Genomic DNA, 41,795 nt, shown 5'->3' with positions numbered 1-41,795 from the left:
CGAGGAAGTTCCTATCCGCGTCGCTCAGAACGACGACATCCGCTTGCCTGCCGACCATCAATCAAACTCCTGCTCCTTAGGACAGAAGCCCAACAAAATGATGCCTACTTTCGTTCCATGTGACTAGCTTGAAGCAGTTCCCCCTGGCCGTCATTCTCGGGCTTGTCCCGAGAATCTGCTGCGCTATCAGAACGGCAATTGCTTTTCTTTTTTTGTCGGCAGATTCTCGGGACAAGCCCGAGAATGACGGCGGGGGCGGCGTCCTGCCAATGCTTTCCCTGTGGAATATCCAAATGAGCGTCTCGCCTTGATTGCGCCCATGAGCCATCCGACTATGCTCGCCGTCCCTTCACCAGCACGAGACCGACATGCTCGACGACATCAAGCGCCTCGCCCCGATCATTGCAGCCGAAATCAATGCGCGTCCCGATCAGGCCGCTGCCGCGATCACACTGCTTGACGAGGGATCGACCGTCCCCTTCGTCGCGCGCTACCGCAAGGAGGCGACCGGCGGGCTTGACGACACGCAATTGCGCCTGCTCGCCGAGCGCCTCTCCTATCTGCGCGAGCTCGAGGCGCGGCGCACAACAATCGTCGAATCCATCCGCTCGCAGGGCAAGCTGACGCCGGAACTGCTGGCAAAGCTTGGCGCTGTCGGCACCAAGGCGGAGCTTGAGGATATCTACCTGCCCTACAAGCCGAAGCGCCGCACCCGCGCCGAGATCGCGCGTGAACGCGGGCTTGGACCGCTGGCCGAGACGATCCTCGCCGACCGCCGCATCGTTCCCACTGAGCTGGCCGCATCCTACATCACCGATGACGTGCCTGATGTAAAAACGGCGCTCGAAGGCGCGCGCGACATCATCGCCGAAGGCTTCGCCGAAAACGCCGATCTCATCGGACGGCTGCGCAATCATCTCAAGGATCGCGCCTTCCTGCGTTCGCGCGTCGTGGACGGAAAGCAGGAGGCGGGCGCGAAATTCTCCGATTATTTCGACCATGCCGAGCGCTGGGCCACGGTGGCGGGCCACCGCGCACTCGCCATGCTGCGTGGCCGCAACGAGGATTTCCTGTCGCTGGAAATCGAAGTCGATGCGGACGATACCTCCCCGGTCAAACCGGTGCATCGGATGATCGCCGCCGCCTATTCCATCGGCGCAACCCTGCCTGGCGACCGCTGGCTAATGGAAGTCGCCGGCTGGACATGGCGGGTGAAACTGTCGCTCCACCTCTCGCTCGACCTGATGCGCGAATTGCGCGAGCGCGCCGAGGAAGAGGCGATCCACGTCTTCGCCCGCAATCTGAAGGATTTGCTCCTTGCAGCCCCCGCCGGATCGCGCGCCACCATGGGCCTCGACCCCGGCATCCGCACCGGCGTCAAGGTGGCGATAGTTGATGGCACCGGCAAGCTACTCGACACCGCCACCGTCTATCCCTTCCAGCCGAGGAACGATGTGCGCGGCGCGCAAGCCGAAATCGCCAGCCTCATAGCCAAGCACAAGATCGAGCTCATCGCCATCGGCAACGGCACGGGCAGCCGCGAAACGGAACGCCTCGTCGCCGACATGCTGGCCGACATGCCCGCGCCCAAGCCGCTCAAGGTCATCGTCTCGGAAGCCGGCGCTTCGGTCTATTCCGCATCGGAAGCCGCAGCCATGGAATTCCCCGGCCTCGATGTTTCATTGCGCGGCGCGGTCTCGATCGCCCGCCGCCTGCAGGACCCGCTGGCGGAACTGGTCAAGATCGACCCCAAATCGATCGGCGTCGGGCAGTACCAGCACGATGTCGACCAGTCCCGACTCGCCCGCTCGCTGGATGCGGTGGTCGAGGATGCGGTGAATGCCGTCGGCGTCGATCTGAACACGGCTTCCGCATCGCTGCTCGCCCGCGTCTCCGGGCTGGGCCAGTCGCTGGCAGACGCGATCATCGCCCACCGCGACCAGACCGGCCCATTCAAGAGCCGCAAGGAACTGTTGAAAGTGGCGCGCCTCGGCAACCGTACGTTTGAGCAATGCGCCGGCTTCCTGCGCATTCCGGACGGCGCGGAACCGCTCGACTCGTCTGCCGTCCACCCGGAAGCCTATGGCGTCGCCAAGAAAATCGTCGCCGCCTGCGGGCGCGATGTGCGCGCGCTGATGGCCGACGGCGCGGCCCTGAAGGCACTCGACCCGCGCGTCTTCGTCGATGAGCGCTTCGGCCTGCCGACCGTCCGCGACATCATCGCCGAGCTGGAAAAGCCCGGACGCGACCCGCGACCCGGCTTCAAGACCGCGACTTTTGCCGATGGCGTTGACGACATCAAGGATTTGAAACCCGGCATGATGCTCGAAGGCACGGTGACCAACGTCGCCGCCTTCGGCGCCTTCGTCGATATCGGCGTGCATCAGGACGGCCTCGTCCACGTCTCGCAACTCGCCGACAAATTCGTGAAGGACCCGCACGAAGTGGTGAAGGCGGGCGATGTGGTCAAAGTCCGGGTCGTGGAGGTCGATATCCCCCGCAAGCGCATCGCCTTGACCATGCGCAAGGACGGCGAAGCGCCAATGCCACGCGGCAACAATCAAGCCGAGCGCCAGCCGAAAAACGCACCCCGCTCCTTCAGCCAGAAGCCTCAGGAAAAGCCGGCGCAACAAGGCGCCTTCGGCGCAGCCCTCGCCGATGCAATGCGGCGGAAATGAACGGGAAAAGGGGAACGCTGGGGGTTGTGTCACCGTCGAGGAATGGATCCCAGTGACAAGCACTGGGATGACGAAAATGGAGATGTTTCCGCCATCTTGAGAGCCGGTCTGCAGACGGAAAAGCTGATAATTCGATCTCCGGCAGCTAAACTACCGTCATCCCAGTGCTTGTCACTGGGATCCATTCCTCAACCTCTCCGCTACTCAACGGCGGGCCGACGCGTAACCCGACACTCTCATCAAAATAGAACCGCTACAACAACTCCAACAATTTCTGCTTCAGCGGCGTTTCGCCAAACCAGTTCAACCGGTTGATGCAGATATTGCCCTGGTCGATGAGATCGTTCTCGTCGCCTGATGTGCTGGCATGCGCCCGTCCGCGCGGCACGATCAGCACCGTCTTGTCCGCCTCCTCGGAGAGGACCTGAGCCACGGTGCCGATCTTATCACGGCCGATCCGGGGCTGGCGCACCGGCGCCGGCAGCGAGACGGGAAGGTTGACGCTCAGCCAATGGCCGTCGCGTAGCCATGTCTCCCGTGTTTTCCATAGATCGCGAACAAAACGCGCCAGAAAATCCGCATCGTTCGGAGACAAATCAGGATTCTTGACCCGTGAAAAGCCAATGGCGGGGATACCCCAGAACGTCGCTTCGCGGGCAATACCGAGCGTGCCGGAATAGGCGAGATCCTCCGCCGTGTTTCGCCCGTCATTGATGCCGGAGAGGACCAGATCGGGCTTCGTCCCGTCCTTGAAGAGCCATGTCATTGATGTGACCACGCAATCGGCCGGCGTGCCGGAACAGGAATAGCGGTTGTCGCCCAGATGCTGTATGGTGAGTGGCCTGCCGATGGTGATCGAAGCGCTTGCCGCCGTACGCTTGCCATCCGGCGCGACCACCCGGACATCATCCGAAAGCCGTCGGGCAACCTCTTCGAGGAGTTTTAATCCCGGCGCATCGATGCCGTCGTCGTTGCAGACAAGAATTCGCATATTAATCGTCTTTCAAATCAATGAAATCGCCGGTTATAAGGTCGGTCCGCAGCCGGGGCAGATACGGGCGCAACTCGTCAAGTGCATCGAGCGCACAGGAATGGCCAAGCACCGGCGGTTTTCCAGCATCACTCCAGATATCGACGAGACCTGATAATGTCGGGTGCGTCGGCAGCCTGATCCAGTCCGCGCGGCCCTGGCTGTAGAGCGCATGACCGGGCGTTCCCTCCGGAAGATGCCCGGTCAGCAGGATCGGATAATTTTGAGCATAGGCTAGCGGAATAACCGTAGCCGACGGACCGGCCCGCCCCATGCCGTCATCGGTGAGAAGCGGACAAGAAGGAAGCGGCTCGCCCTCGCGCCAGTCCTCCGCTTGCTGGAGGCGCTGGCGAAGCAGACTGACAGCACCGAGAAGCAGCATATCCGGCGCAAGCTGCGCTTCAAGCGCCGCGCGCATTCCGGCATGGATGGCGAAGCACCCCGGCATGATCGCCATCAATTCCAGCGAGCGCCCGGACAAAGGCGTCGGCAGAAGGCAGCCATCGGGATGCATCTCAATCCATTCTTGGATTGCAGCAGCGCGCTCCTTGCCCGATACGGGATCGGCACCATAAGAGGCATCGAGGACGAGCAGATCGCATCGCGGCAGCGGGTCCATGACGAAGACATTGCTATCCGGCACTACATCCGCCGAATAGACGACGCGCCGGCCCTCCGCCTCGGCTGCAAACCAGACGCCGCCTGCGACATGGCCGGAGCGGCCCGTCGCGATCTTCAATCCGCCGAGATCGATAACATCTCCCGGCGCGAATATCTCCACCGCGCTGGCCGCGAGCGGAAACGCGTCGAGATGTTCCCTCTCGCCATAATGAGCAAGCGTCTCAGGGCTTTCAGCAAACGTTTCCGCCGTCATGAAGATACGCCCCCGGAAGCCGCGTGACAGAAGCCAGCTTAAGCCCCCGACATGATCCTCATGTGCGTGCGAGACGAACAGCGCATCCAGCGCCCGAATGGCCGCATCATCGATGAGGGGATAATAATCCCGGCCAGTCGCGCCAACCTTGATCCCCGCATCGAGCAGGATATGTCGCTCGCCGGCTTCAATGCCGATGCTGGTACGGCCCTTCTCGCCGAAGCCGCCATGCAGCCCGATGCGGATCAATGCCCGGCTCCTTCAGCCTGAGGAATAACCCAGCCGGTCCTGATGGCAAGCCGCGTTTCCGCCCCCTCCTCAAGCCTCGCCGGATCGGGCAGGTCGAAATGCAGATCGATATCCGGTCGTTCCACCGGGAAAGCCTCGATGCGCGAGCCGCCGCCGCGATAGATGGAACGCTTGACGCGTATGGCGATGCCGCCGGTCTCCACCACATCGAGATCATCGGCCCGAACGCAGACCTTTGCATCATTGCGGGCGATTTCATCAGGACGGCAGCGCAACACCGCTTCCTGCCCCAATATCCGCACCTGGCAAAAGCCTTCCCGCGCGCCCGACAGGATCTCGGCGGGCAGCACCATGCCCTGCGCGATGAAGGAGGCGACCATCTCGTTCGCCGGCTCTTCATAGAGCGTGCGCGGCGTGGCGAATTGCGCCAGCCTGCCATGGTCGAGCACGGCGATCCGGTCGGCCAGCGCCATCGCCTCGGCCTGATCATGGGTGATGTAGATGATGGTGGTTCCCGTACGCTTGTGGAATGCGGCGAACTCATCCTCCATCGAGGCGCGCAAGTGCACGTCGAGATTGGCGAGCGGTTCATCGAAAAGCACCAGCGACGGCGCGGCGACGAGGCACCGCGCCAGCGCCACGCGCTGCCGCTGCCCGCCCGAAAGATTGGCCGGACGCCGCTCGCCAAAGCCCTGCAAGTTCACGAGCGCCAGCGCCTCCTCGATCCGCTTCTCGCGTGTTGCCCTGTCGACCTTCGCCACCTTGAGGCTGTAGCCGACATTTTCCGCCACATTCATATGCGGCCATAGCGCATAGTTCTGGAAGACGATCCCGACCTTGCGGTTTTCGGGCGGCACGTTTGCGCGCCCCCCGGACATCATTTTGCCGCCGATGACGATCTCGCCCTTGTCGAGTTGCTCGAAGCCGGCAACCAGCCGCAGAAGCGTGGTCTTGCCGCAGCCCGAGGGGCCGAGCACGGCGACGAATTCGCCGTCCGCTATATCGAGCGTCACATCCGACAGTGCCGCGAAGTCCGAGAAGTGCTTGGTGACGTTGTTGATTTTCAATCCCGCCATGGGAGAACTCCGCTGGGAAGATGCCGCGAGAACATATTGGTGGTGAGCATCAAAATGAAGGTGATGGCGACGACCAGCACCGAGATGGCCGCCGCATAGGAGGAATCCCCGCCCTGCTCGAAGGAGAAGATCACCACGCCGATGGTCTCCGATCCCGACGCCCAGAGCAATGCCGATACGGTCAGCTCGGAAAACGCCGTCATGAAGATCAGCACGCCGCCGGCAAGTGTCGCAGGCGCAACCAGCGGGAAGATGATGGTGCGCATCCGCCGCATCAGGCCTGCGCCCGCCACCTGCGCCGCCTCCTCCAGCGCCCGGTCGATCTGGTGCAGTCCGGTGATGGTGGGCCTGAGCGCCAGCACCAGGAAGCGGGCGAGATAGGCATAGAGAATGATCCAGATCGTATTGTAGATCTGCAGGCCGACCACCGGCATAGGCTTCAAAAACAGAAGCAGCGAGGCGATGGCGAGCACCACGCCGGGCAGCGCATAGGGAAGTTCCGCCGAAAGATTGAGAAACTTCGTCCACCAGCGTTTCCGCCATGTGATGAGATAACCGAGCGGCACGGCCAGCAGCACGGCAAAGGCTGCGGCGGCGAGCGCAAGGCCGATGCTGTTGGCGAAGGCGCGGCTGGCCGAGCCATGCTCGAACAGGATGAACTTGAAATTAGCGAGCGTCGCTGTCTGGACGTTGAGCGGCACGCCATAGGCCGGCACCAGCGCCGTCAGCAGAAGGCCGAGCAGCGGCAGCACCAGCATCAGCAGGATCAAAAGCCAGATGAGCACCTCGACCATGATCCGCGCGCGCCCGAGCGCGAAGGGAGCCGCCGGTAGCGAGGTGGAAACGATGCGGTAGTCACGGCGGCGCGCGGCATAATCCTGCGCGAATATCCCCGCCATGGCGATGATACCGATCAGCATGGAAAGCACCGCGACTTCCGATAGGGCCGACGGCCCGGCTCCGGCAAGCCGCTGATAGATCAGGGTTGGCAGGACGAGATAGTTCGCCGGAATGCCGAGAAAGGCGGGGATGCCGAAATTACCGACGCAGGAGACGAAGGCCAGCGCCGTCGCCCCGATGATAGACGGCGTCATCAGCGGCAGGATGATGGTGCGCAACACCATCCATTTGCCGGCGCCGCTGCTCAAACCCGCCTCGACCAGCTCACGCGGCAGCTTGCGCAGGCCGGCGCGGACGATGAGGAAAACCAGCGGCGCATATTGCACGCCGAGCAGCAGGATGATGCCCTCGGTCGAATAGAGCGGATTGGGGCTGCCCAGCGGGGGCGCAAGGCCTATCAGCTTGAGAAACGGGCTCGCCGGCCCGAACAGTTGCAGCCACGCCAGCGCCGTCACCTGCGGCGCGATAAGCAATGGCGCGACGAAGAGCAGGACGAAGGCGCTGCGCAGCCGGATATCGGTAAGGCTGACCAGAAGCGCCACGGACGTTCCGAGAATGACGGCGAGCAGCGTGCCGCCGATGCCGACCTGGAGCGAGTGCCATGTCGCGATCCATGTGGCGGAACTGGAAAGTGCGGATTGCAGCGCAATGGTCGAAAACCTGCCCTGCGGGGCGATGATCTCGAGACTCAAGCGAAACATCGGCAGGATGGAGAGTGCGGCGACCACGACCGCCACCGTCGCGATCAGGGCCGCATCATGGCCCTGATGCCTTTTGGAATTGGGCATTCTGTTGATCCTACCCGCCGAACAGTTCCGAGAAACGCTTCTTGTCGGCATCGGTCTGCTGCAGAACCTTCTGCGTGTCGATCGACATGATCTTCACTTGTGTCCCTTCAGGCAGCCAGGCAGGACGCCCGACGGACGCCTTGGCCGGAAGATAGCCCTGTTCGAGCGCCAGCTTCTGGCCGTCGTCCGATAGAATGAAGTCGACGAACTTTTCAGCCCCGGCGGCATTCTTGGCCGTCGCCATGATGGCGACCGGTTCGGTCACGGCAGGAACGCCCTCTGGCGGGAACACGAACTCGACTGGCGAGCCCTTGGCCTTGGCGTTGAGCGCCATGAAATCGACGAGGATGCCATAAGGCTTCTCACCGCTGGCAACCGATTTCAGCACCGCGCCATTGCCGCGCACGCTGACCAGTTCATTCTCCTTCAGTTTATCGAAATAGTTCCAGCCAAGCTCTGGATTGAGCGCGAAGCCCGAGAGAAGATAGGCCGCCGCGCCTGAATAAAGCGGGCTCGGCATGACGATCTGGCCCTTGTAAGCCGGCTTGGCGAGATCGGCCCAATGCTTGGGCTTTTCGGCAGCGGCGGAGTTATAGGCGATGCCGGTCGTGATCAGCTTGCTGCCGAAATAGGTCTTTTCGGAATCGTAGGAATCGGCTGGAAAACCATCGACATTGGCTTTCTCGTAAGCGCGCAGGCGCTTGTCCTTCTTCAAGCCCTCCATCGACACCGCATCGGCGATGAGGAGAACATCCGGCTGCGGTGCGCCGGCGGCGAATTCCGCCGCAAGCTTGCTCAGAATATCGCTGGTGCCGGAGCGATAGACCTGCACGTCGATATCAGGGTTGACCTTGCGGAAGGCCTCGACGGTCTTCGCCGCATCGGCTTCCGGCTGCGATGTATAGAGCGTCAACGTTTCGGCATGGGCAACGCCGATAGTGAGCGATGCGGCAAGCGCCACGGGGATGGCGAACATCCCTTTGAGAATGTTTTTCATGCTGTTTCCTCCCAAGCGGCTTTTTGGCTTTTCCTGTCTTTTATATCGAGGCGAAACCCGATCCTCCATCGGCCTCGCCAAGACATGGGCGCTTTTTTCTGCTACGGATTTATCATTCATGTTCATTTGTCACCTGTCAAACACATTTGAACAAAATTCTTGCGGACGTGCCAATACCCGCTTGCCATTCCCATAGGCACGGAAAGCGAGTGGACATAGATCAATTATGAGAAATGCGATTCAGTTATATGACAGTCGCAAACTTATTTTAGTTAGTGATATGTGGGAGAAAAAAGGAGCAGGCATGGAGAGGAAAAATCAACGGGCCGAAGGGGCGCCCCTGCCCATGGTCTCCTCCAATCTCAAGATCAAGACGGCCTGGCTCTATTATGTCGAGGGGATGACGCAGGAGCAGATCGCCGAGATGCTTGGGGTCAGCCGGGTAAAGGTGATGCGCACGCTCGCCGCCTGCACCGAGGAAGGCATCGTCGTCACCACCATCAACCGGCAAACGGCGGCCCAGATCGCGCTCGAACGGGCGCTTGAAAGCCGCTGGGGCCTCTCCGCCGCAGTCGTCGTCCCGACACCTTCAAGCGAGGAACATCTGGAAACTGCGATCGGCCATGCGGTCGCCAAATATCTGGGCGAGCAGATGGCCAACGGCCTGACGCTCGCCATCGGCGGCGGAGCGACACTTTATGCCAGCCTGAAATTCATCGAGCGCCGCACGCTCGAAAACGCGTCCGTCGTCGCCCTGGTCGGCAGCCTGCCGCACACGCGCTGGATCAATCCGTCCATCGTCGCGGCAAAAGTTGCGGAGATATTCGGCATAGACAGCTATCAGATAACAGCGCCGGTCATTGTCGATGATCCCAAATTGCGCGAAGCACTTTGGGCGCAGCCGACACTCAAGGAAATCAGGGACAAAGCCGCCAGGGCCGATATCGCACTTCTGACTGTCGGCGGCCTGTCGCCGAAAGCCACGGTCTTCCGCCATGGCATCGTCTCATCCGACCTGATCAAACCGCTGAAGGCGAAAGGCGCGGTCGCCAACATCCTCTGCCACTTCGTCGATGCCGAAGGCAGGCTGGTGGATCACCCCGTCAACAGACAGGTAATGGCGATTGATCTGGATATCGTCGCACGCATTCCCAACGTCGTCATCGCGGCCGGAGGAACGGATAAGGTCGAGGCCATCCGTGCAGCGCTCAAGGTGGTCTCCGCAAGCGTCCTCATCACCGACAGCGAAACGGCGAAGGCCCTGACGGTAGAAACCGATTAACGTCGAAAGCGGTTCTCATTTTAGAGCGGTTCCTGTTTTGATGGAATCGTCTAGCCTTACACCATTCTGCACCGCCGGAACTGTGGAGATGGCGAGACATGGATTCCTGTGACGAGCACAGGCCCGGGCACAGGAATGACGGCAGTTTAGTTATTGGCGGTCAATTGCAGGCGTTTCCGCCCGCAGAACGGTTGCTTATAGGGGCGAAAACGTCTCATTTCCGTCATTCCTGTGCCCGGGCCTGTGCTTGTCACAGGAATCCTGTGCCTCGCCGATGCCGCTGTTGCTACGGTTGGAATAGGGTGTTCGCCACCGTCAAGTTTGAGGAACGCCTGAACGCATCGCTTCCGTCTGAAAAGTGAAGGCTCTTAAAGAACGCCGCGGCTGCGCAGGAAATCGAGAAGCCCGATATGCGTATGCTTCTCGAATTCAGCCGCTGCTTCGGCAAACCGCTTACGCTGGTTGATGAGCATCCGGAAGACCTGCTTCATCTCGGATGAAACACCGAAGCGTTCCCAGCGTTCCGCGACATGTGCCGGGAGCTCGAGATCACTGCAGAACTCGGCGATGTCGCGATAGCCCAGTTCAGTCAGACTCTGCCTGACCTCCGCAGCCGACATCCGTTCCTCGACGGCATGATCATGCAGGCGCTGTGCTACGAGGCGCAGATCGGACGGCGCGGAATCCATGACACGGTTGAGGATCGAGCGGACGTCGGAAGGAAAATCGGGCATGGCGCGCTCCTGAAGGGACTGACCTGAACTTGTGCGAGTATACCGTCAGCGCATGACGCAGACAATCAAATGATCGTGCCAGCCAGATGCGCAAGCTGGGAACCCGCCTCGTAACAGGCTTCGCGCAACGTGCGAAACGTCTGTTCCTGCGGATCGGTGATAGGAAGCGGCAGATCGGCCTCACTGAGCTCCCCACTGATATGGCGCGCCAGCACCTGGCCGAACACCGTGCCCGGCGCGATGCCGCGCCCATTATAGCCGCTGAAGCCGATGACATTCGGCGCGAGGCGATGGAATTTTGGCAGGCTGTCGCTGGTCATGCCGATCTTGCCGTACCATCCCGCCTCGAACTCCACATCGCCGATATCGGGAAAGATGCGGGCAAGCGCCCGCTTTGCCCAGATGCGGTGCACCGCCGTCCCGGTGCCACGCAGTGCGCCGACGCTTCCGAAAACGAGCCTGCCTTGGCTGTCGAAACGGAAGGAGGAAAGAATCTCCTTCGTATCCCATGCACCCTGACGCTCCGGCAGGATGAACGCACGCAGATTTTCCGAAAGCGGCGCGGTGGCAAAGTTGAAATAGGGAAGATGCAGCAGTTCGGCGCGCACCTGCGGCCAAGGCGCCTTGGTATAGGCATTGGTGGCGACGACGATCCAGTCCGCCGAAACCGAGCCCCTTGATGTCTGCACCGACCAGCGCTGTCCGCTGCGCTCAGCCGACACGACGGGACTGCCGGTGAAAATATCCGCACCCGCTTCGATCGCCGCACGGGCGAGCCCCCTGACATAGGCGAGCGGCTGGATGGTTCCGGCGCGAAGATCGAGAAGCGACGCGGCATAAACCGTCGAGCCGACCTTTTTGGCCGTCTCATCCGCGTCTAGCAGGTGCACCGGCGCGCCGCGCTTCGCCCATTGTCCGGCACGCTGTTCGAGTTCTCTCACACCTGCCGCGCCGACGCCGCAATGCAACGTGCCGGAGCGCACCGCCTCGCATTCGATCTTATGTTTCCCGATCAGATCGAAGACGAGATCGGGCGCGTTGCCCAGGAGCTTGAGCAGCCGGTCGCCATAATCCTCGCCCAGCACGCCGGGCAGATCGTCCGGCATCACCCACATGCCGGCATTGACCAGGCCGACATTGCGCCCCGAGCCGCCGAAGCCGATTTCGACCGCTTCGAGCACCACCACCTTCGCGCCCTTTTGGGCCAGATGCAGCGCGCTCGATAAGCCCGTGAATCCACCGCCCACGATAACGACATCGGCATTGAGATCACCCGGCAACGATGCCGTTTGCGGCGCGGCGGGCGCCATATTTTCCCAAAGACCGTGAGAACGGGGATCGTCGAGCATCGGGATCGCTTTTCGCAACGGATTGCTCCACCGGCCGGGACGGCAGCGGGGAGAGGCAATTTCTATCCATAAACCACTTCCGAAGAAGCGCTATTTGCTCAACAGATCATTCCCCGCCGGAATGAACCAACAGCTGATAGTCGCTCTTGCCTACCTGACCAGCAATCCAGCTGCAGAAGGTCTGCGTCAGCGGATTTTCGTGCTTCCCCTCAGGCACCACCAGATAATAGTCGTTCTCTGTCTTGAGCGGCTGATCGAAAATGATCACCAGGCGCTTTTCCCGCAGTTCCTGCTCGATGAGATAGAGTGGCAGAAGGGCAAAGCCCAGCCCGGCGATGGCCGCCTCGATCACCATCGAGAACTGGTCGAAGCGGTGGCCGCGATAGGCCGATCGCGCTTCGATGCCGCATCCCTCGAACCACTGCGCCCAGATCTTCGGCCGCGTCGCCAGATGTAAAAGCGGCTCGTCCTCGAGCGCAGCGGGCCCGTCGATCGGGTGGTCACCCAGGAATGATGGGCTCGCCACCGGAACGATCATCTCGCTGCAGAGATAGTTGCAGGTGGCATGCGCCCACACCGGCTGGCCGTAATGGATGGCGAGATCAAAGGGTTGCTCGTTGAAATCGAACACAGCCGAACGCGAGGCGATGTTAAGCGCCACACCCGGATGGAGATTCAGAAAATCCGGCAGGCGCGGCATCAGCCAGCGACTGCCGAAGGTCGGCAGCGTGGCGATCGAGAGCGAGGACGCCGATTGCGCCGCGGCCATGGCGCGCAGCATCGTATCCTCGGTCTGATTGAGCAGGCGGCGCACCTCGGGCAGAAATTTGCGTCCGGCATCGGAGAGCAATATGCGTTGGCGGATGCGCTCGAAGAGCAGCACGCCGAGTTGACCCTCCAGATCCTTGATCTGTCGGCTGACAGCGCTCTGCGTCAGGTTCAATTCATGCGCGGCCTGGGTGAAGCTGCTGTGCCGCGCCGCGCATTCGAAGGCCTGCAGCGTGGCGATATCCGGGATGAGCCTGCGGCTAAGTTTCATTCCTGCCTCGCATCAACATAGTTGCAACAATCGCAATCGCACCACAAGACATACGGATATGATCCGCTTTCTGCATGATATAGAGCATGCCCCCGAAAAGTTGCAGACTTTTCGGAGCAGGGCATGCGGCTAAACAAACAGCACGCTCTCAGAGCCTGCTTCATCCATAATGCGAGGCGTTCGACGATGAAAGAAGAGAGTTTCGTTTCTGCCGACGACATCAGATCGGCATTCTCTGCGGCCATGTCCGCCATGTACCGCAAGGAAGTGCCAGCCTACGGCACGCTGCTTGAACTGGTGGCCGACATCAACAAGGCGACGCTCGACGCCGCGCCGCAATTGCGCGAACGGCTGGAGCAGACGGATTCGCTCGACCGCATTTCCGAGGAGCGCCATGGCGCCATCCGCCTCGGCACGGCGGAGGAACTTAGCTTGATGCGCCGCGTCTTCGCGGTGATGGGCATGTTCCCGGTCGGCTATTACGATCTGAGCTCCGCCGGCGTTCCGGTCCATTCCACCGCCTTCCGCCCGGTTGGCGATGCGGCGCTGAAGCGCAATCCGTTCCGCGTTTTCACCTCGCTCCTGCGGCTCGATCTCATCGCCGACGAAAGCCTCCGCGAGGAGGCGCTACGCACGCTTGCCGCCCGCCGGATTTTCACATCAGGCGCCATCGCCCTCGTCGAGAAGGCGGAGGCAGAGGGCGGGCTTGGTACGCAGGATGCTACCCAATTCGTTGCCGAAGTGCTGGAAACCTTCCGCTGGCATGATCATGCCAATGTCAACGCCGAACTCTACCACCGCCTGCACGACGCCCATCGTCTCATCGCCGATGTCGTATCGTTCAAGGGCCCGCATATCAACCATCTGACGCCGCGCACGCTCGATATCGACGCCGTGCAACGGCAAATGCCGGAGCGCGGCATTGCGCCGAAAGCCGTGGTCGAAGGCCCACCAACGCGCGAATGTCCGATCCTCCTGCGTCAGACCTCGTTCAAGGCCCTGGAGGAGCAGGTCTCCTTCATCGACGTGGATGGTACGTGGAAGCCGGGCTCGCACACGGCCCGCTTCGGCGAGATCGAACAGCGCGGCATTGCGCTCACGCCGAAGGGCCGCGCGCTTTACGACAGCCTGCTCGATGAGACCCGTAAAGCTGTCCGCCCGGCAGCCGACGGTTCGAATGCTTCCCGATATGAAAAGGCGCTTCAAGATGTCTTCCGCGCCTTCCCCGACGACTGGGCTGATATCCGCGCGCAAGGCCTTGGCTATTTCGCCTATTCGGTAGACGCAAAGGCGAAAAGCGTGCCCGAGACGGACGATCTGGAAACACTCATCGCAGCCGGCGCAATCCGCTTCGATCCGATCACCTACGAGGACTTCCTGCCGGTGAGCGCCGCCGGTATATTCCAGTCCAATCTGGGGGACGATCAGGCACAGGGATTTGTCGAAAGCCCGAACCAGAAGCGCTTCGAAAGCGACCTGGGCGCGAGCGTGCTGGATGAATTCGCGCACTATGCACGGATCGAGCGGGAATCGGCAGAAGCGGCGCTGCGGGCCGTGAAGGCGAGCGAACCGGCGGAATAAGCGGCGAATGGACGCGCCAAGTTACCCCCCTCTGCCTTGCCAGGCATCTCCCCCACAAGGGGGGAGATTAGGCCTTCATGAACGTTCGGCACCAATCGCAGGCGTTGCAGAATAGGCGTTAGGCGTTGTGTCAACCAATCTCCCCCCTTGTGGGGGAGATGCCTGGCAAGGCAGAGGGGGGTGAGATGAAGCGCGTTCCCCTCCAACCAGATAGAAAACCCAACCAACAAGAGACAAACCAATGAACGCCCCCACCCCCAAAACCGACGTAAAACACGAAACAGCCGCCCTTCTCGAAAAACTCGGCGTCGAGGCGTCAACCTACACCGCCGGAGACCTCGCCTCATTCACGCCGGTCACCGGCGAACAAATCGCCAGCCTCAAGACGCATTCCACGGCGGAAGCGGAACAGATCATCGCCAAGGCCGACGAGGCCTTCCGTCAATGGCGGCTGGTGCCCGCGCCCAAGCGCGGCGAGTTGGTGCGCCTGCTCGGCGAGGAATTGCGCCAATTCAAGAGCGAACTGGGCCGGCTCGTTTCCATCGAGGCGGGCAAGATCCCGTCCGAAGGACTGGGCGAAGTGCAGGAGATGATCGACATCTGTGATTTCGCCGTTGGCCTCTCGCGTCAGCTCTACGGTCTCACCATCGCCACGGAGCGGCCCGGCCACCGCATGATGGAAACCTGGCACCCGCTCGGCGTCGTCGGTGTCATCTCCGCCTTCAATTTCCCCGTCGCCGTCTGGTCGTGGAACGCAGCCCTCGCGTTGGTCTGCGGCAATGCCGTGGTGTGGAAGCCATCGGAAAAGTCACCGCTGACGGCACTTGCCTGCAACGCGATCTTCGCGCGTGCCGCGAAGCGTTTCGGCGACGCGCCGGAAGGCCTGTCACAGGTGCTGATCGGCGACCGCGCCATTGGCGAGGTGCTTGTCGATAGCCCGAAGGTGCCGCTCGTCTCGGCCACCGGATCGACCCGCATGGGCCGTGAAGTCGGCCCTCGCCTCGCCAGGCGCTTCGCCCGCTCGATCCTCGAACTCGGCGGCAACAATGCCGGTATCGTCTGCGCTAGCGCCGATCTCGACATGGCGCTACGCGCCATCGCCTTCGGCGCCATGGGCACGGCAGGGCAGCGCTGCACGACGCTGCGCCGCCTCTTCGTGCATGAAAGCGTCTATGACGCCTTGGTGCCCCGCCTGAAGAAGGCCTACACCAGCGTTTCCGTCGGCAGCCCGCTGGAGACATCTGCGCTGGTCGGCCCGCTGATCGACAAACCCGCTTTCGACAACATGCAAAAGGCGCTGAAGCAGGCAGCAGCCAATGGCGGCGACATCACCGGCGGCGAGCGCGTCGATACCGGCCACGCCGATGCCTATTACGTCAAGCCGGCTCTGGTCGAGATGCCGAAGCAGGTCGCGCCGGTGACGGAAGAGACGTTCGCGCCCATCCTCTATGTGATGAAGTACAGCGATTTCGATGAAGCGCTGCGTGATCACAACGCGGTCGGCGCCGGCCTTTCCTCTTCCATCTTCACGCTGGACCTGCAGGAAGCCGAGCGTTTTCTTGCAGCCGACGGGTCGGATTGCGGCATCGCCAATGTCAATATCGGCACGTCGGGCGCGGAAATCGGCGGCGCGTTCGGCGGCGAAAAGGAAACCGGCGGCGGACGCGAATCCGGCTCCGACGCCTGGAAAGCCTATATGCGCCGCGCCACCAACACCATCAACTATTCGAAGGCCCTGCCGCTGGCACAAGGCGTGTCGTTCGACATCGAATAAGATCAAAGAACCGGGAAAGCGTCATCACGCTTTCCCGGTTTTACCTTGTTCAGGACCGTGTTTACGCAGCGCCGAGATGACCTCTCCCAGCACGGCGACGGCGATTTCCGCCGGGCTGGCGGCGCCGATATCAAGACCGATCGGCGCGTGAATGCGGCCGATCTGCGCATCCGACAATCCCGTCGCTTTCAGCCTGCTAACGCGCGCCGCATGAGTCTTGCGGCTCCCGAGCGCACCCACATAGAAGCAATCGGCGAGGATTGCCTCCCGCAACGGATAATCGTCGATCTTCGGATCATGGGTGAGTGCGGCGACCGCAGTGAACGCATCGAGCGGACGCGCTTTCAAAACGTCTTCCGGCCATTCCGCATGAAACCGCACGTCGGGGAAACGCTCCTGCGTCGCAAAAGCCGTGCGCGGATCGATGATCTCCATGTCATATCCGGCAATCTCAGCCATCGGCGCCAGCGCCTGGCTGACATGCACCGCTCCGATCACCACCAGGCGCGGCGGCGGCAGATGGACATTGAGGAAGAACTTGCGCCCGCCCGTCTCCACTACGCGCGATTTCCCCGAACGGAATGCATCGCCTACGGCGGAGTCTAGCCCGCCCTCCACCGCATCACCGGGAGCGATCACGCGCTCTCGCCCCTCGCCCAAATCGGTGAGCAGCATCACCGCGCGGCGCGCATGGCGGGCGGCGTTAAGCGCTTTGAGACTGCCGAGATCCATCAGCCGACCCGTTCCACATAGACGCTGATCCGACCACCGCAGGAAAGCCCCACCCGCCATGCGGTCTCGTCGGCAACGCCGAATTCGAGAAGACGCGGCTTGCCATCGGCAATCACCTCCGTCGCTTCGGCAATGACCGAGCCCTCGACGCACCCGCCCGATACCGAGCCGTGGAAATTCCCCTCGCCGTCGATGACCAGATGACTGCCGACCGGGCGCGGTGCAGACCCCCAGGTTTCGATCACTGTGGCGATGGCGACCGTCCGTCCCGCCTCGGTCCATCGCTGCGCGACATCCACCGGCGCGGAAATATCATCGGGTGAAAAAGTGTCCTGCATGGTCGTTCTTCCGTAGAGCATCTGGTCCATTCCAGATGATCTAACGACATGAAATCCGCAACCGCAACCGAACTTCGCGTTACCTCATATTGAGAATGAACCGCAACCCGCCCTTCCGGCCAGATCTGTACGCCGGCCCCATACCGTGCTGCCGGTGGCGAAAAACCTGGCAATGGCCTAAGATGAGCCATGGATCTGGTGAGGAAGATTATCGGAAATTGGTCGGGATGCCGGCGTATCGGCCTTTCCCGTGCCGTTCTTTCCATTGCCGTGACATTGCTCGGCCTGCTCTTCTCGACATTGCCGAACGATGCGCAGGATCAGCCTATGGCAGGCCGTACCGCATTGGTCTTCCATCTTAGGGGGATCATTGGCCCTGCCGCATCCGACTACGTCACGCGCGGCCTGAAGATGGCGGCTGAGCGCAATGCGCCGCTCATCATCATTGAGATGGACACGCCCGGCGGCCTCGATACATCGATGCGCGACATCATCCGCGATATTCTCGCCTCGCCGGTGCCGGTCGCAACCTATGTCGCACCAAGCGGCGCGCGCGCGGCGAGCGCCGGCACCTATATCCTCTATGCCAGCCATATAGCGGCGATGGCGCCGGGCACCAATCTCGGCGCGGCGACGCCTGTCCAGATCGGCGGTGGCGGCATGCCGTTTCCAGGCGGCGACGAACAGCAGAAGGATCAGAACGCCGAAAAGAAGGGGGATGGCGAGGACACGGCCCAGCCGCGAAAGCCAGACAGTGCAATGGAAACCAAGGCGATCAACGATGCCGTCGCCTATATCCGCTCGCTCGCAGAATTGCGCGGGCGCAATATCGAATGGGCCGAAAAGGCGGTGCGCGAGGCGGCCAGCCTCTCCGCCAGTGCCGCACTGAAGGAACAGGTCATCGATATCGTCACACCAAGCCTGGATAACCTTCTCGTGCAGGCCAATGGCCGCACCGTGAACGCCGGAGGAAACCAGGTCACGCTCGATACCACGGGCATTGCGCTGGAGCATGTCGAACCGGACTGGCGCACGAGGCTCCTGACCGTCATCACCAATCCCAACGTCGCCTTGATCCTGATGATGATCGGGATATACGGGTTCATTTTCGAGTTCATGAATCCGGGCGCCCTTTTCCCCGGCACCATCGGCGCGATATGCCTTCTGGTCGGCCTTTACGCCCTCGCCGTTCTTCCCGTGAACCTTGCCGGCCTTGCCCTCATTCTTCTCGGTCTTGCGCTGATGGGCGCCGAAGCCTTCACGCCGTCCTTCGGCATCCTTGGTGTCGGCGGCGCCATCGCCTTCATATTCGGCGCCACAGTGTTGATCGACACGGACGTTCCGGGCTTCCGTCTTTCATGGCCCGTGATCGGCGGTGTCACCCTGACCAGCCTGGCCATTTCCATGCTGATCGTGCGCATGGCCATTTCCTCGCACAAACGTCCGGTGGTCACCGGCAGCGAGGAGATGATCGGTGCTCCCGGCGAGGTCTTGGACTGGCGCGGACAGTCCGGCCATGTCCTCACCCATGGCGAGCGCTGGAGTGCCGTCTCCGGCACCCCGTTGAGAAAGGGACAAAAGGTTCATGTGGCCGGCATTAAGGGTCTTGTCCTCAAGGTTGAACCTTACACGCCGGAAAACAGTTAGGCTCTCACCGGCAACCTGCTTATCCTAAATGCGTTTTGACCGATGGAGGGTCTTTCAAATGCTTAACAATATTACCTTTCTTGTTCCCATCATCATTATCCTGCTGGTCTTTCTGGCCGCGGCCATCAAGATCCTGCGGGAATATGACCGAGGCGTGGTATTTACGCTTGGCCGCTTTACCGGGGTAAAAGGCCCCGGCCTAATCATCCTGATCCCCTTCATCCAGCAGATGCTGCGCGTCGATCTCAGGACACTGGTGCTCGACGTGCCGAGCCAGGACGTGATCTCGAAGGACAATGTCTCCGTGCGCGTCAATGCGGTGCTCTATTTCCGCGTCATCGACCCTGAACGCGCGACGATCCAGGTCGAGGATTTCATGATGGCGACGAGCCAGCTCGCTCAGACGACATTGCGCTCGGTGCTCGGCAAGCACGATCTCGACGAGATGCTGGCCGAACGCGACAAGCTGAACAATGATATTCAGGAAATCCTCGATGCCCAGACGGATGCATGGGGCATCAAGGTCGCCAATGTCGAGATCAAGCATGTCGATATCAACGAATCTATGGTCCGCGCCATCGCCCGCCAGGCCGAGGCGGAACGCGAACGCCGCGCCAAGGTCATCAATGCCGAGGGCGAGGAGCAGGCGGCGCAGAAACTGCTGGAAGCCGCCAATATCCTGAGCCAGCGGCCGGAAGCGATGCAGCTGCGCTATCTCAGCACGCTGAACATCATCGCCGGAGAGAAAAATTCGACCATCGTCTTCCCCTTCCCGATGGAGCTTAGCGACTTTTTCAAGTCAGCCGCGGCAGCCACGTCCCCAACCAGACCTTCAGCCAGGTCCGCAGCCAAACCCAGTAAATAGATTTTCACGACCATGGGCTCCACAGTCAGGTGCAACCCTGGTGCAAGAGTGAGCGCAATTCAGGAAGGGCGGAAATGACCGAAACGTTCGTAATCGCACAGGGCGGCGGCCCGACCGCCGTCATAAACCAGACTTTGGTGGGTAGCGTCCTCGAGGCGCGGCAGCGCTATCCCGGCGCACGCGTGCTTGGCGCACGCCATGGCGTGCGCGGCGTCCGCGACGGCGATTTCGTTGATCTTTCGGCCCTGACGGATGAAGAACTGAAACGGGTGGCGGCAACGCCCAGCGCAGCGCTGGGAAGTACCCGCGACAAGCCGGATGCCGCCTATTGCGAGACGATCCTGAAGGGCCTGCGCCAGGCGGGCGCAACCGCCTTCATCTATATCGGCGGAAACGATACGGCCGGGACCCAGCAGATTCTTGCTGAAGCCGCGGGCGGCGATATCGCCTTCGTTCATGCACCGAAGACGATAGACAACGATCTCGTTGAAAACGACCACACGCCGGGCTTCATATCCGCCGCCGAGTTTGTGGCAGGCGCCTTTCTGAGCGTGGATCTCGATTTTCGTGCCCTTCCCGGCATCTATGTCGGCATCGTCATGGGCCGGCATGCCGGCTTTCTGACCGCTGCAGCCGCCGCTTGGCGGCAGGATGAGGAAAGCGCTCCGCATCTCGTCTATGTGCCGGAGCGGGCGTTCTCGGCAGCCCGGTTCACCGAGGATGTGCGCGCCATCGTCAGCCGCCATGGCCGCTGCATCGTGGCGATGTCGGAGGGCGTTGCAACCGAAGACGGCCGCGCGCTCGTGGAAACGCTCGTTCCTCCGGATAGGCTCGAGCGCGACGCGCATGGCAATATCAGGCTTTCCGGCGGTGATTTGGGAATGGCGGTCGAGCGGCTGTTGAAAGATGACCTTCCCGGCACACGCGCCCGCGTCGACACGTTCGGCTACCTGCCGCGCGGCAATATCGGCACGATCAACCCGACCGATGCGCGCGAAGCCTTCGAGGCCGGTACCTTTGCGGTCGAAGCGGCGGCGCATGGCGGCGGCTCGGTCGCACTGCGATATGAAAATGGCGCAACGGTTCCGCGGCTCGTGCCCCTTGCAGACGTGGCCGGCAAGACCCGCCATATGCCCGACGATTTTCTTCTGCCGGATGCCAACCAGGTCTCGGCGCAATGCATGGCCTATATGGAAAGATTACTGCCCAGGCGCTTCGATCCGGCAAAGCCATTTGTGTAAACCGGCGTCGCCTGCTGTACGCCGGCAATCCCTTCACCAAACGTTTAGGTTTTCATCAGGCCCGAGATAGCCTATTCTCCCTCCCAATAAGGCGAAAAGCTAAATAAAACGGGAGGAACTCATGACGGATCAAGATATTTCACGGCGCAAGTTCTTGCGCAATTCTACGGTTGCAGCTTCCACTGCCGCCGGGACTTTGGCTGCACCCGCTGTGTTGGCACAGTCACCGATCACCATCAAGATGCAGACTTCATGGCCGGCATCGGACATTTGGATGGACTTTGCCCGCCAATATGTCGAGCGGGTCCAACGCATGTCGGGAAACCGCATCAAGATCGATCTTTTGCCCGCAGGCGCGGTGATCGGTGCCTTTCAGGTGCTCGACGGCGTCAATGACGGTATACTCGATGCCGCTCATACAGTGCCGGTCTACTGGTACGGCAAGCACAAGGCCGCCTCGCTTTTCGGCACAGGCCCCGTCTTCGGCGGCAGCGCGACGACCATGCTCGGCTGGTTCTATGCCGGCGGCGGCAAGGAGTTCTATCGCGAACTGACGCAGGACATTCTCGGCCTCAATGTCTACGGCTTCTATGGCTTTCCCATGCCGGCTCAGCCTTTCGGCTGGTTCAAGAAGCCGGTTTCGACTGTCGAGGACATACAGGGCTTCAAGTACCGTACCGTCGGGCTTGCCGCCGATCTCATGCAGAAAATGGGCATGAGCGTCGCCCAGCTTCCGGGTGGCGAGATCGTGCCGGCCATGGAGCGCGGCGTCATAGACGCCTTCGAATTCAACAATCCATCGTCGGACCTGCGCTTCGGTTCGGCCGATGTCGCCAAGAATTACATGTTGTCGTCCTACCATCAGGCGAGCGAATCCTTTGAATTCCTGTTCAACAAGGATTTCTTCGATGGGCTGGACGACGATCTGCAGGCCATCCTCGAATATGGCGTGGAAGCGGCGAGCACCGCCAATACCGCCGCAGCACTGGATAATTATTCCAAAGATCTCCAGACACTGCAGACCGAAAACGGCGTCGAAGTGCAGAGAACCTCGAAGGAGATCCTCGATGCCCAGCTCAAGGCATGGGACGAGCTCATTCCCGTGCTGGAAGAGGACGAATACATGAAGCGCGTCCTGGACAGCCAGCGCGCCTGGGTCGACCGTGTCGTCTTCTACGAACTGATGAATTCGCCGGATCTCGCTCTGGCCTATGAGCATTATTTCCCCGGAAAGCTGAAGCTTTAAGCTCCGGGAGCCAGCGCAAATCGCAATCCGGCGGCCTTCACGCCGCCGGATGGTTCTTCCCAGCGGTTAGGATTTCGCATGCTTGGCTATATCAGGTTTGCCGATCGTCTTTCGGCCTGGTTCGGGAAAGCCTTCGCCTGGTGCGTGATGATCATGACGATGGCAGTCGGCTACGAAGTCTTTGTTCGTTATGTCATGAACCGCCCCACCGCCTGGGCATTCGATCTCACTTACATCATGTATGGAACCATGTTCATGATGGCCGGGGCCTATACGCTCTCGCGTGAGGGGCATGTCCGCGGCGATTTCGTCTATCGGTTGTGGAAGCCGGCTACCCAGGCAAAAGTGGAGCTCGTACTCTACTTCCTTTTCTTTTTCCCAGGTATCCTGGCGCTGATCTTTGCCGGCTGGCGATATGCGAGCAGGTCCTGGCGCTATCTCGAATCAAGTTCGATGAGCCCGGCGAACATTCCGATATTCCAGTTCAAATCCATCATTGTCGCCGCTGGAATTCTTCTTCTCATCCAGGGCATCGCGCAGGTGTTCCGTTGCATCCTGACCATCAGGACCGGTGAGTGGCCAAAGCACGAAGAAGATGTCGAAGAGCTTGAGAAAATCCTTATGAAAGAAGGCGCTGCGGCGCTGCAGCGTGGCGGCGAACCGGCCGACATCGTCATACCCGAGGAGAAAAGGCCGTGACCGATCCACAAGTCGCGGTGGCGATGCTTGGCATCTTCATCTTCATCATCATGCTTGGCTTCCCCATTGCTTTCACCTTGATGGCGATGGGGATCGGCTTCGGCTATTACGCCTATTTCGACGCAAGCCGCATGTGGGTGCCGTACAGACGCGCTTTGGAACAGGACACCGATACGCTGACGCTGGTCCAGCACTGGATCGGCGGTTTTTTCAACAACCGAATATTCGACCTGTTCGTCAACCAGACCTATTCGGTCATGGCAAACGACGTGTTGACGGCTGTCCCGCTGTTTCTCTTCATGGGCTATATCGTCGAGCGGGCAAACATCGTCGACAAACTCTTTCACACGCTCAGCGTCGCCACCCGCCGCCTTCCGGGCTCGATGGCCGTTGCCGCGCTCATCACCTGCGCGCTGTTCGCGACGGCCACAGGCATCGTCGGCGCGGTGGTGACGCTGATGGGCCTTCTGGCGTTTCCGGCCATGCTGAAGGCGCGTTATGATACGCGTTTTGCCTCAGGCGTGATCTGTGCCGGCGGCACGCTGGGTATCCTCATACCGCCGTCGATCATGCTGATCGTCTATGCCGCGACATCAGGCGTTTCCATCGTGCGGCTCTATGCCGGCGCTCTGCTTCCGGGCCTGCTGCTGGCCGGGCTCTATCTCGTCTATATCGTCGGGCGCGCCATGCTCCAGCCATCGATTGCCCCAAAGCCCGAGGAGCCTGAAGAGAAAATCCCGGCAACAAAGCTGTTCTGGATGCTTGCGACATCCTTTCTGCCGCTCGCCGCACTCATTCTGGCGGTGCTGGGGGCAATCCTGTTCGGCCTGGCCACACCGTCCGAAGCCGCCGCCATCGGCGCGATCGGCGGTTTGCTGCTGGCATTGGCCTATCGTGCGCTGACCTGGCAGCGGCTGCAGGAATCCGTCTATCTGACTGTGCGCACGACAGCCATGGTCTGTTGGCTTTTCGTCGGCTCCTGGACGTTTTCGTCCGTCTTTTCCTATCTCGGCGGCGAGCAGGTCATCAGCGAATTCGTCCGTGGACTGGATCTGACGCCGCTGCAGTTCCTGCTGCTGGCGCAGTTGATCATCTTCCTTCTCGGCTGGCCGCTGGAATGGTCGGAGATCATCATCATCTTCGTGCCGATCTTCCTGCCGCTCCTGCCGCATTTCGGTATCGACCCGCTGTTTTTCGGCATCCTGATCGCACTCAACCTGCAGACCTCGTTCCTCACGCCGCCCATGGCCATGTCGGCCTATTATCTCAAGGGTATCGCACCGCCACACGTGCAACTCATCGACATATTCCGCGGCTCCATGCCTTATCTGGCCATGGTCGTCCTTTGCATGATCATCCTCTACAGATATCCCGATATCGCTTATTGGCTGCCGCGGGTGATTTATGGCCGGTGAGAAAACACCAAAGCTGCATGGAAGGGATCGGACATGACAATGAATAGAATCATTGCCCTGATGGCGCTTTTGACCTTCGCAGCCTTCATCGGCATCATCGCCTTCCGCGTCCGGGCGCTCGATCTCACGATCATCTCGATCATCGGCGTCGGCCTGGCGAGTTGGGATTTCTGGAGACAGCTCTTCTCCAGGAAATCATAGGACCTTTACGGTTCTTCTATCCCGCCGTCGACCAGATGGATGCGGCGGTCCATGCGTGCGGCCATTTCGACATCATGGGTGACGGCGATGACGGTCTTGTTGCGTTCGCGCACCAGCGTTTCGAGGATGTGGAAGACCTGTTCCGAGCTTTTGGTGTCGAGACTGCCCGTCGGTTCGTCCGCCAGGACGATCGGCGGATCGTTGGCAAGCGAGCGGGCGACGGCGACACGCTGGCGCTGACCGCCGGAAAGCTGATCCGGCCGCTTGTCGAGATGACCGGCTAGCCCGAGCGATTCCAGCAACTCCGTCGCCCTTTCCCGCATTTGCGGCCGTGACAGCTGGCCCAGCTTGCGCATCGGGATCTCGACATTCTCGCGCACCGTGAACTCCGGTAGCAGAAAATGGAACTGAAAGACGAAGCCCATCATGGCAAGGCGCGTCCTTGCCCGCTCCTGCTCGTCCATCGGCCCGCTGTCGCGTCCACCTATTTTCAACGTGCCGCTCGTCGGTCGATCGAGAAGGCCGAGCAGATAGAGAAGCGACGATTTCCCCGAGCCGGAGGGGCCGGTGACAGCGACGAATTCCTTCTCGCCGACCGACAGCGAAACATCCTTGATCAGCGTGACCGGGACGATCGCCGGCAGGACCCGCGTGAGATTAACAGCTTCGATCAGCGTGCTCATGTCGCGCCCCGGATGATATCGACGGGATTGAGCTTCGCCGCCCGGCGGGCTGGAAGATAGCCGGCAACGGCAGCCGATGCGAGCGCGAAGCCCGCTGCCAGGAGATAATGCAGAAAGCTCCAGGCGATCGGCAGCCGCGTCATTTCCTGTCCGGTGGTGGCGAGTTCAAAACGCACCTGCGCCAGCGCATAGACGAGCGAGAAGCCGAGCAACCAACCGAACAGCGATCCCGCCGCGCCGATGGCAACGCCCTCGATCAGGAACAGCCGCCGCATGTCCGCTTCCGCAAAGCCGAGCGATTTCATGATGGCGATGTCGCGGGCCTTTTCATGGGTGATGGTGGAGATGATGTTGAAAATGCCGAAACCGGCGACGAGCATGATCGCGGCGACCACCGTATACATGATGACATTGCGCACCACGAGCGCTTCCAGGATGGATTCGTTCGCCTCCTGCCATGCCATGGCCTTGTAGCCGAGTTCGGCCTCGGTCCGTTTCGCCACCGCAGGCGCCGCATTGGGATCGGCAAGCTTGATCCTGATCTCGTTGATCGCATTCGCCCTCTCGCTCAGGATCTGTGCATTCTTCAAAAGCACATAAGCCTCGCCCTCGTCGCGCGCCGTGGTGCCGGTATGGAAAAGGCCGGCGATCTTGAAATTGCGCGACAGGCCGGTGGAGGACACCGCCGTGATCGTATCGCCAAGCCCGGCGCCGAGACGCGAGGCCATGGTGTCGCCGATCAATATGTTGTTGCCACCAGCTCTCAGCCTGTCGAAGCTGCCCTGGACGAAATCTTCGACGATCGGCGACACGCCCCTTTCGGCATCCGGATCGACGCCGATGATCGAGGCGCCGACGTCACGCCCGGCATAGCGGATGACGCCCTGAGCCTTCAGATTTTCTGCCACCTGGCCCGGCACCCAGCCCCTGAGCCAGGTAAGCGCCGCCGTCGGATTGATGATCCCGCGCCGGTCTTCCCGCGGCCGGAGACCGGAAATGGCAGCGGCCCCGAAGACCTCTTCCGCCGGCTGGCGCGGCGGCGTGCGCCGCTCGTCGGTGATCTGCACATGCGGCATGGTATTGATCAGCTGCTCGACAAAATCATCCTGTCCGCCCTGCATCAGCGCTGCCATGGCGACCGAGAAGCCAACGCCAACCGCAACACCCACGATCGCCACCAGGGTCTGGCGCCCACGTCCGGCAATGTGGGTGAAGGCGATCTCGAGGATGAGGCGCATCTCTTCTCACTCCTCCGCCAGCGTGGCGTTGACCCCAGAATTGGCCCCAGTGTCGCCCAATGTCACGCGTGCACCATCGCTCAGATCCTCCGGGAATGGAGAAATGATGCGGGTATCCGCGGTCACGCCCGACAGCACTTCGACCTCCTGCAGGCCGCGAATGCCGATATCGAGATTCCGTCGCACAGCCTTGCCGTTTTCAACGATATAGACCTCGTCGCCGCGTAGCGCGAGCGATGGCACGAGCAAGGCGTTTTCGGAGACGCGGATGACGATATTGACGTCGGTCGACATGCCGATCATCAGCGGCGTGTCATTCGGCAGCCTGAAGCGGACCCTGTAGGTCTTGGTGACAGGATCGCCCTTCGGCGTGATGCTGTCGACGACAGCTTCCAGATTACGCTTCGGAAATGCGTCGGAACGCAGCAACGCCCGTTGGCCGACCGCCACATGCGGAATATCCTCCTCATTGACATCCGCGATGACGAGAAGCGGTTTCGGCTGCCCGACCCAGAACAGCACGGTGCCCGGTTCCGCGATCTCGCCGACCTCCGCATCCCGGCGCAGCACGACGCCTCTAACCGGCGCGCGCAGGACATAGCTTTCCAGTCTTGCCTTCTGCCCGGCCACCAGCGCCTCGAGCTGGGCGACTTCGCTGATTGCCCGGTCAAGCGATTGCTGGCTGGCAGCATTGCGTCTGGCAAGCACGGAAAGACGCCGATGCTCCTCCCGCGACAGGCGCAGGCGCGCTTCAAGTTCGCTCAGCGCCGCTTCCGCCTCGCTGGCATCGAGCCGGGCGAGCACGGCGCCCTTTTCGACCTCCTCGCCCTCGCAATCGCATTGTCCGATGATGCGCTCGCGGACGAGCGCCGTCACTTTTGCCCAAATGCGCGGCTCGACCACGCCGCTCGCATAGACGATCTCGGCTGCATCTCCCCGCTTCGGCGTGACCGTCGTGACAGGTATCGGGCGCTGCATATACCAGAAGCCGAAGGCGGCGGGCGCCAGAACAATGGCAATGGCAGTCAATATCCGGAACATCGGCATTCAAATCTCTCCGGCAATCAAAAGCAGGACCGCGAGTGCCGGACTATAGCAATAGACCGACGGTCGGTCTATAATGGAAAATCCGAATATCGTGGTGCGGCAAATATGCGCTTCCGCCTGATGTCCGGACTGATAAAGATGCAGAGACGACCTTTTGAGGAACCTGCCCCGTGATTCGTGTCATCAAGACGCCGGAGGTGCGACTGACCGAGCTTCTGGACTGCGCCCAGCGGCTGTTCTTCAGCCGTGGCTATGACAACACGACCATCAACGACATCATCGGTGAGGCGGGGATATCGAAGGGCGCATTCTATCATTATTTCGCTTCCAAAGAGGCGCTTCTGGAAGCGCTCGCCGCCCGCATGGCGCGCGACAGCGTGAGGGAGCTCCAACCCCTCCTGGACAATCCCGAGCTCGACGCCATCGGCCGCCTCAACGCGCTCTTTGGCGGGGCACGCCGCATGAAGGTCGAGATGGCACCGCATATCCGCAACACGTTCGATGTGGTTTTCCGCCCCGAGAACGTCGTTCTCTTCCACCGGATCGACCGGGCCGTGTCGGCTGTCGTCACGCCCATTCTGAGCGGAATCTTGGCTGAGGGTGCCGAGGAAGGCATTCTCGATGCACCCGATCCGCTGGCCTTTGCCGAAATGCTGCTGCAGTTCCGCCTGAGCCTCGGCCCGGTGATGCACAAGGCAATGCAACAGGCCAAGGACGGCAATGTAGACGAGGCGGCGCAGATGCTGGACGAGCGGTTGCGGCTCTACGGCCTTGCCATCGACCGCGTGCTCAAACTGCCCGACGGGACGATCGAAATGGCCGAAAAAGGCTTCGCGCGCGCCCTCCTCGACGCGAATCAGAGCTAATCTCGGAATATCGGAGCAAAGGGCGAGTTCTAAAATAGCGTATATGGCGATCGGCTATTTGCCGTCTCAGGCTCTCGTAAATTGCGGCTTGACCTTCCCATCGGTGGAAGCAGTACGATCAACTCTATAGCGGTTCATTTCTAAGTGGAAACGATGCGTTCAGCCCTTTCAAGCGCAACAAATCTTAATGCGATACAACACTGCGATCTTCCCTGATCGTTAGGGTGCGGCCGAACTTGCCGAGGGCTCGTCATGCCTCGAGGCAGCAGAAGAGAGGTCGTTTCATGAGCATAAATGCGTGGCTCAAACCGTTCTGCCCGCCGCAGCCGTCTATCCGATGCGGGATCATCGCCTCGCTTGCTCTCGCTGCTTTTGTGCCGATTGCGCAGGCCCAGCAGCAAATGCCCGTCACAGTTATTGTTGCGAAGCAGAGCGACATCACGCAGCGCATATCGGTTGTGGGAACGCTTGCCGCGCGCGAGGAGGTCCAGGTCCATCCCTCGGTCACAGACCGGGAAATACAGAGCATCCTGGTAGAAGCCGGTCAAAGCGTCGAACAAGGTCAGCCCCTGGCTTCATTTGACAAGTCCGATGCACTTCTCGCCCTTGACAAAAATGCAGTGAGTGCTCTTCGCGCCAAGGCGGCTGCGGCCGTCGAGAACAGCAGGGTCGACATTGCGCTTATCACCGAGCGCGAAGCCCGGAAGAAGCTGGAACGTAGCAGGGCGCTCCAGCCCAAAGGGGTCGTTTCTGTTCAGCTTTTGGATGAACACCAAAACGCATATGACCGTGCCGTCGCGGAAACGGCACTTGCGCGCCAGTCATTGGCATTGGCGCAAGCCGAAGAACAGTTGATTGCGCAGGAAAGAAAAGAGATCGAGTTGACGGTCGAGAGGAGCACGTTGCGCGCCCCTGCGTCTGGTTTCATTCTGGAGCGAAGCGCCCGCATCGGTGTCATGACGTCGGGTTCGAGCGATCCTCTTTTTCGCATCGCGAAGGACGGTGAGATTGAGTTCGTTGCGGAAGTAACGGAAACGCACTTCGTGCAACTGCGTGAAGGCATGCGTGCGGAGGTGACCGTTCCTGGCCGTGACCAACCAGTCACCGGTACGCTGCGGCTCAATGCGGCCCAACTGGACCCAAAAACGCGGAGCGGAACGGTTCGCTTCAGACTCGATGAGAGTGACGCCCTCGTTCCCGGTGTATTTGCACGCGGCGTCATTGATACATCGACGCGGACGAATGTTCTCCTGCCGGGAACGGCTGTCAAAAGCACGCGCGGTTCTCATAGCGTCTATGTCGTCAAAAACGAAATTGTGGAATTTCGAAACGTCAGGATCGGCGCGCGTCAGGATGGTCTCGTTGAGATCGTCGAGGGTGTCGAGGACGGCGAAATGGTGGTCCTGAAGGCGGGAGCCTTCCTGAAGGATCAGGACCGCGTTGAGCCTGTCATCGTATCGGCGGAAGGTGCCCCGCGACGAGAGGGGCCTCGAGCCGTCTCACTCAACCACGCAGAAGGGACGGTTCGTCGATGAACGCGAACATTTCGGCGTGGGCAATCCGCAATCCTCTGCCGTCGGTCCTGCTCTTTGTGATTCTGACAGTGGCGGGTCTCTACAGCTTCTCTCGGTTGCCCATCACCTACTTCCCGACAATCGTCACCCCGCTCGTCAATGTCACGATCGAACAACCCGGAGCGACGCCGACCGAGCTTGAGACCGAGGTGACGCGGCGGGTGGAGGATGCCGTCGCGCCGCTGACCGGCATAGAAAAAATCACGTCGACCATCGGTCAGGGCCGATCCGTCACCAGTGTCGAGTTCGAATTGGGCGTGGTATCGCCGGATCGGGCGATGGTCGACGTGCGTGATGCCGTCACGAAAATCCGTTCCGACCTGCCCGCCACGATCGACGAGCCGATCGTTGAACGGATCGAACAGGAAGCCCAGTCTGTCGTAACCTACGCCGTCGGCAGTACGAACATGACGGTTTCCGAACTCTCCTGGTACGTGGAGGACGAGGTTATCCGCAATCTGCAGGGTTTGCCGGGAGTGGGACGGATCGAACGCGTCGGCGGAGCGGATCGGGAGATTCATGTCGAGCTCGATCCCGACCGGTTGCAGGCGCTTTCGCTGTCCGCGAATGCCGTCAACGAAAGCCTCTTGCGAACCCAGATTGAGAATTCCGGCGGGAGGAGCGACCTCAGCGGTCGTGAGCAAGCCCTCACCACCGTGGCGGCGGCAAAGACCGTGTCGGACCTTGCCGATCAGAGCATTGCGCTTTCTCCCCATGCGGCCGTCCGGCTGGGGGATTTGGGCAGCGTTCAAGATACTGTGGCGGAAGCGCGTTCCTTCGCGACGCTCGGCGGCGCGGACGTCGTGGGGTTTGCGGTCTATCCCTCTCAGGGCGCGAGCGAAATTTCCGTTGCGAATGCGGTTTCCGAGGCACTGACGCAGATGGGCGCGCGCAATACGGATGTGCGGTTCAGCCTCGTGGATGACAATTTCACCTACACGGCCGGCAATTACAGTTCGGCCATGAGCACGTTGCTCGAGGGAGCCGCGCTTTCCGTCATCATCGTTTTCCTGTTCCTGCGGGACTGGCGGGCGACGATCGTCGCCGCGGTCGCGCTTCCACTGTCGATAATCCCGACCTTTTTCGCCATCGATCTCATGGGGTTTTCTCTCAACATCCTGAGCTTGCTGGCCATCACGCTGGTCACCGGAATACTCATCGACGATGCGATCGTCGAAATCGAAAATGTCGTTCGCCACCGTGACATGGGCAAGAATGCCTATCGGGCGGCGCTCGACGCCTCCGACGAAATTGGCCTGGCCGTTATCGCCATCTCGGCCACCATCATCGCCGTGTTCGTGCCGGTCGGCTTCATGAGCGGCGAGGTCGGCCTGTACTTTCGCGAATTCGGCTTGACGGTCGCCATTGCCGTCTTCTTCTCCCTGCTGGTGGCACGGCTCATAACGCCTGTCATGGCCGCCTATTTCATGACCGGAAGCCCGCCGGCCGAGGAGAAGAAGGGGCGCTTTATCCTGGCTTACGAGCGGCTGTTGCGGCTGAGCCTGCGCTGGCGATGGGTGACCGTTGGGCTTGCCGGCGGTTCCTTCGCTCTGGCACTGCTCGCCCTGATGTCGTTACCGACCGGCTTTCTGCCGGAGGAGGACACCGGACGGTTGACCCTCTCCGTTGAGCTGCCGCCCGGTTCCACCCTTGAGGATACGCGCGCAGTTTCCGATGAAATCGCGGACCGTGTCGGCGCGTTCCAGGAAGTGGAGGGCGTGTTCACGCGCGCCGGTTCAAGCACCGCGGGGCTGGAGGACGTGCGCTATGCAGTCGTCCTCATCGACCTCCTTCACAAGTCGCGCCGGGATCGTTCGTCATTTGCGATTGAAGCCGATATCGAGAAAAATCTCTCGTCCATCCCCGATGTGAAACTAAGATTCCTCAACACACGCGGTGGCCGCGATCTTTCCTTTGCCGTCCTGGGCACCGATGGGCAGGTGGTTCTGGACGCCGCGAACGCCATTGTGGAGGAGCTTTCAGCCGATCGGGCGTTTGTCGCCCCCGGCATCGACAATACCGCCATGCGTCCAGAGTTGAGGATGCAGGTGCAGACGGACAAGGCCTCGATGCTCGGCGTATCGCCGGCCATGATCGCCCAGATGATCCGTGTGTCCACTATCGGCGATGTCGACAGCCGCTTGCCCAGCTTCACCGATGGCGCCCGGCAAATCCCTGTCCGCGTGGTCATCGATCGCAACGCCCGCGATGATCTTCCGACGCTGGAAATGCTGACCGTCCCTTCCGACGATGGAACCCATGTCCCATTGTCGGCGGTCGTCGACATCAGCTTTGACGAGACGATGTCCGCCATAGAGCGGTTTGATCGCGAACGCCGGATCGAGATTGGCGTGGACATGGCCGACGGCTTGACGTCCGGACAGGGGATGGAGCGGCTGCTTCGACTGGAAAGCGTCAGGAACCTGCCGGAAGGCGTTCGTGTCCAGGCAACCGGAGACTCCGATACGGAAAGTGAGGTCTTCGAAAGCTTCGCGGTGGCGATGGGATCGGGCATCATGCTTGTCTTGGTCGTCCTGATCCTCTTGTTCGGCAGCGTGCTGGCGCCTTGGACGATCCTGGCGTCTCTTCCCCTATCCATCGGCGGTGTCGCCGCGGGTCTGTGGCTAAGTGGCAGTGCCATATCGCTGCCGGTGGTCATCGGCATTCTGATGCTGATGGGCATTGTCACGAAGAACGCCATCATGCTCCTGGATTTTGCGATCGAGCGGGAGGCGCACGGGCTTTCGCGGCTCGATGCCGTCATCGAGGCATGTTCCGAAAGAGTTCGTCCGATCATCATGACGACGCTTGCCATGACCGGCGGCATGGTCCCTTCCGCACTCGGTTTGGGCGATGGTGGCGAATTCCGCTCCCCCATGGCCATTGCCGTCATTGGCGGACTTTTGGTCTCCACGCTCCTTTCCCTGATCGTGATCCCGTCCCTTCATCTCATCGTTTCAGGCTTCGGCGACCGGATCGCCCGGATCTTCAAGCCTTTCCTCCAGTCGGCGGAGAGCTAGCCACACCGAACGCCGCACATGGCGCCACCACTGGCGAGTGGCGGATAGACAACGTTTATCCTCGAAACTCACAATCGCCCAATTCCTGGGGGAGTGTGGTATTCTGCAACGCTGCAACAAATCTTAACAAAGCGAAATATACTGGCTCTCTCCGGCGTGCATTGTGCAGGAATTGGGGTGAGAGGTTTCATGCAATCAAATACGGCAAACGCGCATATCCTGATCGTCGAGGACGATTCGGAAATCGCAAATCTGCTCGCTCTCACCATACAGGATAACGGGATGATCCCGACCATCGCGGAAGATGGTCGTGTGATGCAATCGCTTCTGCGCAACAATTCATTCGACCTCATAATCCTTGACGTCATGCTGCCGGGTGAGGACGGGCTGAGCATCTGCAGGAAGATTCGTTCCGAAAAGACCACTCCGATCATTTTGTTGACGGCGCTTGGTGAGGAGATCGACAGGATCGTCGGGCTTGAAGTCGGCGCTGACGATTACGTCACAAAGCCGTTCAGCCCCCGGGAGGTCGTCGCGCGCGTGCGCAGCCTTTTAAGGCGGGCCTCCTATGGATTGGTCACAAACACCGCCCAACGAAAGCTCCGCTTCGATGGTTGGCAAATCGACCCGATGCGCCGTCAACTTCATGACCCGAGCAACGCCCGCATCGCTTTGACAACGACGGAATTCGACCTTCTGCTGGCTTTTTGCCGCAATCCGGGCCGTGTGATCACCCGCGAGGAACTCCTCTCGATGACGCACTCCGGACTTGCTGGCCCGATCGAGCGCAGTATCGACGTCCATGTCAGCCGCCTTCGGCAAAAAATCGAGATCGACCCCAAAGAGCCCGCTCTGCTGCGGACGGTGAGACTCGGTGGATATATGTTCACCGCGACAGTCGAGGAAGCGTGAGTGTTTATCGCGCGCGGCTCTTGGCATTTACATATCGCAACAAAACAAAACGTCGTGCCGGTATGAGGCACGCTACTCCCCTCTCTGCTGGCGCCGAAGGTCGCCTAGAAGTCATGCGGAGAGCCAAAAGTGACGGACATTCAGGCAGTTCAAAGTTATCTTGCACAGGTGCAATCCCGCCGAAAGGTCATGATATGGTGTATCAGCCTTTGCTTTGCACCGGTCATTCTCTTTACGGCCGCCACCTTCAAGTTGGGATCCTGGCAGCGTGATTTGGTTGAAGGCGCAGGCTCTATCCTGTTGTTCGTCGCCATCCTCGGCAGGGCCTGGTGCACCCTCTATATAGGCGGAAGGAAAACGGTAGTCCTCGTAAATTCGGGCCCGTACTCGATCACGCGAAATCCTCTTTATTTCTTTTCATTTGTCGCTGCTGCCGGACTTGGAGCGCAAACCGGCAGCATAAGCATAGCAATATTTATGGCATTGCTCGGATACGTGATCTTCTTGCCGGTCGTGTTTCGGGAAGAGGCTGCGCTTTCATCCGCCCATGGACAAAGTTACGATGCGTACCGCCGTGCTGTCCCTCGCTTCCTTCCTCGCCCGGCCTTGTGGCGTGACATCGATTCAGTGGCTGTCGACCCACGCATTTTGCGGCGAACGATCGCAGACGGAATGATCTTCGTCCTGCTCGCCCTTCTGGTCAGAGCTTTAATGTATTGGAAGCAATCCCTCCCCGATCTGCCGCAAGTGATCTTATATTAATGCATGGGCAGCGTCATTCTGACGACAAGACCGTTTGGCTGCCGCTCAAGGAACTCCAGTTTACCTCCGTGAGCCTGTACAATTTCGGCAACGATCGAAAGCCCCAACCCAAAGCCAGAATTGGCGCCGCCTCGGGCATCATCGATCTTGAAAAACGGCTCCAACACACGCGCCCTGTTCGGTTCCGGAATCCCCGGACCATCATCGATGACATCGATGATGGTCATGCCGGCATCTTCCCGCAACTCGACAATCACCGAGCTGCCGAATTTCGTGGCGTTGTCACAAAGGTTCGTAACGGCACGGGTGATCGCAAGAGGCTTGCAGTTCGTGATCAATCTGTTCGGGCCCCGATAGGTCACATCGAAACCGACATCGGCAAATTCGCTGCAGATCGTCTGAAGGGTGCTGGCGATATCTGTGCGCTCGACGGCCTCCTGGCTGTGGTTGTCGCGCAAGTAACCAAGGCTCTCGCCCAGCAGTCTGTCGATATGATTGATGTCGGACAACATCGTGTCCCGGGTCGGCCCCTCGGGCAAACGCTCAGCCCTTAGTCTCAACCGCGTCAACGGAGTCCGCAAGTCGTGGCTGATGCCACGCAGCATGCGGGTCCGGGATTCCATCATGATCGCGATCCGATTGCGCATGCCGTTCAATGCCTTGGCCAGAGCGATGATCTCGACGCTGCCGCGTTCTTCAAAAACCTCTGCATGGGTCGAGATATCCGCGTTGATAGCTGCGCGAGATATTCGCCTGAGAGGCAACGTGATTGCCCAAATGGCAAACGCGGATAACAGGAAGATCAGGGTGATCAGCGCGACCAGGTAATATGACCCCCGCACGGTGAAATTGTCCCACAGGAAGGAGTCGGAAGAAATGGGAGTGACCAACATCGTTGCATCATCCACCTTGAAAGCAACGACACGGTTGTCGTTCAGAAACGTCCTCCACCCCCCCAGCGGGGGAACCGAATTGTCGGGCGGGAACAGCCAGTCAAGAGCCCGATCCCAGAATGTCTCTTTACTGGATGACGTCGTGAACTGCTCACTCAGGACCAGGGGCTGCAATGTCAAATCCCAACCCGACCGGTGAGCGGCACCAACGATAATTTCCCTCCTATCCGGTGTCGCCGCGGCTAAAATCTCCGCTATTGCTTGAAGACGTTCAGCGACCTGTTCGATGTCCAATTCTTCGTAATCTCTGACCCAGCGCTCGAGCACAGGCCCCGCCGTGACGACGATCAACAGTGCAAACACGATTATAGCGGTGATCTGTCCATGTATGGTCCTTGGACCGAGAGACATGCGCAATCTCATAATCCTCCATCAGCGCGCCAGTGTCGTTGAACGAACTGGGGCTTGAGGCTTAATAACATGACGAGAACCTGCCTGCCCCGAGGCGATTGTTAAGTTTCATTGCAACGGTCGTCGGAGAGATCGGTACCGCGCCGTGCGTTCCAGCCGTAACAAAGCTTAACATAACGACATGCCCGGGGCGGCTTCCCTGTGAAATCTAGTGCCGTCAATGTCTCGCTGTTCGACGGACTTGGGCAGCGGCGATAACTCGATTTGGAGCTCTCATGTTTTTCACAAATCCAAACAACAGGCGCGCTTCGTGCTACGCCCTCGGCACCGCAATGATGGGTGCCATGGGGCTGGTATCCAGCGCAACTGCCGCCGACCCTACTGTTGCAGAGCAGGCATCGGAACAAGCGTTTGATCAAGAACAATTCGATCAGCGGTTCAATCAGGAGAAACCCGAGCGGAACTGGAGCCTGATCGTCGGCGGCGGCGGAATGTACGAACCGAAATATGAAGGCGGCGGTGACTTCGAGATCAGCCCTGTCCCTTTCGTTCTTTTCACTTATGGCGAGTGGTTCGAACTGGATCCTTCGGGGATCACCGTCACGCCCCTCAGACACGAGGGGTTTTCGCTTTCCGGAAAGGTCGGTTACGAAACAGGCAGAAATGAAGACGATTCCGACCGGCTTCGCGGCTTGGGCGACATTGATTTCGCCGCCACGGTCGGCGCCAAGGCGGCATATGAGTGGGGCCCCGTCGAACTTTATGCCGAAGTCGAGCAAACGATAGAGGGCAGCGAAAGCCTTATCGGAACATTCGGCATAGGATATTCGACGCCAGTGACCGAACGGCTCATCCTCGGTGCGAACGCCGAGGCCATCGTGGCGAATGACAAGCACATGGAGGCCTATTTCGGCGTCGATGCCACGCAGTCTGCGGCCTCCGGCTTGCCCGAATACAAGCCAAAGGCAGGTCTCAAGCGTGTCGATGTTTCAGCGTCCGCAACATATCTGCTGACCGAAAACTGGCTCGTCCGCGGAGAAGCCGGCCTTGGCGTATTGACCGGAGATGCTGCCGATAGCCCGATCGTGGAGGAAAAGCTGCAGCCCTCCGTCTCCCTTTTCGTCGGCTATAAGTTCTGACGTTCCCAGGTCCGCAGGCTGCAAGCCGGGTTGAGATGTCGCAAAACACATCTTGCCCGCTGCGCCTTGCCGCCGGTACTGATGTCGTGGCGCGTGCTTCGAATTGAACGGGGCAGCGCCTGGTCGGGGAGGAGCCCAACTGTCTTTCCGCAACTCGAACCTGGGGAGATGAAGATGAAAATGCTGCTTGTCCTGTTCGTCGCCGCATTCGCCGCACAGGCGCCGTCTGCGGTCGCCGCTGAAGAAGATCCTCGACGCGTCGTCGAAGCCTATTACGCCGCGATTGACAGGGGAGATTACCACACCGCCTATCTGCTGTGGGACCGGCAAGGCCAGGCGAGCGGTAAGGGCTTCGCCGCCTTTCGCGACGGCTTCACCGCCACAGCGCGATCACGTGTGGTCACAGGTTCTCCGACCAACGGCGATGCCGGCATGAGCCAGCAATGGGTCGATGTTCCGGTTGACGTTCATGCCACTCTCAAGAACGGGCGGCGCCAGCATTTCCGCGGTTATTATAGGCTGCATCGTATCATGCCGGGTGTCGGCGCGCCGGCCGACGCCGAGAAGTGGCATCTTTCCTCCGCCAAGCTTATTCCCGTGCGCTAATGTTTGTGTGCGGGCACCAGAATACGACGATAGCCCTGGAGATGACGAGCAATCCCTTTCTGTGCCGACGGCTGGGAATGCAAGATGCCGGCGACGAAGAGAACTTCGCCGAAATCCGCAAACGCAAGGACCCTTTCTGATGACGCTGACACCCGAAGAGATCCGCAAGACGCTGGCCATGCAGCCGCACCCGGAGGGTGGCTGGTATGTGGAAACCTTCCGCGACAACGCCGCAACCGGCGGGCGCGGCCATTCGACCGCCATCTATTTCCTGCTCGCGGCAGGGCAGGTCTCCGCTTGGCACCGCGTCAAGGACGCTGCCGAGGTCTGGCACTGGTATGGCGGCAGCCCGCTCGAACTAAAGCTTTCCGATGGCGCCGCCAGCCGGACGGTCCGCCTTGGCCTCGATTTGGAAAAGGGCGAACGTCCGCAGGGCGTGGTGCCAGCGGGCTGGTGGCAGACGGCCAGGAGCCTTGGCGCATGGACGCTCGTCGGCTGCACCGTTGCCCCCGGTTTCGACTTTGCGCAATTCGAGATGGCGGAACCCGGCTTCCTTCCCGAATAATCCGGCTTCCTTGCGGCTGGCTCCGCCGTCCGCCGCGGCTGACCAACCGCCACGGGACAAGGGCAACTCGTGGCTCCAATGCTTCATGTCGGCCTTGCGCGCCTTGCTATCCACAGGATGAGCGCGGCGGCGATGACGACAGCCGAGAGGTTGTAGAGCATGGCGCCTGAGAATGCCGCGACATAGCGGTCTGCATTCGGCTCGGCGCCAGCCGGGTGTGCCGCAAGGACACGGACGAAGAAGATGCCGACGACAGCGACGCCGAACGCGCCGCCGACCTGCTGCATGGTGGAGACGATGCCTGCGGCCATGCCCGCATGGCGCTCCTCGACGAATCCGATGACGAGGTTCAGCAGCGGCGTCATAGACAATCCCTGCCCGAAGCCGAACAGAATGAGCGCCGGCAGCAGGCTCCATGCGTCACCCGGCCCCGCAAGCGCGCCGACCCGCACGATCAGCCATAGAATGCCGGCCGCGTAGACTAAAGCGCCGACGGCGATAATGCTGTCGCCGAAACGCACCACCAGCCTCGGCCCGATCAGGGACGCGGCGACGAAACCGACGCTCGCCGGGGCGAACAAGCTTCCCGCTTCGAACGGCGTCAGACCGAAGCCCGACTGGACCAGCAGTGCGAAACACAGGAACAGCGACGTCGCGGTCGAATAGATCAGCAGGACGACGATGGCTCCGGCCGAAAAACCGGCATTGGCGAAAAGCCGCAGATCGATCGCCGGATGACCGCCTCGCAGCCCGACGCGGCGTTCCCATGCGAGAAAGCCGGTGAGCAATAGCACCGCTGCAATGAGGCTGCCCCATGTCCACGCTGGCCAGCCGATGTTCGGCCCTTCCAGCAACGGCAGAAGCAGGAGCAACAACCCTGCCGTGGCGAGACAAACACCCGGCCAGTCGACACTGGCGGCATCCGGCGCCTTCGATTCAGGGATGACGCGGGCGAACGCCGCCGCCACCACCCCGATCGGCAGGTTGATGAGAAAGATGATGCGCCAGCCGAGACCGAACAGGTCGCTCTCGACGATCAGCCCGCCCAGCACCTGGCCGGCGATGGCGGCAAGCCCCAATGTCATGCCGAGCAGGCCAAAGGCGCGGCGGCGGCCGGCCTCGTCATACATCACCCGCAGCAAAGCATAGACCTGCGGGAACAGGATCGCGCCCGTCGCCCCTTGCAGGAAACGCGCGACAATCAGGCTCGCGGCAGTCGGCGCGATGCCGCACAGGAACGAGGTCACGGCAAAACCCAGCATGCCGAGGATGAAGAGCTTTCGGCGGCCATGGATATCGCCAAGGCGGCCACCCGCGATCAGCAGCACGCCGAAGGCCAGTTCATAGCCTGCGATGACGAAGCCGATCTGCGCGAAATCCGCGCCGAGATCGGCCTGCATGGAGGGGATCGCGACATTGACCACGAACAGGTCGAAGACGGTGATGAAGCCGCCGAGCAGCAGGATGGCGAGTGCAAGCGGCGACACGGCGGAATGGCCGCCCGCGCGAGACGGTGAAGACGGCAAGGCTTTGATTGTTGAAGTGCAGCTGTCGGACATGGCGGCTCCCGTGGTTGAAACCATCGGATAAGCCGCATATGATGCTGTTACTATAGAAGAAATTATGCTGTTACTATGAGCAACATGCTGGAAAACCGGCTTGATCGCACCCGCACCGAGCTGGCGGATTTTCTGCGTCGGCGCCGCGAAAGCCTCTCCCCGCTCGATGTCGGGCTTCCCCAGGGCAAAAGGCGCCGGACGCCGGGGCTGCGGCGGGAAGAAGTGGCGGCGCTCGCCGGCGTGGGGCTCACTTGGTACACATGGCTGGAACAGGGACGCGACATCAACGTCTCGGCCTCGTTCCTCGACAATGTATCGCGCGTGCTGAAACTCGATGAGACGGAACGGCGGCATCTCTTCCTTCTGGCGCATCACCGTCCTCCCGCCATCAATGGCCGGCCCTGGTGCGCGCTGCCGCCGCTGGTTCGCCGCCTGATCGACGATCTGGCTTTGCGGCCGGCTTATGTCATGAACCTGCGTTGGGACGTGATCGGCTGGAACACGGCCGCCGAGCGGCTGTTCGGGTTCGAGGCACGCGATCCTGCGGAGCGGAACATGCTGTGGATGCTCTTCGCCGATGACAGCCTGTCGAATCGGATCGTGGAATGGGCCATCCAGGCGCCGCAGATTCTCGCGAGCTTCCGGCGCGACTACGCGCAGGCGCCCGACGACGAGGACATGGTTGGGCTGATTGAAGCGCTGGAGCAGCGTTCGCCGGCGTTTCGCGATCTCTGGCGCCGGCACGACGTGCATGGCCGCTGCCAGGGACGTCGCAGCTTCCTTGTCGATGGCATCGGAGCGGTCGCGTTCGACCACTCGACATTCATCGTCGACGAGGAGAAGCACCTGCGTCTTATCGTCTATGCCGGGGTCGCCGCAGAGGCTGCCAGCGAACGATTCGCACGCCTGCTCGCATCGTCGGCGTAATAGTCTTGACCGGTTGTTCGCCGTACTCCATCGCTTATCCCTGATGCGGGCCATTCGCCCTCACGTGTTGTGAGGAAGCCGCCGCACTGCCCGCGTTCATCACCTCACTTCACGAGCAGCCGGTGTTCGCAAGGTTGGCTATCGGCTCGAAAGAGCAAGTAAAATGGCTGCTTGTCCATGCAACCGTCAGCAAGCCGAGAAAACCGCCGATGGGGAAAGGATGGTGCGGGTGGTCGGAATCGAACCGACACTCCTTTCGGAACCGGATTTTGAGTCCGGCGCGTCTACCAGTTCCACCACACCCGCACGGTGCCGAACCCCTGCGTACAATGCGCCTGAGGGTAGCTCGCTGCCCCTATACACTGCCTGCGGCAGGATTTCCAGATAGAAGGTGGAGCAAATCTTTATCAATTTTTCAGCGGCGTAGATGGAATTTCCAGATTCCCATCCCTCTTGTGGCAGGTAAGGCGATGCGCCTACGCCGCATCTGAGCCCGAAGGCATATACGTCCACAATGCGGCTGTACCTGGTGCCAGCCTCGGGCTTCCGCTGACGACCCATTGCTGAGCGTGGCGATGACGATGTGATCAGCAGCGAGCAGCTCGGCCACGAGTTCATCAGACTGACGGAGCGCCTCCTGCACAGACAAACCCCTTTTTGAGTCGAGCGCGTCTACCAATTCCGCCACAGGATCCAGACGCGCCGGCCTGTAATTGGAAGTGCCTCCCCGTTAACAGGAGATCGCATGTCAATCGTACAATAGTTACGCCGGCGGCAATTGCCTGGCACCGCTTTTGCCTCTAGAGAGCATGATCATCCGAACCTCACGCACCAGGAAAGCTGATGCTGCGCAGACTT

At 60.7% G+C, this 41,795-nt stretch carries 36 protein-coding genes, 1 tRNA gene and 1 pseudogene (1 of these 38 only partly in view); 22 read left to right on the top strand and 16 right to left on the bottom strand.

The annotated features are described in order from the left end of the window. The first annotated feature begins 368 nt into the window (after window positions 1–368). On the top strand, window positions 369–2,678 hold the full coding sequence (locus C5748_RS09455; protein ID WP_105741670.1) for a Tex family protein: 2,310 nt from the start codon (window positions 369–371) through the stop codon (window positions 2,676–2,678). A 253-nt stretch (window positions 2,679–2,931) separates the two neighbouring features. Here the strand turns inward: C5748_RS09455 and C5748_RS09450 are convergent, their stop codons facing one another. From C5748_RS09450 to C5748_RS09430, 5 genes are read right to left on the bottom strand one after another with little or no spacing between them, the layout of a single operon-like run. Continuing rightward, window positions 2,932–3,669, bottom strand: a complete 738-nt coding sequence (locus tag C5748_RS09450) for a 5'/3'-nucleotidase SurE (protein ID WP_105741669.1) — start codon at window positions 3,667–3,669, stop codon at window positions 2,932–2,934. 1 nt (window position 3,670) lies between these two features. Further along, the gene (locus C5748_RS09445) at window positions 3,671–4,831 is read right to left on the bottom strand and encodes an MBL fold metallo-hydrolase (RefSeq protein WP_342588351.1); all 1,161 of its coding nucleotides are present in this window, start codon (window positions 4,829–4,831) and stop codon (window positions 3,671–3,673) included. After that, window positions 4,828–5,907, bottom strand: coding sequence for an ABC transporter ATP-binding protein (locus C5748_RS09440; RefSeq protein ID WP_105741668.1), 1,080 nt, complete (start codon window positions 5,905–5,907; stop codon window positions 4,828–4,830). Before C5748_RS09440 ends, C5748_RS09445 begins: the two co-directional genes overlap by 4 nt. Further along, complete coding sequence (locus C5748_RS09435; RefSeq protein WP_105741667.1) at window positions 5,895–7,595, bottom strand: ABC transporter permease; 1,701 nt, start codon at window positions 7,593–7,595, stop codon at window positions 5,895–5,897. The genes C5748_RS09440 and C5748_RS09435 overlap by 13 nt, the downstream gene beginning before the upstream one ends. 10 nt (window positions 7,596–7,605) lie before the next feature. After that, complete coding sequence (locus C5748_RS09430) at window positions 7,606–8,592, bottom strand: ABC transporter substrate-binding protein (protein WP_105741666.1); 987 nt, start codon at window positions 8,590–8,592, stop codon at window positions 7,606–7,608. Between the two features lie 304 nt (window positions 8,593–8,896). On the opposite strand from C5748_RS09430, the gene C5748_RS09425 reads away from it, so the two are divergent. Beyond that, window positions 8,897–9,874 carry a sugar-binding transcriptional regulator gene (locus C5748_RS09425; protein ID WP_105741665.1) on the top strand — a complete coding sequence of 326 codons (978 nt, stop codon included), beginning with the start codon at window positions 8,897–8,899 and terminating at the stop codon, window positions 9,872–9,874. A 368-nt stretch (window positions 9,875–10,242) separates the two neighbouring features. Here the strand turns inward: C5748_RS09425 and C5748_RS09420 are convergent, their stop codons facing one another. The 3 genes from C5748_RS09420 to C5748_RS09410 all read right to left on the bottom strand — a co-directional run bounded on the left by C5748_RS09420 (window position 10,243) and on the right by C5748_RS09410 (window position 12,996). Beyond that, window positions 10,243–10,608: a hypothetical protein gene (locus C5748_RS09420; protein ID WP_105741664.1), complete on the bottom strand. Its 366-nt coding sequence runs from the start codon at window positions 10,606–10,608 to the stop codon at window positions 10,243–10,245. 65 nt (window positions 10,609–10,673) lie between these two features. Next, complete coding sequence (locus tag C5748_RS09415) at window positions 10,674–11,957, bottom strand: NAD(P)/FAD-dependent oxidoreductase (RefSeq protein WP_105741663.1); 1,284 nt, start codon at window positions 11,955–11,957, stop codon at window positions 10,674–10,676. A gap of 106 nt (window positions 11,958–12,063) precedes the next feature. Next, on the bottom strand, window positions 12,064–12,996 hold the full coding sequence (locus tag C5748_RS09410) for a LysR family transcriptional regulator (RefSeq protein ID WP_105741662.1): 933 nt from the start codon (window positions 12,994–12,996) through the stop codon (window positions 12,064–12,066). A gap of 186 nt (window positions 12,997–13,182) precedes the next feature. On the opposite strand from C5748_RS09410, the gene hglS reads away from it, so the two are divergent. Together hglS and amaB are read left to right on the top strand one after the other, a co-directional pair. Next, complete coding sequence (gene hglS, locus C5748_RS09405; protein ID WP_105741709.1) at window positions 13,183–14,577, top strand: 2-oxoadipate dioxygenase/decarboxylase HglS; 1,395 nt, start codon at window positions 13,183–13,185, stop codon at window positions 14,575–14,577. Window positions 14,578–14,818: 241 nt separating this feature from the next. Next, window positions 14,819–16,351 (top strand): L-piperidine-6-carboxylate dehydrogenase, encoded by a 1,533-nt coding sequence (amaB, locus tag C5748_RS09395; protein WP_105741661.1) that lies wholly within the window; start codon window positions 14,819–14,821, stop codon window positions 16,349–16,351. Between the two features lie 24 nt (window positions 16,352–16,375). Here the strand turns inward: amaB and C5748_RS09390 are convergent, their stop codons facing one another. Together C5748_RS09390 and C5748_RS09385 are read right to left on the bottom strand one after the other, a co-directional pair. Further along, on the bottom strand, window positions 16,376–17,083 hold the full coding sequence (locus C5748_RS09390) for an XdhC family protein (protein WP_105741660.1): 708 nt from the start codon (window positions 17,081–17,083) through the stop codon (window positions 16,376–16,378). Further along, on the bottom strand, window positions 17,083–17,421 hold the full coding sequence (locus C5748_RS09385) for an XdhC family protein (protein WP_105741659.1): 339 nt from the start codon (window positions 17,419–17,421) through the stop codon (window positions 17,083–17,085). Before C5748_RS09385 ends, C5748_RS09390 begins: the two co-directional genes overlap by 1 nt. A gap of 327 nt (window positions 17,422–17,748) precedes the next feature. On the opposite strand from C5748_RS09385, the gene C5748_RS09380 reads away from it, so the two are divergent. The 7 genes from C5748_RS09380 (at window position 17,749) to C5748_RS28165 (ending at window position 24,735) form a co-directional block, all read left to right on the top strand. After that, window positions 17,749–19,068, top strand: a complete 1,320-nt coding sequence (locus C5748_RS09380) for an NfeD family protein (protein WP_199194748.1) — start codon at window positions 17,749–17,751, stop codon at window positions 19,066–19,068. Window positions 19,069–19,126: 58 nt separating this feature from the next. Then, complete coding sequence (locus C5748_RS09375) at window positions 19,127–19,933, top strand: slipin family protein (RefSeq protein ID WP_105741657.1); 807 nt, start codon at window positions 19,127–19,129, stop codon at window positions 19,931–19,933. Between the two features lie 74 nt (window positions 19,934–20,007). Further along, the gene (locus tag C5748_RS09370) at window positions 20,008–21,174 is read left to right on the top strand and encodes a diphosphate--fructose-6-phosphate 1-phosphotransferase (RefSeq protein WP_105741656.1); all 1,167 of its coding nucleotides are present in this window, start codon (window positions 20,008–20,010) and stop codon (window positions 21,172–21,174) included. A gap of 121 nt (window positions 21,175–21,295) precedes the next feature. Next, window positions 21,296–22,420, top strand: a complete 1,125-nt coding sequence (locus C5748_RS09365; protein WP_105741655.1) for a TRAP transporter substrate-binding protein — start codon at window positions 21,296–21,298, stop codon at window positions 22,418–22,420. 78 nt (window positions 22,421–22,498) lie between these two features. Continuing rightward, entirely contained in the window at window positions 22,499–23,119 is a 621-nt protein-coding gene (locus C5748_RS09360; RefSeq protein ID WP_105741654.1) for a TRAP transporter small permease subunit, read from the top strand. Further along, the gene (locus C5748_RS09355; RefSeq protein ID WP_105741653.1) at window positions 23,116–24,534 is read left to right on the top strand and encodes a TRAP transporter large permease; all 1,419 of its coding nucleotides are present in this window, start codon (window positions 23,116–23,118) and stop codon (window positions 24,532–24,534) included. The genes C5748_RS09360 and C5748_RS09355 overlap by 4 nt, the downstream gene beginning before the upstream one ends. A 39-nt stretch (window positions 24,535–24,573) precedes the next feature. Next, complete coding sequence (locus C5748_RS28165) at window positions 24,574–24,735, top strand: hypothetical protein (protein WP_158259827.1); 162 nt, start codon at window positions 24,574–24,576, stop codon at window positions 24,733–24,735. A 5-nt stretch (window positions 24,736–24,740) separates the two neighbouring features. On the opposite strand, the gene C5748_RS09350 is transcribed toward C5748_RS28165, so the two are convergent. From C5748_RS09350 to C5748_RS09340, 3 genes are read right to left on the bottom strand one after another with little or no spacing between them, the layout of a single operon-like run. Continuing rightward, window positions 24,741–25,418: an ABC transporter ATP-binding protein gene (locus C5748_RS09350; RefSeq protein WP_105741652.1), complete on the bottom strand. Its 678-nt coding sequence runs from the start codon at window positions 25,416–25,418 to the stop codon at window positions 24,741–24,743. Further along, entirely contained in the window at window positions 25,415–26,656 is a 1,242-nt protein-coding gene (locus C5748_RS09345) for an ABC transporter permease (protein WP_105741651.1), read from the bottom strand. The genes C5748_RS09350 and C5748_RS09345 overlap by 4 nt, the downstream gene beginning before the upstream one ends. Window positions 26,657–26,662: 6 nt before the next feature. Continuing rightward, window positions 26,663–27,703, bottom strand: a complete 1,041-nt coding sequence (locus C5748_RS09340) for an efflux RND transporter periplasmic adaptor subunit (RefSeq protein ID WP_105741650.1) — start codon at window positions 27,701–27,703, stop codon at window positions 26,663–26,665. A 170-nt stretch (window positions 27,704–27,873) separates the two neighbouring features. On the opposite strand from C5748_RS09340, the gene C5748_RS09335 reads away from it, so the two are divergent. The 5 genes from C5748_RS09335 to C5748_RS09315 all read left to right on the top strand — a co-directional run bounded on the left by C5748_RS09335 (window position 27,874) and on the right by C5748_RS09315 (window position 34,837). Continuing rightward, a complete protein-coding gene (locus C5748_RS09335; protein ID WP_105741649.1) occupies window positions 27,874–28,569 on the top strand; it encodes a TetR/AcrR family transcriptional regulator in 696 nt (231 codons plus the stop codon). A gap of 284 nt (window positions 28,570–28,853) precedes the next feature. Further along, entirely contained in the window at window positions 28,854–30,104 is a 1,251-nt protein-coding gene (locus C5748_RS09330) for an efflux RND transporter periplasmic adaptor subunit (RefSeq protein WP_245428916.1), read from the top strand. Continuing rightward, window positions 30,101–33,163 (top strand): efflux RND transporter permease subunit, encoded by a 3,063-nt coding sequence (locus C5748_RS09325; protein ID WP_105741648.1) that lies wholly within the window; start codon window positions 30,101–30,103, stop codon window positions 33,161–33,163. The genes C5748_RS09330 and C5748_RS09325 overlap by 4 nt, the downstream gene beginning before the upstream one ends. A 189-nt stretch (window positions 33,164–33,352) precedes the next feature. Further along, entirely contained in the window at window positions 33,353–34,075 is a 723-nt protein-coding gene (locus C5748_RS09320) for a response regulator transcription factor (protein ID WP_105741647.1), read from the top strand. Between the two features lie 129 nt (window positions 34,076–34,204). After that, on the top strand, window positions 34,205–34,837 hold the full coding sequence (locus C5748_RS09315; RefSeq protein ID WP_105741646.1) for a methyltransferase family protein: 633 nt from the start codon (window positions 34,205–34,207) through the stop codon (window positions 34,835–34,837). On the opposite strand, the gene C5748_RS09310 is transcribed toward C5748_RS09315, so the two are convergent. Beyond that, window positions 34,834–36,141 (bottom strand): ATP-binding protein, encoded by a 1,308-nt coding sequence (locus tag C5748_RS09310; protein WP_105741707.1) that lies wholly within the window; start codon window positions 36,139–36,141, stop codon window positions 34,834–34,836. The genes C5748_RS09315 and C5748_RS09310 overlap by 4 nt on opposite strands. A gap of 275 nt (window positions 36,142–36,416) precedes the next feature. Here C5748_RS09310 and C5748_RS09305 point away from each other — a divergent pair, with 275 nt between their 5' ends. The 4 genes and pseudogenes from C5748_RS09305 to C5748_RS09290 all read left to right on the top strand — a co-directional run bounded on the left by C5748_RS09305 (window position 36,417) and on the right by C5748_RS09290 (window position 38,451). Continuing rightward, a complete protein-coding gene (locus C5748_RS09305) occupies window positions 36,417–37,280 on the top strand; it encodes a MipA/OmpV family protein (RefSeq protein ID WP_105741645.1) in 864 nt (287 codons plus the stop codon). Between the two features lie 174 nt (window positions 37,281–37,454). Continuing rightward, a complete protein-coding gene (locus C5748_RS09300) occupies window positions 37,455–37,886 on the top strand; it encodes a hypothetical protein (protein ID WP_105741644.1) in 432 nt (143 codons plus the stop codon). A gap of 23 nt (window positions 37,887–37,909) precedes the next feature. Further along, window positions 37,910–38,026 (top strand): annotated as a pseudogene (locus C5748_RS28540) (hydroxyacylglutathione hydrolase); the annotation flags it as partial. Further along, window positions 38,026–38,451 (top strand): cupin domain-containing protein, encoded by a 426-nt coding sequence (locus tag C5748_RS09290; RefSeq protein ID WP_105741643.1) that lies wholly within the window; start codon window positions 38,026–38,028, stop codon window positions 38,449–38,451. The pseudogene C5748_RS28540 and the gene C5748_RS09290, both read left to right, overlap by 1 nt. Before the next feature lie 83 nt (window positions 38,452–38,534). Here the strand turns inward: C5748_RS09290 and C5748_RS09285 are convergent, their stop codons facing one another. After that, window positions 38,535–40,010 carry an MFS transporter gene (locus tag C5748_RS09285; protein WP_105741642.1) on the bottom strand — a complete coding sequence of 492 codons (1,476 nt, stop codon included), beginning with the start codon at window positions 40,008–40,010 and terminating at the stop codon, window positions 38,535–38,537. A 75-nt stretch (window positions 40,011–40,085) separates the two neighbouring features. On the opposite strand from C5748_RS09285, the gene C5748_RS09280 reads away from it, so the two are divergent. Continuing rightward, window positions 40,086–40,937, top strand: coding sequence for a helix-turn-helix transcriptional regulator (locus C5748_RS09280; RefSeq protein WP_105741641.1), 852 nt, complete (start codon window positions 40,086–40,088; stop codon window positions 40,935–40,937). A gap of 221 nt (window positions 40,938–41,158) precedes the next feature. Here the strand turns inward: C5748_RS09280 and C5748_RS09275 are convergent. Continuing rightward, window positions 41,159–41,243: transfer RNA gene (locus tag C5748_RS09275), tRNA-Leu, on the bottom strand. Window positions 41,244–41,780: 537 nt separating this feature from the next. Between C5748_RS09275 and C5748_RS09265 the strand changes: the two genes are divergently transcribed. Next, window positions 41,781–41,795 carry the 5' portion of a YqaA family protein gene (locus tag C5748_RS09265; RefSeq protein WP_105741640.1) on the top strand. The gene runs 573 nt beyond the window's last position, so only the first 15 of its 588 coding nucleotides appear in the window; it begins with the start codon at window positions 41,781–41,783; its stop codon lies beyond the right edge, outside the window.

Origin of the sequence: Phyllobacterium phragmitis, assembly GCF_002980495.1 — a bacterium.
Taxonomy (GTDB): Bacteria; Pseudomonadota; Alphaproteobacteria; order Rhizobiales; family Rhizobiaceae; genus Paramesorhizobium; species Paramesorhizobium phragmitis.
This window is presented reverse-complemented; position numbering and strand designations above follow the sequence as displayed.

Excerpts from the sequence above, each read along its gene's own strand:
- C5748_RS09390 (WP_105741660.1), bottom strand. The coding sequence starts at position 17,083 with ATGGATCTCGGCAGTCTCAAAGCGCTTAACGCCGCCCGCCATGCGCGC.
- C5748_RS09325 (WP_105741648.1), top strand. The coding sequence starts at position 30,101 with ATGAACGCGAACATTTCGGCGTGGGCAATCCGCAATCCTCTGCCGTCG.
- C5748_RS09415 (WP_105741663.1), bottom strand. The coding sequence starts at position 11,957 with ATGCTCGACGATCCCCGTTCTCACGGTCTTTGGGAAAATATGGCGCCC.
- C5748_RS09365 (WP_105741655.1), top strand. The coding sequence starts at position 21,296 with ATGACGGATCAAGATATTTCACGGCGCAAGTTCTTGCGCAATTCTACG.
- C5748_RS09360 (WP_105741654.1), top strand. The coding sequence starts at position 22,499 with ATGCTTGGCTATATCAGGTTTGCCGATCGTCTTTCGGCCTGGTTCGGG.
- C5748_RS28165 (WP_158259827.1), top strand. The coding sequence starts at position 24,574 with ATGAATAGAATCATTGCCCTGATGGCGCTTTTGACCTTCGCAGCCTTC.
- C5748_RS09370 (WP_105741656.1), top strand. The coding sequence starts at position 20,008 with ATGACCGAAACGTTCGTAATCGCACAGGGCGGCGGCCCGACCGCCGTC.
- C5748_RS09340 (WP_105741650.1), bottom strand. The coding sequence starts at position 27,703 with ATGCCGATGTTCCGGATATTGACTGCCATTGCCATTGTTCTGGCGCCC.
- C5748_RS09330 (WP_245428916.1), top strand. The coding sequence starts at position 28,854 with ATGAGCATAAATGCGTGGCTCAAACCGTTCTGCCCGCCGCAGCCGTCT.
- C5748_RS09425 (WP_105741665.1), top strand. The coding sequence starts at position 8,897 with ATGGAGAGGAAAAATCAACGGGCCGAAGGGGCGCCCCTGCCCATGGTC.
- C5748_RS09350 (WP_105741652.1), bottom strand. The coding sequence starts at position 25,418 with ATGAGCACGCTGATCGAAGCTGTTAATCTCACGCGGGTCCTGCCGGCG.
- C5748_RS09375 (WP_105741657.1), top strand. The coding sequence starts at position 19,127 with ATGCTTAACAATATTACCTTTCTTGTTCCCATCATCATTATCCTGCTG.
- C5748_RS09455 (WP_105741670.1), top strand. The coding sequence starts at position 369 with ATGCTCGACGACATCAAGCGCCTCGCCCCGATCATTGCAGCCGAAATC.
- C5748_RS09310 (WP_105741707.1), bottom strand. The coding sequence starts at position 36,141 with ATGTCTCTCGGTCCAAGGACCATACATGGACAGATCACCGCTATAATC.
- C5748_RS09305 (WP_105741645.1), top strand. The coding sequence starts at position 36,417 with ATGTTTTTCACAAATCCAAACAACAGGCGCGCTTCGTGCTACGCCCTC.
- C5748_RS09450 (WP_105741669.1), bottom strand. The coding sequence starts at position 3,669 with ATGCGAATTCTTGTCTGCAACGACGACGGCATCGATGCGCCGGGATTA.
- C5748_RS09285 (WP_105741642.1), bottom strand. The coding sequence starts at position 40,010 with ATGTCCGACAGCTGCACTTCAACAATCAAAGCCTTGCCGTCTTCACCG.
- C5748_RS09385 (WP_105741659.1), bottom strand. The coding sequence starts at position 17,421 with ATGCAGGACACTTTTTCACCCGATGATATTTCCGCGCCGGTGGATGTC.
- C5748_RS09420 (WP_105741664.1), bottom strand. The coding sequence starts at position 10,608 with ATGCCCGATTTTCCTTCCGACGTCCGCTCGATCCTCAACCGTGTCATG.
- C5748_RS09380 (WP_199194748.1), top strand. The coding sequence starts at position 17,749 with ATGGCAGGCCGTACCGCATTGGTCTTCCATCTTAGGGGGATCATTGGC.
- C5748_RS09345 (WP_105741651.1), bottom strand. The coding sequence starts at position 26,656 with ATGCGCCTCATCCTCGAGATCGCCTTCACCCACATTGCCGGACGTGGG.
- hglS (WP_105741709.1), top strand. The coding sequence starts at position 13,183 with ATGAAAGAAGAGAGTTTCGTTTCTGCCGACGACATCAGATCGGCATTC.
- C5748_RS09435 (WP_105741667.1), bottom strand. The coding sequence starts at position 7,595 with ATGCCCAATTCCAAAAGGCATCAGGGCCATGATGCGGCCCTGATCGCG.
- C5748_RS09320 (WP_105741647.1), top strand. The coding sequence starts at position 33,353 with ATGCAATCAAATACGGCAAACGCGCATATCCTGATCGTCGAGGACGAT.
- C5748_RS09280 (WP_105741641.1), top strand. The coding sequence starts at position 40,086 with ATGAGCAACATGCTGGAAAACCGGCTTGATCGCACCCGCACCGAGCTG.
- C5748_RS09430 (WP_105741666.1), bottom strand. The coding sequence starts at position 8,592 with ATGAAAAACATTCTCAAAGGGATGTTCGCCATCCCCGTGGCGCTTGCC.
- C5748_RS09290 (WP_105741643.1), top strand. The coding sequence starts at position 38,026 with ATGACGCTGACACCCGAAGAGATCCGCAAGACGCTGGCCATGCAGCCG.
- C5748_RS09410 (WP_105741662.1), bottom strand. The coding sequence starts at position 12,996 with ATGAAACTTAGCCGCAGGCTCATCCCGGATATCGCCACGCTGCAGGCC.
- C5748_RS09440 (WP_105741668.1), bottom strand. The coding sequence starts at position 5,907 with ATGGCGGGATTGAAAATCAACAACGTCACCAAGCACTTCTCGGACTTC.
- C5748_RS09300 (WP_105741644.1), top strand. The coding sequence starts at position 37,455 with ATGAAAATGCTGCTTGTCCTGTTCGTCGCCGCATTCGCCGCACAGGCG.
- amaB (WP_105741661.1), top strand. The coding sequence starts at position 14,819 with ATGAACGCCCCCACCCCCAAAACCGACGTAAAACACGAAACAGCCGCC.